This is a genomic window from Acinetobacter sp. ANC 4216, from assembly GCF_004331195.1.
Classification (GTDB): Bacteria; Pseudomonadota; Gammaproteobacteria; order Pseudomonadales; family Moraxellaceae; genus Acinetobacter; species Acinetobacter kookii.
Window position 1 is genome coordinate 113598 of the sequence record NZ_SJOC01000003.1, and the last position, 57671, is coordinate 171268.

At 40.6% G+C, this 57671-nt stretch carries 52 protein-coding genes (2 of these 52 cut by a window edge); 8 read left to right on the forward strand and 44 right to left on the reverse strand.

What is annotated here, in order from left to right:
- The 4 genes from E0H88_RS03275 to ispH all read right to left on the reverse strand — a co-directional run.
- Nucleotides 1–499: the 5' end (the start) of a PilW family protein gene (locus E0H88_RS03275; RefSeq protein WP_131273086.1), read on the reverse strand. It extends 515 nt beyond the left edge of the window; the window shows 499 of its 1014 coding nt (coding positions 1–499); its start codon is at nt 497–499; its stop codon lies off the left edge, out of view.
- A gap of 1 nt (nt 500) precedes the next feature.
- Nucleotides 501–1040, reverse strand: a complete 540-nt coding sequence (gene pilV / locus E0H88_RS03280) for a type IV pilus modification protein PilV (protein ID WP_252151979.1) — start codon at nt 1038–1040, stop codon at nt 501–503.
- A gap of 20 nt (nt 1041–1060) precedes the next feature.
- Nucleotides 1061–1525 (reverse strand): prepilin-type N-terminal cleavage/methylation domain-containing protein, encoded by a 465-nt coding sequence (locus tag E0H88_RS03285; protein ID WP_131273088.1) that lies wholly within the window; start codon nt 1523–1525, stop codon nt 1061–1063.
- Between the two features lie 164 nt (nt 1526–1689).
- Nucleotides 1690–2640, reverse strand: coding sequence for a 4-hydroxy-3-methylbut-2-enyl diphosphate reductase (ispH, locus tag E0H88_RS03290; protein ID WP_131273089.1), 951 nt, complete (start codon nt 2638–2640; stop codon nt 1690–1692).
- 135 nt (nt 2641–2775) lie between these two features.
- Between ispH and gmk the strand changes: the two genes are divergently transcribed.
- The 6 genes from gmk (at nt 2776) to bfr (ending at nt 7671) form a co-directional block, all read left to right on the forward strand.
- Nucleotides 2776–3399, forward strand: coding sequence for a guanylate kinase (gene gmk, locus E0H88_RS03295; RefSeq protein WP_131273090.1), 624 nt, complete (start codon nt 2776–2778; stop codon nt 3397–3399).
- Between the two features lie 76 nt (nt 3400–3475).
- The gene (gene rpoZ, locus E0H88_RS03300; RefSeq protein ID WP_004896248.1) at nt 3476–3757 is read left to right on the forward strand and encodes a DNA-directed RNA polymerase subunit omega; all 282 of its coding nucleotides are present in this window, start codon (nt 3476–3478) and stop codon (nt 3755–3757) included.
- Nucleotides 3758–3977: 220 nt separating this feature from the next.
- Nucleotides 3978–6083: a RelA/SpoT family protein gene (locus tag E0H88_RS03305; protein ID WP_131273091.1), complete on the forward strand. Its 2106-nt coding sequence runs from the start codon at nt 3978–3980 to the stop codon at nt 6081–6083.
- 69 nt (nt 6084–6152) lie between these two features.
- Nucleotides 6153–6536, forward strand: a complete 384-nt coding sequence (ridA, locus tag E0H88_RS03310) for a deaminase RidA (protein WP_092820181.1) — start codon at nt 6153–6155, stop codon at nt 6534–6536.
- A gap of 222 nt (nt 6537–6758) precedes the next feature.
- Nucleotides 6759–6953, forward strand: coding sequence for a bacterioferritin-associated ferredoxin (locus tag E0H88_RS03315; protein ID WP_086174534.1), 195 nt, complete (start codon nt 6759–6761; stop codon nt 6951–6953).
- Between the two features lie 253 nt (nt 6954–7206).
- Nucleotides 7207–7671, forward strand: coding sequence for a heteropolymeric bacterioferritin subunit Bfr (gene bfr / locus E0H88_RS03320; protein ID WP_092820182.1), 465 nt, complete (start codon nt 7207–7209; stop codon nt 7669–7671).
- A gap of 62 nt (nt 7672–7733) precedes the next feature.
- Here bfr and E0H88_RS03325 read toward each other — a convergent pair whose 3' ends face one another.
- Nucleotides 7734–9368, reverse strand: coding sequence for a PglL family O-oligosaccharyltransferase (locus E0H88_RS03325; RefSeq protein WP_131273092.1), 1635 nt, complete (start codon nt 9366–9368; stop codon nt 7734–7736).
- Nucleotides 9369–9511: 143 nt separating this feature from the next.
- Here E0H88_RS03325 and E0H88_RS03330 point away from each other — a divergent pair, with 143 nt between their 5' ends.
- The gene (locus tag E0H88_RS03330; protein ID WP_131273093.1) at nt 9512–10570 is read left to right on the forward strand and encodes a UDP-N-acetylglucosamine 2-epimerase; all 1059 of its coding nucleotides are present in this window, start codon (nt 9512–9514) and stop codon (nt 10568–10570) included.
- Nucleotides 10571–10572: 2 nt separating this feature from the next.
- Here the strand turns inward: E0H88_RS03330 and E0H88_RS03335 are convergent, their stop codons facing one another.
- The 31 genes from E0H88_RS03335 to E0H88_RS03485 form a co-directional block, all read right to left on the reverse strand.
- Nucleotides 10573–11646 (reverse strand): glycosyltransferase, encoded by a 1074-nt coding sequence (locus tag E0H88_RS03335; RefSeq protein WP_252151980.1) that lies wholly within the window; start codon nt 11644–11646, stop codon nt 10573–10575.
- Between the two features lie 29 nt (nt 11647–11675).
- Complete coding sequence (gene glf / locus E0H88_RS03340) at nt 11676–12785, reverse strand: UDP-galactopyranose mutase (protein WP_131273095.1); 1110 nt, start codon at nt 12783–12785, stop codon at nt 11676–11678.
- An 11-nt stretch (nt 12786–12796) separates the two neighbouring features.
- Nucleotides 12797–13873, reverse strand: coding sequence for a polysialyltransferase family glycosyltransferase (locus E0H88_RS03345; protein ID WP_131273096.1), 1077 nt, complete (start codon nt 13871–13873; stop codon nt 12797–12799).
- Between the two features lie 72 nt (nt 13874–13945).
- Nucleotides 13946–14620, reverse strand: coding sequence for a PIG-L deacetylase family protein (locus tag E0H88_RS03350; protein ID WP_131273097.1), 675 nt, complete (start codon nt 14618–14620; stop codon nt 13946–13948).
- A complete protein-coding gene (locus E0H88_RS03355) occupies nt 14617–15285 on the reverse strand; it encodes a class I SAM-dependent methyltransferase (protein ID WP_165493269.1) in 669 nt (222 codons plus the stop codon). The genes E0H88_RS03350 and E0H88_RS03355 overlap by 4 nt, the downstream gene beginning before the upstream one ends.
- Nucleotides 15286–15287: 2 nt before the next feature.
- Nucleotides 15288–15962 carry a WbqC family protein gene (locus tag E0H88_RS03360; protein ID WP_131273099.1) on the reverse strand — a complete coding sequence of 225 codons (675 nt, stop codon included), beginning with the start codon at nt 15960–15962 and terminating at the stop codon, nt 15288–15290.
- A 77-nt stretch (nt 15963–16039) separates the two neighbouring features.
- Nucleotides 16040–16477 (reverse strand): acyltransferase, encoded by a 438-nt coding sequence (locus E0H88_RS03365; RefSeq protein ID WP_131273100.1) that lies wholly within the window; start codon nt 16475–16477, stop codon nt 16040–16042.
- Nucleotides 16467–17528: an N-acetylneuraminate synthase family protein gene (locus E0H88_RS03370; protein ID WP_131273101.1), complete on the reverse strand. Its 1062-nt coding sequence runs from the start codon at nt 17526–17528 to the stop codon at nt 16467–16469. Before E0H88_RS03370 ends, E0H88_RS03365 begins: the two co-directional genes overlap by 11 nt.
- On the reverse strand, nt 17521–18609 hold the full coding sequence (pseG, locus tag E0H88_RS03375; RefSeq protein WP_131273102.1) for a UDP-2,4-diacetamido-2,4,6-trideoxy-beta-L-altropyranose hydrolase: 1089 nt from the start codon (nt 18607–18609) through the stop codon (nt 17521–17523). Before pseG ends, E0H88_RS03370 begins: the two co-directional genes overlap by 8 nt.
- 24 nt (nt 18610–18633) lie before the next feature.
- Nucleotides 18634–19437, reverse strand: a complete 804-nt coding sequence (locus E0H88_RS03380; protein WP_131273103.1) for an SDR family NAD(P)-dependent oxidoreductase — start codon at nt 19435–19437, stop codon at nt 18634–18636.
- Nucleotides 19438–21060, reverse strand: coding sequence for an aldo/keto reductase (locus E0H88_RS03385; protein WP_131273104.1), 1623 nt, complete (start codon nt 21058–21060; stop codon nt 19438–19440). It abuts the gene before it with no gap.
- On the reverse strand, nt 21053–22213 hold the full coding sequence (gene pseC / locus E0H88_RS03390) for a UDP-4-amino-4,6-dideoxy-N-acetyl-beta-L-altrosamine transaminase (protein WP_131273105.1): 1161 nt from the start codon (nt 22211–22213) through the stop codon (nt 21053–21055). The genes E0H88_RS03385 and pseC overlap by 8 nt, the downstream gene beginning before the upstream one ends.
- Nucleotides 22213–23211, reverse strand: a complete 999-nt coding sequence (gene pseB, locus E0H88_RS03395) for a UDP-N-acetylglucosamine 4,6-dehydratase (inverting) (protein WP_131273106.1) — start codon at nt 23209–23211, stop codon at nt 22213–22215. Before pseB ends, pseC begins: the two co-directional genes overlap by 1 nt.
- A 156-nt stretch (nt 23212–23367) precedes the next feature.
- Nucleotides 23368–25083, reverse strand: coding sequence for an ABC transporter ATP-binding protein (locus E0H88_RS03400; RefSeq protein ID WP_131273107.1), 1716 nt, complete (start codon nt 25081–25083; stop codon nt 23368–23370).
- Nucleotides 25084–25090: 7 nt separating this feature from the next.
- Nucleotides 25091–25939 (reverse strand): glycosyltransferase family 2 protein, encoded by an 849-nt coding sequence (locus E0H88_RS03405; RefSeq protein ID WP_131273108.1) that lies wholly within the window; start codon nt 25937–25939, stop codon nt 25091–25093.
- Nucleotides 25936–27858: a tetratricopeptide repeat protein gene (locus E0H88_RS03410; protein ID WP_131273109.1), complete on the reverse strand. Its 1923-nt coding sequence runs from the start codon at nt 27856–27858 to the stop codon at nt 25936–25938. Before E0H88_RS03410 ends, E0H88_RS03405 begins: the two co-directional genes overlap by 4 nt.
- 72 nt (nt 27859–27930) lie before the next feature.
- Complete coding sequence (locus E0H88_RS03415; protein ID WP_502699715.1) at nt 27931–28347, reverse strand: pilin; 417 nt, start codon at nt 28345–28347, stop codon at nt 27931–27933.
- Nucleotides 28348–28563: 216 nt separating this feature from the next.
- Nucleotides 28564–29124 (reverse strand): TPM domain-containing protein, encoded by a 561-nt coding sequence (locus tag E0H88_RS03420; protein ID WP_131273111.1) that lies wholly within the window; start codon nt 29122–29124, stop codon nt 28564–28566.
- Nucleotides 29118–30170 carry a TPM domain-containing protein gene (locus tag E0H88_RS03425; RefSeq protein WP_131273112.1) on the reverse strand — a complete coding sequence of 351 codons (1053 nt, stop codon included), beginning with the start codon at nt 30168–30170 and terminating at the stop codon, nt 29118–29120. Before E0H88_RS03425 ends, E0H88_RS03420 begins: the two co-directional genes overlap by 7 nt.
- A 30-nt stretch (nt 30171–30200) precedes the next feature.
- The gene (locus E0H88_RS03430) at nt 30201–30791 is read right to left on the reverse strand and encodes a LemA family protein (protein ID WP_092820197.1); all 591 of its coding nucleotides are present in this window, start codon (nt 30789–30791) and stop codon (nt 30201–30203) included.
- Between the two features lie 166 nt (nt 30792–30957).
- A complete protein-coding gene (locus E0H88_RS03435) occupies nt 30958–31842 on the reverse strand; it encodes a metal-dependent hydrolase (RefSeq protein WP_131273113.1) in 885 nt (294 codons plus the stop codon).
- A gap of 227 nt (nt 31843–32069) precedes the next feature.
- Nucleotides 32070–33491: a glutamate synthase small subunit GltD family protein gene (locus E0H88_RS03440; protein WP_131273114.1), complete on the reverse strand. Its 1422-nt coding sequence runs from the start codon at nt 33489–33491 to the stop codon at nt 32070–32072.
- A gap of 72 nt (nt 33492–33563) precedes the next feature.
- Nucleotides 33564–38039, reverse strand: a complete 4476-nt coding sequence (gene gltB / locus E0H88_RS03445; protein WP_171458661.1) for a glutamate synthase large subunit — start codon at nt 38037–38039, stop codon at nt 33564–33566.
- Between the two features lie 453 nt (nt 38040–38492).
- A complete protein-coding gene (locus E0H88_RS03450; RefSeq protein ID WP_131273115.1) occupies nt 38493–39344 on the reverse strand; it encodes a hypothetical protein in 852 nt (283 codons plus the stop codon).
- A 3-nt stretch (nt 39345–39347) separates the two neighbouring features.
- Complete coding sequence (gene aroB, locus E0H88_RS03455; RefSeq protein ID WP_131273116.1) at nt 39348–40433, reverse strand: 3-dehydroquinate synthase; 1086 nt, start codon at nt 40431–40433, stop codon at nt 39348–39350.
- Nucleotides 40434–40450: 17 nt separating this feature from the next.
- On the reverse strand, nt 40451–40999 hold the full coding sequence (aroK, locus tag E0H88_RS03460) for a shikimate kinase AroK (RefSeq protein WP_092820202.1): 549 nt from the start codon (nt 40997–40999) through the stop codon (nt 40451–40453).
- A gap of 36 nt (nt 41000–41035) precedes the next feature.
- Nucleotides 41036–43147, reverse strand: coding sequence for a type IV pilus secretin PilQ (locus E0H88_RS03465; RefSeq protein ID WP_171458662.1), 2112 nt, complete (start codon nt 43145–43147; stop codon nt 41036–41038).
- Nucleotides 43148–43209: 62 nt separating this feature from the next.
- Nucleotides 43210–43737, reverse strand: coding sequence for a pilus assembly protein PilP (locus E0H88_RS03470; protein ID WP_092820204.1), 528 nt, complete (start codon nt 43735–43737; stop codon nt 43210–43212).
- Nucleotides 43737–44474: a type IV pilus inner membrane component PilO gene (locus tag E0H88_RS03475; protein WP_131273118.1), complete on the reverse strand. Its 738-nt coding sequence runs from the start codon at nt 44472–44474 to the stop codon at nt 43737–43739. The genes E0H88_RS03470 and E0H88_RS03475 overlap by 1 nt, the downstream gene beginning before the upstream one ends.
- Nucleotides 44471–45124, reverse strand: coding sequence for a PilN domain-containing protein (locus E0H88_RS03480; RefSeq protein WP_131273119.1), 654 nt, complete (start codon nt 45122–45124; stop codon nt 44471–44473). Before E0H88_RS03480 ends, E0H88_RS03475 begins: the two co-directional genes overlap by 4 nt.
- Nucleotides 45124–46185 carry a pilus assembly protein PilM gene (locus E0H88_RS03485; protein WP_131273120.1) on the reverse strand — a complete coding sequence of 354 codons (1062 nt, stop codon included), beginning with the start codon at nt 46183–46185 and terminating at the stop codon, nt 45124–45126. The genes E0H88_RS03480 and E0H88_RS03485 overlap by 1 nt, the downstream gene beginning before the upstream one ends.
- Before the next feature lie 165 nt (nt 46186–46350).
- Here E0H88_RS03485 and ponA point away from each other — a divergent pair, with 165 nt between their 5' ends.
- Complete coding sequence (ponA, locus tag E0H88_RS03490; RefSeq protein ID WP_131273121.1) at nt 46351–48879, forward strand: penicillin-binding protein PBP1a; 2529 nt, start codon at nt 46351–46353, stop codon at nt 48877–48879.
- 45 nt (nt 48880–48924) lie between these two features.
- Here ponA and E0H88_RS03495 read toward each other — a convergent pair whose 3' ends face one another.
- The 8 genes from E0H88_RS03495 to E0H88_RS03530 all read right to left on the reverse strand — a co-directional run.
- Nucleotides 48925–49731, reverse strand: a complete 807-nt coding sequence (locus tag E0H88_RS03495; protein ID WP_131273122.1) for a putative RNA methyltransferase — start codon at nt 49729–49731, stop codon at nt 48925–48927.
- Between the two features lie 83 nt (nt 49732–49814).
- Nucleotides 49815–50933, reverse strand: a complete 1119-nt coding sequence (gene mraY / locus E0H88_RS03500) for a phospho-N-acetylmuramoyl-pentapeptide-transferase (RefSeq protein ID WP_131273123.1) — start codon at nt 50931–50933, stop codon at nt 49815–49817.
- Nucleotides 50934–52343 carry a UDP-N-acetylmuramoyl-tripeptide--D-alanyl-D-alanine ligase gene (locus tag E0H88_RS03505; RefSeq protein ID WP_131273124.1) on the reverse strand — a complete coding sequence of 470 codons (1410 nt, stop codon included), beginning with the start codon at nt 52341–52343 and terminating at the stop codon, nt 50934–50936.
- Nucleotides 52344–52352: 9 nt separating this feature from the next.
- Nucleotides 52353–53849, reverse strand: a complete 1497-nt coding sequence (locus E0H88_RS03510) for a UDP-N-acetylmuramoyl-L-alanyl-D-glutamate--2,6-diaminopimelate ligase (protein ID WP_131273125.1) — start codon at nt 53847–53849, stop codon at nt 52353–52355.
- 10 nt (nt 53850–53859) lie between these two features.
- Nucleotides 53860–55686, reverse strand: coding sequence for a penicillin-binding protein PBP3 (ftsI, locus tag E0H88_RS03515; protein ID WP_131273126.1), 1827 nt, complete (start codon nt 55684–55686; stop codon nt 53860–53862).
- A 14-nt stretch (nt 55687–55700) separates the two neighbouring features.
- Nucleotides 55701–56033 carry a cell division protein FtsL gene (gene ftsL / locus E0H88_RS03520; RefSeq protein ID WP_131273127.1) on the reverse strand — a complete coding sequence of 111 codons (333 nt, stop codon included), beginning with the start codon at nt 56031–56033 and terminating at the stop codon, nt 55701–55703.
- Nucleotides 56033–56956: a 16S rRNA (cytosine(1402)-N(4))-methyltransferase RsmH gene (rsmH, locus tag E0H88_RS03525; RefSeq protein ID WP_131273128.1), complete on the reverse strand. Its 924-nt coding sequence runs from the start codon at nt 56954–56956 to the stop codon at nt 56033–56035. The genes ftsL and rsmH overlap by 1 nt, the downstream gene beginning before the upstream one ends.
- Before the next feature lie 261 nt (nt 56957–57217).
- Nucleotides 57218–57671, reverse strand: partial view of a sulfate ABC transporter substrate-binding protein gene (locus E0H88_RS03530; protein WP_131273129.1) — the 3' portion only. 566 nt of this gene lie beyond the right edge of the window; only the last 454 of its 1020 coding nucleotides appear in the window; the start codon falls outside the window, past its right edge; its stop codon occupies nt 57218–57220.

A 57671-nucleotide genomic window follows, 5' to 3' on the forward strand; every position in this document is an offset into this window, starting at 1 on the left:
CTTCACAATTAAACATTTGAGAAGGTGCAACAAACTGAATGGTCAATTGATCACTAATTTGAGTGGCACCTGCTGTATTTTTAACATTAGATAATCCTTTCCAGTAATTATCTGTGCTTGAAACAGCATCGCCGCTGCCTCGGCTCAATAATGCAGAATCAATATAATCAGTTGAACTTACTTTAGGCACAAAATTCACATTCGACGTATTTGTTGCTGTAGACCCCGTCAAAACAATACCGCCATAGGCCGTCTGATCATTAATTTCCAGATTGGTTGAATTTCCTACATTCGCCAGGCGGATATCCCGCAGCATATAATCCACACCAAATACACCGCTGTCCTGAATTTCAGCATTGGCACGTTGTAGCTGACTCGACAGGATTCCTCCGGTAAACAGTTGAGTTGCCGCTGCAACCAGGATTAATCCTAAAACCAGCGCCACCATCAGCTCGATCAAGGTAAAACCCTTTTGTGGCTTAAAAGAAGGTCTATTCATCTTAATAAGCCTCCATCATCAAACATGAGGCACCACTTACATACGTTCCTGTACTCGACATGCAACTAGAAGCATCCACAGTCGTTGTAGAAACACCATTGGTAGTGGTCGTTGTAGAGTTTGGTTGTGTTTTACCCCAAAAAATATATAAACATTGCCGTTTTAAAGTCATCGTACTAGTAACACCCGGGCAGTTTTCCATGGTAATTTTCATTCCATACTGGTCGGCGTTTTTAGCAGTATTATAGGCATCATAGGTCGCCATCTGCACAGGAGTACATGCTGAGTTAAGGCAGGATGTCGGAGCAGCTGTAGTTGAGGAATAATTACTGTAACCTTGAATTAAGGCAGGATAATTTGAAAATGCTGCGGGATTGGAACGTATATTCTCGGCCAGCCCTCGCATGACCAACATGGCTTGTGATTTACTTAAAGCCTCGGCAGAAGCATCGATGGCGCGTAATTGCAAAGCCACATAACCCAAGACTCCGATTGCAAGCACCAGCAAAGCCACCAGTACCTCAATCATTCCAACCCCCATCTGATTTTTTAACATTTTCATCAGCACGTTCCCTCAGATTTAGTGTAGACAGTGCCCAATCTGGTCAACACCAATTGTTTTTTTATATTTAACTTGGTATTGCATAAACTGATCAAAGCATCCTGATTTAAACTACTGACCAGGCCATTTTTATCAAATACCAAGCTGGTTCCTGAATAGGTTCCCAATGTTTGATCTGCCGCTAAAGTCTGAATGGTTAAGCTCGCATTACTTCCCTTATCCCAATTTATAGTGCTATCAGTATTTGCACTGGTTGAATTCAGGTTTGCGGTAATATCACCACGCTTCAAAATAGCCTGACTTTTAGTCTGGGTTAATACTGAAAGTAACTCTCTTTCTTTTTTTTGAAATCGTTGTTTTTCTAACAAGTTACCCATAGAAGGAACAGCCATTGTTGAAATAATCGCCAACACAGCTATCGTGATCATAAGTTCAATTAAGGTGAATCCTTTATTTTTATTCATACTTTCCCCAAGGCAACAAAACTTTACCCTAGTAAAAATAATATCGGACCAACTTACAAAACTGACACAAATAAAGATAAAAGGCATAAAAAAACAGATAACTGTCATTTCACAGTTATCTGTTCATTTTTTTAAAAATTTCAGAATGTTAAATCATTCACGCTTTATGCTTGAGTTACAGGAATACGTAACTCTTTCGGCAAACTAAACGTAATATTCTCTTCACGTCCTGCCAGCTCTTCCGGTGCTTTCGCGCCCCAATCCTGTAAACGCTGAATCACCTGCTTGATTAAAATTTCGGGTGCCGATGCACCGGCAGTTACCCCAATTTTGGTATTTTCATCAAACCAGGCCTGATCAAGCTGATCTGCATTATCCACCAAATAGGCATGTTTCCCCATACGTTCCGCCAGCTCGCGCAAACGGTTTGAGTTTGAAGAATTAGGAGATCCTACAACCAAAACCACATCACATTGAGTTGCCAAGTCACGTACCGCATCTTGACGGTTTTGCGTGGCATAGCAGATATCATCCTTACGCGGTCCCTGAATTTCAGGAAATTTTGTACGTAAAGCATCAATCACTTTCGCGGTATCATCAATGGAGAGCGTCGTTTGGGTCACAAAAGCCACTTTCTCGGGATGACGGATTTTTAATGCCGCCACATCATCTTCATCTTCAACCAGATAGATTTCCCCACCATTTTTCTTGTCATATTGCCCCATGGTACCTTCCACTTCGGGGTGTCCTTCATGTCCAATCAAAATGGCTTCCGTGCCTTCACGTGCATATTTGGTCACTTCTATATGCACCTTGGTGACCAGTGGACAGGTGGCATCAAACACCTTTAACCCGCGGCGCTCGGCTTCTTGCTGTACCGCTTTTGACACACCATGCGCACTAAAGATCACGATATTGTCATCGGGAACTTCATCCAGTTCATCAACAAAGATGGCACCACGCTGACGTAAATCATCCACCACAAACTTGTTATGCACCACTTCATGACGCACATAAATAGGCGGATTAAAGCATTCCAGTGCCCGATTGACGATCGCAATTGCTCGGTCGACACCTGCACAAAAACCACGTGGATTGGCCAATACAATTTCCATAAGATCCTCAATGTTCACCCGAAGTTGAGCGGAATAATTTGAAATAAATGCCAACAAAAAGACGCTTGGCTATTTTGTTTGCTGGTCGTCTACTCTAAAATAGAGAAGATATTTTATCATATCAGGAAAAATATCATGTCGGGTCTCTTGTTTGTCGTTTCTGCTGCATCCGGAACAGGCAAAACATCCCTCGTTAAAGCCCTTCTCGACCGTGTGACCAATCTGCACGTTTCTGTCTCTCATACTACTCGTGACCAACGTCCCGGTGAGCTTGACGGTGTACATTATCATTTTTCAAAAAAAGAAGATTTTCTTGCCTTGGTTGAGCAAGGCGGTTTTATTGAATATGCAGAAGTGTTTGGCAATTATTACGGTACGGCTCAAGCGACTGTAAAACAGCAGCTTGCCAAAGGGCATGATGTTTTACTTGAAATTGACTGGCAAGGTGCAGATCAAGTCCGCAAACTTTTTCCCGAATCCAAACAAATTTTTATTTTACCGCCAAGCCAGTTCGATTTGCGCCAGCGCCTATCCAACCGTGGCACAGACTCTGTTGAAGTGATTGAGCGCCGCCTGGGCTGTGCAGTTGAAGATATGCAGCAGTATACAAACTTTGACTATGTCATTATTAATGATGACTTTAATAAGGCACTGCATGATCTGGAATGTGTGATTATTGCCAATCGTTTAGTGATTGAACAACAAGCAGCCCGTCATCAGGAATTGATTGAAAAATTAATTACTCCTGTTGAACCGTGATTAAAACTTGAGTCTGCAGGCAAAGCATTTTATACTGCCCAGTCTGTTCAAATTTAATATTCAAACGAGAATTCTTATGGCACGCGTAACCGTTGAAGATTGTTTAGACCATGTAGACAACCGCTTTGAGCTTGTACTAGTGGCAAGCAAACGCGCGCGTCAATTGGCACGTCAAGGCATTGAACCAACTGTAGAATGGGATAACGATAAACCGACCGTAGTTGCTTTACGTGAAATTGCGGTAGGTCATGTATCTAAAGATATTTTGAAACAACGTGATCAAGACTATCAAACTTCTAGCCTTGACCTTGCACTTTCTGCAAACAATTTGAATTTAGATGGCTTTTCTTTCCAATAAGAAAAAATATCTTAAAAAAGCCTAGTTTTAACTAGGCTTTTTTTATTGCACAACTTTAATATTGGATGAATAACCGTTATAACATAAAATTAAAGATACGTTATTTAGGATGTATTTTTTTGCTTTTTTTTAAATGAAAAATTTGACAAGTCATGCAATATGCTTTTCATTAAAGCTCTAGCGATTTGAATTGTAGAAACTGAAGTAATAAAGGTGTTATATGCCAGGCCCACAGGTCAGCCAAGCCAAACAACAGCTCAAAATTATTATCGACGCTTACTTAAGTGCAAGTGATGTCGAGCGCGTGCTTGTGGCCTGCGATTATGCCGATATTGCCCATGATGGCATCACCCGTAAAAGTGGTGAACCCTATATCCTGCATCCGATTGCGGTCAGCAGTATTCTTGCGCATATGCGTCTGGATGCCGAAACCCTGATGGCCGCCCTGCTGCATGACGTGATTGAAGATACCGATTTCAACAAAGAAGACATTACGGAAAAATTTGGCCGCACGGTGGCCGAGCTGGTCGATGGCGTGACCAAACTCAGTCATTCTAGCGACAAAGAATATAATAAAGCCGCCTCCTTCCGTAAAATTTTGCAAGCTACCCTGCAAGACCCGCGTGTCATTATTATTAAGCTGGCTGACCGTTATCACAACATGACCACTTTAGGTTCGTTGCGCCCAGATAAACGGGCACGTATTGCCCAGGAAACCTTTGATATTTTTGTGCCGATGGCCCGTATCGTCGGCATGAACGAGATGGCCGACAACCTGGAACATCTGTGCTATCAAAATCTTGACCTGGATATGTTTAACAATGTTCAGGATGCCCTACTACAAACCAAGCCGAAACGCTGTGAATATCAAAGCATCTGGGAAAAAAACCTGACGGAACTGCTGCAACAGCACCAGATTACTGGACGTATTAAAAAGAAAAATAACAATATTGAATTGCTGCGTCACTTCGTCAAAAACGATATTGATCTGCAAGAGCTCACCCACAGCCATGCTTTTGAAATTATCCTGCAAAGTATTGCCGACTGTGACAGTCTGGCAGAAATCCTGCGCGAAAATTTCCAGATTCTACATTATGAAGATCATATCCGCCGTCCATTGCCAGGTGGCAACCAGTCTTTAATGATGCGCTTAAAAGGTGAGAAAACCACGCTCTCTTTGACTATTCAGACCGAGCTGATGCGTAAGGCTGCCCGTTTCGGTGTGGTCCTGGGTGAAAATGCACCGCAAGCCTGCCGCTCAGCCATTCAGGCGTCTATGCAGAACCTGAATGTACTGGTGGATGGTGAATGTGCCAAAACCACCTTTAGTGATCTTTTGGATTATCTGCATCAGGAAAAAATCTGGGTGTATACCCCGCATGGCCATTTGCACGAACTTCCACAAGGGGCTACAGCCGTCGATTTTGCTTATTCAGCCAGCCTGTTTTTAGGCAACCATGCTGTCGGAGCAAAAATAAACGGCGAAACCCGCCCCCTTTCCACACCACTAATCAGTGGACAAGTGATCGAGATTATTACTGATGTCCTGGCAACTCCAAATCCGGACTGGCTCAGCTTCATCAACACCCAAAAAGCGCGTCGTGCCATCCAGAATATTTTGCGCGATCAGGATATTGAAGAACAGCAACTGGTCGGCCAGCAAGCCCTGAACCGTGCACTGAAACTGTTTAATCGCTGCATCAAAGATTTAACCGAAGCAGACTGGATCGATATATTGCAATGGCGACATATCGAATCTAAGGAACACTTATTTGAACAGATTGCGGTGGGTGACCTGTTACCGCAATTAGTGGCCAACCACCTGTTTGCACAAGGACAGAGCCTGGATAACCAGTCTTCTACCCGTCTTATTCAAGGCACTGAAGGCGTAGATGTCAAATACGCTCATTGTTGCAATCCTGTGCTTGGTGATCCAATTCAGGGACATCTCTCACGTCGTGGCTTGATTGTGCATCGTGCGCGTTGTCATAACCTGTTGCATGAACAGCATCTGCATCCAGAAAATATTATGCCTTTGCACTGGACATCTGAAGATTTCGATGACATCAGTTTCACTGCCTATTTAAGCATTGATATGCTGATGAATGATGAACAGATTTCTGACCTGATTTATCAGTGCCGGAAGGAAAAAACCGGTGTAGAAATGGTTCATGCCCATGAAGGCAAAACCTATGTGCATATTGTGGTACATAACCGCAAACAAATTGCCCAGATTATTCGTGATTTACGCATGCACTTTGGTTTTCCACGCATTACCCGTTTAGCCCAGCCCATTAACATTGCTGAAGCATCCAAAGCCAGTTAGTTCAAACATAAGTCACTCTTATTGAATAATTTAGGCTATGATGCATAGAGATGATATAAGGAGAAATCGATGTCCCGCCAAGTAATCCATACTGAAAATGCACCTGCAGCCATTGGTACATATTCTCAGGCGATTTTAGTTGAAAATACCCTGTACCTTTCAGGTCAAATTGGTTTAGATCCTTACAGTATGGAATTGGTTGAAGGCATTGAAGCACAAATTCGCCGTGTATTTGATAACTTGAAAGCCGTTTGTGAAGCAGCCGGTGGCTCATTGGCAGATATCGCCAAACTGAATATTTTCCTGACCGATCTTTCCCACTTCCAGCTGGTCAACCAGATTATGGGTGAATATTTTGCCCAGCCTTACCCTGCACGTGCAGCATTAGGTGTCGCCAGCTTGCCTAAAGGGGCTTTGGTTGAAATGGATGGTATTGTAATTATTAATCAATAATTTATAAAATTCATTAAATACCCACGTTTCAAAACTCATTTCCAAATGATCAATTCATCTTGAGCGGAAATCCGAGCAGTACTCGGATTTCCGCTCAGGTGCTATTTTTTTATTCAAAAACTCAATCACAATAAATGATATTTCAAATGAATTTCATTGACAAACGATAATAATTATCAATAATATCACTTATCCCATTTCACTTTTATGTGGCCAGTTCAAATGTACGTATGCTTATGTCGTGGTATTACCGATCAAGATATTAAAGATGCCGTTGCAAATGGTGCGGAAAGCTATCGTGAAATTCGTGACCTGCTTGATTTAGGTACCTGTTGTGGCCGTTGCGCCCCTGAAGCACGCGCCATTATTAGCGAAGAACTTTCAGAAATTGCAGCCCGCATCTCTGTGGCAGCTTAAAACCCGATTATTTCAATGAGAAACAGAATGATCAAAAGATCATTTTCTCCTCTCCCGCTTATGACTCTAGGCGGGTTTTTTATACATGCCCGTGTAGCATAGCGCCTATTATCGTTTTTGATTGCGATTTTCATTTGCTGTTCAATAAACTACTCGCCATTGTTTTGCTTGTTGTTTAAGATATTTGCAATAATCATTTTTTTGATTGCCTGACCCCTTGTGAAGGCAAAAAATTGTTGATGGAGAACTTACAATGAAAGGCAATCGTGACGTCATTAATCAGTTAAATCAGGTGCTTTATCACCAGTTGACTGCCATTAACCAGTATTTCCTGCACTCACGCATGTTTAACGATTGGGGAATTGAGAAGCTGGGTTCGGCAGAATACAAAGAATCGATTCAGCAAATGAAAGATGCGGATAAAATTATTGAACGCATCCTATTTCTTGAAGGCCTGCCTAACTTACAGAATTTAGGCAAGTTATACATCGGTCAGCATACTGTTGAAGTACTGAATTGCGATGTACGTAAAGTCAACGAAAATATTGAAGCCCTGCAAAAAGCAGTCAGCTTGGCCGAGCAGGAAATGGATTATGTCACCCGTGATCTTGTTCAGGAAATTCTAGAAGAAGAAGAGGAATATCTGGATTGGGCCACCACCCAGCTTGATCTGGTCGAGAAAGTCGGTATCGAAAACTACATTCAAAGCCAAATTTAAGTTTAAAAACAGCCAGTCAATTGACTGGCTGTTTGAGTTGGTCGATTCACTTTTTAAAATTTTTACTTTTTGGCGGCAGGCTGGGCCAATGATGCATAGTCCCAATCGACTTTACGTAATTTTTTCAACAACCAGAGCTGATGTCTGGCTTCCTGTTCATAGCCATTAAAAGCCAGTATTTTGGCATACTTGAGCAGATCATAGGAGGTCGGATAATTAAGCACCATCTCCCTAATTTCTTCAAGCTGTTGTGCAGTCACCTTGCTATAGGGATTCATACGAATCCAGTCTATACGCCGGTTAAATTCTTCCAACAAGTAAACATGATCTTGATTGGTAATTTTTTGCGGTACTTTTTCATAACGTAGCGTTTGGTTGAGTTTAGGAACCATCACCGAATAATCTCGCACGATCAGAATCAGCAGCAAGAAAAATAAACCGTAAGCAACCCGCATATAATTGGGTGAAAGGGTCAGGATTTTGGTATCTGCCTGTTGTGACTGAACCAGACCAATAATAAAACCGACCGGGAGCAGGAAATAGGCATAGTACTGTGGGAATTCCAGCATGGCGTGAATCAATACTGCACCCACCATTAAAATTCCGATCACAGATTCTACAGAATTGACGCGCTTATTTAGCTGATAACCCCAATAGCCAAAATAAGCCAGAAACGGCAAGCCTATAATTACCCCATTCCACAAAATAAAATCGAGAATAAAATTATGCGCGCTACGAATCCACACCGGTCCCTGGAAATGATCACTGACCAGGGTATATGCAACACTGGTCTGGTTCCAGCCATAACCAAACCATGGACGGTCAGCAATGGCATGCAGCATTTGCTGCCAAATGGCTAAACGCGACATATCCCCTGTAGCGCGTCTTGACACATCGACAGCTTTAATCTGTATATCCAATAATTGGGTTAAATAGCTCCCCATGACAGGCAATATCAGGACTAATCCTATAAAGACACCTAACCATGCCGCCAGGAAATACCATTTAATGTGAATATAGCCTTTAAATTGCTGATAAGCCAAATAAACCAGAATAAAGACACAAGCCACCCATGAAGTTCTGGATTGGCTTAATGCCACGCTCACTAACATAATGAATGCCGCTGGAACCAGCCATTTGGTCTGGATTTTTTTGGTTTCATATAAATATAAACAGGCCAAAAGGGACATGAGCAAAAAAGTAGCCATATTGTTTGGCTGGGCAAAATTGGCATAGGGACGAACAGCACGTTGCATATTCACCATCCCGGGGATATACGCATCGAGCGTTAACCATTGGCAGATCGCAATCACACCCGTCGCTGTTCCCGCCATGAGAAACACATAACTGAGTCCGGCAAAAATGTTTGCCCGGTCTGCTTTCTCGCTCGACAAGTTATAGCCAAGCACCATGCTCAGCCAGAAGCCAAGGACAAACAAGCTACATATCAAGGCTTTATCAAAGAAAAAGAGCTCACCCGCCCCATACTGAACCAGCGGGATAGCCGCGAGAAATAATAGCGGTAGGCTGATCACTGGCAATTTAATTTTGTCTCTTAAATAAATGGCAGCCAATGTAAATAGGGATAAAAAAGCAAACAGTTCACCCGTGTAGGTAACCCAAGGGCGGTAATGGATAGGCAGAAGCCAAGCCAGTGAGATGAAAACACTGGCTAAGAGAAGGAGGAGGAATTTCATAAGAACTTCGGGAAAAAGAAATTCCACGTATGATAATCAAAAAGTAGATATATGAGTATGCATAGATAAATCAGTATATAATTCTTAAAAATTAATTTTTTAAAAGCTTACAAATATTTTAAAGCTAATTAGGGGATAAATTTATGGAAAATATTTTTATTATAGGTACCCGTGCTCAACTAATTAAGGCTGCGCCAGTAATTCGAGCTTTTGAAAAAAACAATTTGCCCATCGAATTTATTCTTACAGGCCAGCATAATGACACTATGGAAGACCTTATAGCTGAATTTGGAATTACTTCCCCCCCTGTTTACTTAGTCAAAAACAAAGAGCATTCTTCAATTATTTCATTATTAATATGGCTTCCCTCTATATTTTTTCTTTTAATTCAAACTTTAATACAATTTAAAAAATCTCATGTATTTGTTCACGGTGATACTTTAACAACTTTAATGAGTGCTATTTCTGCTAAAATTACCAATCATCGTGTTGTTCATTTGGAAAGTGGTCTCACTTCTAATAATTTATTTACCCCATTTCCTGAAGAAATAATTCGACGAATTGTATTCAAACTAACAAATATCGCTTGTTGCCCTAACTATCAAGATATAATGAACATGCAGAAATATAAAAATATAAAAATATTAAATACTTATGGTAATTCTATTCTTGATAGTATTCAATATCTCAAAATTGGTGAAGATATACGAAAAAATCCTAAAACCATTCTAGTTTCATTACATCGTTTTCAAAATATCTATAATCAAGACCGCTTAAGTAAAATTACGGAAATGTTAATAATATTAGGACAAGACTACACTATTCATTTTGTACTCCATCCAGCAACACTTAAAAAACTTAAGTCTTTTAAGCTATTAAAAGACTTAGAAATACAAAAGAATATTAAATTACTACCTAGAATGACGTATAAGAACTTTTTAAATTTAGCATTAAGCACGGAATGTGTAATTACAGATGGCGGCTCTAATCAAGAAGAACTAGCTTTTTTTGGTCACCCAACTCTTATTTTAAGACAAACAACAGAGAGATTAGATGGATTAAATGCAAATGCCATATTGATAAATGAACCTTGGCAAATCCAAGAATTTATTAAAAAACAAAAGTATTTTACCTTACAGAAAAATAAACAGAGTTTGCAAAAATCCCCAAGTGAAATTATTGCTCAATACTTTAGAAATTAAAATTACTTTTTGAATTGAACTGTATGAAAAATCTCTTCATGAAACAAGGTAATCACTTGTTTCCAATCTAATATAGATACGTCTAATTTTTCAACATTCTCGGTATGTGAAACAATCAATTTTGCTAGTTCTTCAGAACTATCAAACAACTGCTCATTAGGAAGCAATTTTACCATATCCCCTATAGAAGAAGATAAAATGAATAAATCACATGCCAACATCTCATAAGCTTTTTGAGGAAAACAATATTGACCAAATTCATCCTTAGGAATGCATAAAATACCAATTTCCAATGCTTGAAATAGAGTCGCTATTTGTTCATGTGGTAATAAACCTAAATATATAATCCTGTCATCCTGTGGTAATGGAGAAGATGTCTCTATAGGACCAGCTAATACCAAATCAATATTTGAGTTTTGTTTTTTTATCATATCCCATGCATGAAATAAGTCATCTATTCCCTTTGATCTCGTTAAGCTTCCTGCAGTACCAATTAGTTTTTTTTCTAATGGCAAATTCAATTCTTTTCTTGCAGCAACTTGATCCCCAGTTTTAAATAATTCTTTATTAATTACACTTGGCATGGGAAAAATATTAGGAACTTTTGGGTGCTCAGTTTTAATTTTTTCAGCAAGAGAAATACTAGTCGTCGAAATCAGTTGTGCAGAATCTAATGCTTTATGAAATAAAAATTTCAAACCAGGAATTTTAGCTTGTCCATATGCTTCAAAATTATCATAGAGATCAGCAATGAATGGACAATCTAATTGTTTTGCAACCCAAGAAGCAATAATAATATGTGGAATATCTGATGCAGCAATAATCAAATCAGGTTTAAAGGTTTTGAGTTGATCAATTAAAAAAAGAGGATAGCTCCAAAGTAATGTTTTTTTTAATCCTTTATAAGACTTAGAATACCATTTGAGTTTTTTTTCACTATTGGTCTCATCCCAAAGGCCTTCATCATGATTTTGATAACTTAAACAAAAACATTCTACTTCATGACCTAATAAAGATAATTGATTGGGGATCTCATATAAGCGAGCATAACGCTCTAAGATAACATCTTTAGACATATATTTGCGCTTACATAAGAATGCTATTTTCAATTTAATTTCCCCAAAATTTTTTCTACAGCATTTAAAGCCGCACCCACAACTTGATCCATATTGTAGTAGCGGTATTCAGCTAAACGCCCTACAAAAGTCACGTTTTCTTCTGCATTCGCTAAGGCTTGGTATTTCTTAAACAATTGCTCATTTTCATCTCGAGGAATTGGATAATACGGATCACCTATATCAGTTGGGTATTCTCGAACAATCGAGGTAGATGGATGCTTTTGACCTGTTAAATGCTTGAACTCTGTTATACGAGTAAAGTCAAAGTCATTCGGATAATTTACCGTTCCCACACTTTGATATTGCTCTATATTCTCTAGATATTGGTGTTCAAAGCGTAATGATCTATATGGCAAATGTCCAAATTTAAAGTCATAAAATGCATCAATTGGACCTGTATAGACAATATGGTCAAATTGATTTTCTGTATTGAGTACATCTTTAAATTCAGTCGAGGTTTTGATTTGAATATTTGGATGATTTAATAAATTTTCGAACATGGCTGTATAACCATGTAAAGGCATTGCTTGGTATATATCTGTGAAGTAACGATCATCCGAATTGGTACGTGTTGGAATACGTGCGGCTACACCTGCTTTGAGCTGAGATGGATCAAGTCCCCACTGTTTTTTAGTATAATTTAAAAAGAATTTTTCATATAAGTCTCGTCCTACTGAGTTTAGTACGACATCTTCACTAGTTAAAATTCTTTGTTTTGGTTCACGCACTTTTTCATAAAACTCAGCAGCTTGTTCTTCTGTTAAATCCAAGCCATAAAGTTGATTTAACGTATCACGGTTGATTGGAAACGGATATTCTTTACCATTGACCACACCACGAACCCGATGTTCATACGGTCGCCATTCAGTGAACTGGGATAAATAATTAAAGATGCGTTCACTATTGGTATGGAAGATATGCGGGCCGTACTGATGAATTAAAATTCCATGCTCATCTTTAAGATCAAATGCATTACCTGCGATATGATTCCGCCGATCAACAATCAGAACCTGATACCCTGCTTCTGCAAATTCCCTTGCAACAACTGAACCGCTAAATCCAGCACCAATTATTAAAATTCTAGAAGAAATAATCATAATAATTACATCTACAAAGGATAATCTATTTTATTAATACCAGCTGAAACTAGAAATTGACTCCAAATCAATGATTCGGCGGTATCTCCAATCTCAAAAAAGAAGCATGCAATATCTGGGAAAAGAGATTTTAAGATATGTATAGAAGAAGTTCTAAAGCCAATTATTGCAGCAGGTTGATCATTTTGCATAAGAAATGATTCAAATGCAAACTCATTAGGAAGAAATACAGCTCCTGGAATCTTGGATTTTATAAGTTCTTGACCTTCATAATCACGTGGATGTAATTTAAATATTAATGATAATTTGTTTGCTAATGCATAATTTTGACATGTAGTAATGAATATATTTAAGTCATTAATACAAACAATTGAACTATGTGGTACAAGAGCTATGAGTGAGAAAGGGTTAATTAAATCAGAGTGAATGCCTAATACTGAACGAAGTTTTGATGTAACAAGGATGGGCAGAGGAGTAATATATTTTTTATTTAGATTTTTTTGGACTAAATGAGGGAAAAAACAACGTATCTCATTAATTTCTGGGTGTAGTCCAAGCTCATCAGCATGCTTCCAATCTAGTCCAAAAGCTAATTTACGTTTTATTATACTTAATAAACTGCTTGGCAAAATCCCTTTAGTTGGATACAAGGCAACTCCATCTTCAAGCATCACAAATTTTTGGTTAACAGATGTTGAACGATTATTTAGTAAAGCTTGGGATTCCGGACGCAAGTCATGAAAGATATAAATATTTGGAATATTTTTAGCAATCTGCTTTAACAACTTAACATTATGTTGCTGATAAAGCATAGCTTGAAAACGAGTAGTTGCATCTGCTCCGCCCTTAAAAGGTAAAAAATGAAAGCCCAAATGTTTTCCAAAATTTTCCGCAATGTCTATCAGATTTTTAGAATCGTTAACTACTACAAATAATGATTGCTCTATAGTGTTATCTGCACTGGCAACTAAACAACTAATAATGATATGTAGTGGTGTATGACAAAGAAAAATCTGGGTAGGTTGAGATTGTAATAAGTTAAATTCTTTTAAAGAATTTAACTGTTTAAATGAGTCCTTTCTAAACATAATTTAAGCTTTCTTGATGGAATTAAGATAAATTTAACTCATGCAAATAGATATTTAACATAAATAATTTTTTTAATCTCGCAATTCACGAATCATAATAAAAGCTTCGGCATAACTGTAACCCGTAGAAGCTCCTCGTAACTTTGCCAAACATATACTGTTCTCCACACTACGACTGTGAGGTGGTTGACGCATTTCAAGATTATAAATATCTAGTACGTGTCTTTTAATGTCAATATAATCACTAATATCAACAAACACATTAGGAACAAAAGGTAAATAACTTGGTGTTTGCCATTCAGTACTTGAAAGAACTTCAAAGCTATAAATCTTCTTGACACAAAAATTAGGTTGAGGACGACACGCTGTCATTACTGCTTTATGTGCTACCTGATGATCGATATTTAAATCCCCTAAATGATGAGTATAAATAATTTTCGGTTGCAATTCATTGATAATAGTTTCTAGTTTTTGAACTATATCAAGCAAAGGAATGCTGTCCATCCTATTATCAGGAAAACCAAGAGAATAGCTCTTTTTTATACCTAAAACTCTTTGAGATTTATTTGCTGCGATATTCCTCATTTCAAGCTCAGCTATTGTAACATTTTCTCTTGACGTAACGCCATCAGCTAAAAAAACGGTAAATACTTCGTCTTTTTGAGAAATATGCTTAGCAATTGTACCAGCACAGCCTAGAACTTCATCATCTGCATGAGCAGCCACAATTAAAACTACTTCACTCATTTTTTCTTCGCTACGATATTCCAGGCTGCAAATTGATGACCATTGTTAGGAAGGGACTGTTTAATTACTTTTTCTTCTAATAATAAAATTTCAAAATCCTTAAACACCTCTTTTAAATGCTCTTCATCAAAAAAATGCACCTTACCACAGCCAGCTAAATGACCTTGCTTAAAATTATAATAAGTATATTTATCATCAATATTATCAGCAAATTGAATATCAGCATGTTTAGTTGAGAACCAATCAACAGCAATAAAAAAACCATCTTCATTAAGAGATTTTAAAGACTTATCAAGAACCGTAATTATGGTGTCTAAATTATTATGAACTAAAGATGCTCGATCTATGATCAAATCAAAATTTTTATTAAAGAAATTACAATTCTTAAAGTCAATACACGTAATTTTGTTTTTTAATACAGGATACCTGGTATGTAACTGTTCAATAATCGTCTGGCTTCCATCAATTGCAAAATATTCCATACCCAATGCATTGAAAAAAGGTATATTAGCTCCTGCACCACAGCCTAATTCAAATACTGAGCCTTTATTTTGGATTATTGTTTTAGCGTAGCGATTAGTTAGACTAACAACATCTGACCATGGCCAGACAGATAAATGTGTATTGCTTTTATATAGTTGTTCCCACTCTGTTGAAAACGTCATAATCATCTCCTTAAAAAATGTATTGGTGCATCATTCATCCAAGCATCTACAATAGATAGGTTAGGTATAAAATCTCCCCAGTGTTGATCATAAACTCTCTCCTGATAATCTTGATACTTAATTAGTATGTTTTCTTTGGTGAAATCACTTTCTATAAGATAATTTTTTCCAAGTTGTCCTGATAGATACTCTGTACAGTCAAATTTTTTGCATAACTCTAAAATCAGATCTGATTTTTTTCCTTGTATATTTATATCGCTTAGTCTTATCACTTTTGTTTTTAATCCGAGTTCATCTATCCAAAATTTGAGTTGTAAAAAACAATACTCAGCAAGGGTAGATTCCTCTATATTTATAAGTTTCTTTATTTTTTCTTCCTTTTTTTTAAAGTCTTTTACCTTTGAGTAATTTTGACAAATACTTCTTATATGTTTTTCTCTCCAGTTAATATTATTAACCATATTAATTTCTAAAATGGTTTTACTTAAATGCCCATTACTATGAACAGGTATTGTTAAAAGCTGTTTTCCAAAGGGTGTTTTTATATAATTTCTATTTATAAAACTATTTTTCTCATATTGAACATTATCCATATATATAAACACATCTGATAAAGCAATCTTTTCAAAGTAACCCAACCAAGGCAAATAAGCTGGCTGATGGGCTGAGAGAATCATAAAGTTATATCCTTATTAGTGTTGCTAGCCTATTTTATATGGAAAAGTTATTAATAAAATATATAAAAGGATACTATTTATTTGTAATATTCATATTTAACCTTCATAGGATTCCCAAAAACTAAAGAATAAGGAGGAATATAACCTTTATCAACAATTGTTCCGGCCGCAATAACACTATGATGCCCTATATGTGCTCCTCCTTTAATCACACAATGTGACCCTACAAAGACATTGTGTTCTAAAATAATATCACCTCTTTCTATTTCCTCTTTATACTCTATACATTTTTTATGAGAATCGGCACAATTTATTGAAACAAAAGAAGCAATATCACAATTATCTCCAATTTTAACCAGTGCATCTTTCGCATTAATTTCAGAAAAAGCTCCTACAAAAACATTTTCTCCAATTACTGGCTCACCATTAATCCATACCATCGGATGAAATTGATTTTTTTTAAAAGATGTAAGTTTAGTAAACCATTCTTGCAATTGCTCTAAACTAGGTATCATATTTAATATCCTTTAAAGAAATAAGACTTCCTTTTTTAATACTTTTAGAAGCTATTGTACCTAATATTTCTTCATACATAACTGGTGGTAAACCATTACCAGGTCGTCTCAATCCGACATTGGACACATTTAATGTTTCACCATTCATAATGTCTTTTAAAGCTACAATACTCCTTCTGGCTAACGTTCTCATTTGATACTCTTTCTCTGTCGGAATGAGTAAAGGACTACCTCTCATTTTAAATGACTTATGTATACAATTAATCCAATTTGCTAATTGTTCTGGAGTATCTGAGAACCAATGATCCGGTCCAGGTAAATTATGATCAAGTGTAAAATGCTTTTCAAAGATAGTTGAACCTAAAGCAACAGCCAAGCTAGCTGCTAAAGCATCTTGTGTATGATCCGAAAAACCAATAATTAATCCAGGAAAGGAATTTTTGAGTGTATTTATTTTTAGAATATTGACATCTTCAGGAGGAGTTGGATATTGTGACGTACATAACATTAAAGCTATTTCTTTACCCTTAAACCATCCAGCTGCTTCAAGAGCCAGATGAACTTCTGCCAAGTTACTCATTCCACAAGATAATATAAGAGGAAGAGATACATTTGCATAACTACTAATTAAAGGTAAATTTGTAAAATCATCAGAGCCTATCTTAATTGCAGGCACTCCGAGCTCTAAAAGTAAATCTAAATCTGATCTATTTTGAGGTGTAGAAAAAAAAGTAATATCTTGTTTTTGACAATATCTTTTTATTTCAAGCCATTCATCTTTGGTGAATTCATAGCGCTTGAACATATCAAGCATTGACTCTGTAATTTCTATACCTTGAGAAAAATAAGTAAATAATTGATTTTCATCACCACAAAATTCTTCTGCTTTAAATGTCTGAAATTTTACTGCATCAGCTCCGGCTTTTTTGGCTTCTTCAATCATTTTTTTAGCACAAGCTAAGTCGCCATTATGATTTATTCCGACTTCAGCAATGCAGTATGGTTTATTTTGACCACCAACTTTTTTATTTCCTATGTAAAATTCAGACATTTAAATCTCTTTTTAAGCTATCAACAAGATCCTTCACACCCATCCCTTTTGTAAGGGTTGATGCATTATGAGATAATAATTTTAAAAGTTGTATGTTCGTAATCTTAGTTAACTCTTTAATCAAACTATTAGGACTATTAACTATTAAGGATATAGATTGCTGATATAATGCTTTTGCCCCAGCACTTTGATTTTCAGCCAAAACCATGACTAATGTTGGCAATCCTAAACAACATCTTTCCCATGAGGTCGAACCTGCTGCACCTATGGCCAAATCACTATTTGCCATAACTTCAGCCATATTACCAACACCTACTAATACTTGAGTTGGTCTAGGCATTTTACTTGCTAAATCTTTTACTTGTTCAAGATAGGGAGCCATATTGCCCATTATTACAGTAATCTCCAAATCTTTTGGCAAATCAGCTTCTTGTAAAACAGTAAGGACTTGACTAGTAACATTATCTTTATCTACTCCTCCAAGATTAATTAAGAGCCTTTTTAAATCACCTTTTATACGACGCTTTAAACTATACTCACGCCACTCAGTAAATTCAGGACGTAGTAACGCGTACTCTGGACCAATAAAGATATGACAATATTTAGGCACTAAGTAATGATAATCCTCCTTCACTCGACCTAAATTCTGATCTAATAACAAATCGCACTCATGTCTTCTATTAGCGAGATCGTCAAGAACCATAATTTTTTTACAATACGGTCGTAAAAGCTTTTCCCAAGTCTCATCAAGAGCATAGTGATCAACAATCAACCAATCAATTTTCTGTTCTTTTATTATATTAATAGTTTCTATAGCATCTTGTTCTTGAGAGGTGCCCAGCCAAGCAGCATATGATGATTCTGTATTTTGAGTACTATAGAGTAAATTATTGAATACAGGAAGGCGGTATACTTGAAATCCTTTAGCCTCAGTATACTCAATCATATTACCGTCATGCTCTCGACAAATAAACTCACACTGTACCTCCTGCTCCGTTAAAGCAGTCGCTAGAGTTAAACAGCGCATCATATGACCAGTGCCTATTTCTATTGAGCTATCACAACGAATAAGAATGTTCACAAATTAAACCTATACTTAAAGAATTCACCAGCATATCCATCCTCCATCAACTTGTATATTTGCTCCATTAACATAAGACGATGCGGAGGATGCTAGAAATAGAATAGCCCCTTGTAATTCATCTGGCTGACCTATTCGCCCCAATGGCACTTTAGAACTTAGTTTATTTATGAAACTAGGATTTTTCTCCTGTTCCTCATCGTTAGGAAAAGGTCCAGGTGAAATCGCATTGACTCTGATACCTTCTGCTCCAAACTCACAGGCTGCATAACGCGACCAATGTAAAAGCGCTGCCTTAGATGCTCCATAGAAAGGAGGATTTGAACAATCTGCACTTTCATAAACTCGTAAATCAGGTATTACAACACCATACATAGAACCAATATTAATAATAGAGGCATCATTACGTATTTTTTTTGCTTTTCTTAAATTTGGTAATAATGAATGGGTTAAACGATGGGCAGCTACTACTGTTACGTTGTAACTTGAATGGTAATTTTCAATATCAGAGAACTCAATAGTTCCAGCTCCACCGTTATAAGCGTTATTAACTAAAATATCAACTGCTTCACCTTCTAATGTCTCAACAAACTGATTAATCTCTTGTGCGTTGGTAACATCAAAAAATGCTGGATATACATCTAAATTCAAAGAATTAAGTTCATTAACAAGTTGCTGACAACGCTCTTTAGAACGAGAATTAATAAATACACGAGCACCAGCTTCAGCCAATATAGTGACCATTGATTTACCTAGGTATCCAGTAGCACCCGTTACTAAAGCAGTTTTACCTGTTAGAGAAAATATCTCTAGTCCTTTTTTTTTCATCTAAACACACCAATTGCTAGGGTTTAGAGTTTCAGCTGATATTTTTGGTCGTTTTTGGACAATTTCATTAATGACCTTTTCAGGAAAAAAATCTGTAGTAAAAGTTTTAATATTCATAAGCATCTGTTCTTGGTTTTCCATTCCAATTACAACACCATCAACCCATTCTAGTGAACGAGTATAATTAAGACATAAATCTGCAACTGTTTGCTGATTATAATATTCCACCGTTTCTCTTAACCAACTGATAAAAATATGTGGTTCTTTAACTAATGCCTTTTCCCAGAGCGACTCATCAGTACTAGTCAATAAACCTTGAAGTAATGTACTTCGAACATGGATTATTAGTTTTCTTTGTAATTTTCGCTCAACAATTTTGGGTAATAGTTTATCCCAACGCCAATCTAAAATATTAAAAGGCATCTGAATCAATTCAATTTGCTCATTTTCTAAAGCACTCTCTAATTCACTAGGACTTTGTACAGAAACTCCTAACGAACCAATCAATCCAGATGCTTTGTGCTGTAAAAGTCTTTTCCAGATAACACCATGAAATAAGGAAAGGTGCGAAGCTCTATGTAGCAAGAGCACATCAAGTTCACGTACCATTAATGATGCACATGACTCATAAATACTTTTATCTACTTGATTTTCAATAAACTTAAAAGATGCATTTGGCTCAATATCATTTAAAGGTGAAAGTTTAGTTATTATCCTTGCTCTACCATTCCATCCTTCACTTAAAACATCACCTATCAACTGCTCACTATTACCATAGGCTCTTGCAGTGTCAATAAACAATGTACCGTTTGTTATTGCATCTTTAATTAATCTACGTGCATTATGCGAACTTGGTTTCCCTTTTTTATTTACAATGCCATAATCAAGCCCCAACTGTGCAGTGCCAAGAACAAGCTTTTGGGTTAATTGTGGTTGATAAGGCTGACCTTTTTCACCTTCTAATTCTTGTATAAGTTTAAAAGCAGAGACCTTAATAGGATCTTCAACTTTCGCAAAGACTCGACAGATATTTAAGTAATCATCTAAACAATCAACAGTGCATCGAAGGTGTCCTTTACTTAAATTTTTATATTTTACAAAATAGTTCTCTCCATATTTCCTTCTAATATAAGGTGTGACATGTTCCTGATCAAAAGTACTACTTGCACTACTAAGCGCCTCTCTCAAATGCTTAAGTCGCATTAATTCAACACTTAAACCATAAGGCAAACCTGATTGCTCTCCATTGCAACAAAGATATTCAAGTTCTTTCTCCAAAAAATAAGCTTCAATCTCATCAAGCAATAATCCATCAGGAAAAGTGTTATCACCTGTCAACCTAAAGACTAAAGTATTTTCATTATATTCACTCAGAGCTTCTACTATTCTCTGTAAAGTATTATTTAAGCTACCTCTAAAAATATTTATTCCATAAGTGCTCAAGACTCTTGCTAACTCATCATCTGTTGACTCCTTAGAAGTAACAACAATTACAGTTCGCCCCGTATTTGCAGCTCTTTTTGCTGCTAAAATTACGAGAGGTAAATCTGCAATAGATAAAAGAACTTTTCCTGGTAGTCTTGTAGAATTAGTTCGAGCTTGTAAAACAACAACACTATCCAACACAATTATCCTCTAATGTTTTATATACAATATGCTGTTGCTCTATGGTTAGGCTTGGATACATCGGCAAGCTAATCGCTTCTTGATAATACTGCTCAGCTTGAGGGAGATCTCCTTGGCTAAAACCCATTTGCTGATAATAAGGCTGCGTATGCACCGGGATATAATGCAGATTAACACCTATACCTGCGGTTCGCATTCTTTCAAAGATTTGTTTATGAGTTACAGTGATTTTGTTGAGTTGCAGCCGAATCACATAAAGATGAAAACTAGAATAACTATCAGGGTGTTGCCAAGGAATAGTTATAGGTAAATTTGTAAGTATTTCGTTATAATGTTCAGCAATAACATGTCTTTTTTCTACAAAGCTATCTAAACGTTCTATTTGGCTCAGACCTAAAGCTGCCTGCAGCTCTGTCATACGATAATTAAACCCTAAAGCTATTTGCTGATAGTACCAGAGTCCTTCCGAGGGTTTTGTCATTAAATCTGCATTACGAGTTATACCATGGCTACGCAACAAATCCATTGTTTGAGCTAACTCATCATCATTTGTTAATGCCATACCACCTTCAGCTGTGGTGATAATTTTCACAGGATGAAAGCTGAAAATACTAATATTACTATAGCGGCAATTTCCAATATATTCATTTTGATATTTACCGCCGATTGCATGAGAAGCATCTTCAATAATTTTAAACCCATACTGTTGGCTTAATTTATAAATCGATTGCATATCGCATGACTGACCACAAAGATGGACAGGTACAACAATTTTAGGCAACCTGCCTTGCTTTTTTGCCTGAATTAATTTTTTTTCCAAGGCATTAGGACAAAGATTATAAGTTCGTGGATCTATATCAACAAAATCAACTTTTGCACCACAGTAAAGTGCACAGTTGGCAGAAGCAACGAAAGTAATAGGGCTAGTCCAAAGCCAATCTCCTTTTCTTAAACCAAGAGCTAAGCAAGCAATATGCAAAGCAGAGGTTGCACTATTAACAGCTATACCATGCTTGGCGCCTACTTTATCCGCAACAGCCTTTTCAAACAAAGGTACTTGTGGACCTTGAGTAAGAAAGTCAGATTGAAGAACGCTTACCACGGCATCAATATCTTCTTGCCGAATATCCTGGCGACCATAAGGAATCATTAAATACTACCAACGTTATCAAAATTACTCTTAAGCCAAGCTTTTAATTCTGATTCTTTCATCCATTCATTATTATTATCACTAGTGTAAGAAAAATATTCCGAGACTTTTCTACCATCTTTAATGCGTTCAGCATCATTCCCCCAACCATTAATAGCAGGTAAAATCTTGAAATGCTCATTATATTCATAAGTATAGTATGAATCCTCTATACCAATCATTTGCTCATGTAATTTCTCTCCGGGACGAATACCAATAATTTGATGCTTAGCATCAGGAGCAATAACTTTGGCTATATCAGTAACTTTCATTGATGGAATTTTTTTTACATAAATTTCACCTCCAATCATGTCGCTAAATGCATGCCAAACAAGTTCCACTCCTTGCTCTAATGTAATCATAAAGCGAGTCATACGTTCATCAGTAATAGGCAAAGTACCAGTACCTTTTATAGAATGAAAAAATGGTATAACTGAACCGCGTGATCCCATCACATTACCGTAGCGTACGACAGAAAATCGTGTTCCATGTTCCCCAGCATAAGCATTGCCAGCAACAAAAAGTTTATCTGAACAAAGTTTTGTTGCACCATATAAATTTGCTGGAGCACTTGCTTTATCTGTAGAAAGGGCAACACAAGCTTTTATACCATGGTCAATACAGGCATCAACCAAATTCATTGCACCATTTATATTAGTTTTTATACACTCAAAAGGGTTGTATTCAGCAGTAGTTACAATTTTGGTAGCGGCTGCATGTACAACATAATCTACCCCATCTAAAGCTCGATACAATCTATCTTTTTCACGTATATCTCCTATAAAAAAACGAATACGATTTTCATTAGGATATAGTTTAGCCATTTCCCATTGTTTCATTTCATCACGTGAGAAAATGATAAGTTTTTTGGGATTATATTTTGCCAGAGTCATAGCAACGAATTTATGACCAAAAGAACCTGTGCCACCAGTGATTAAAATTACTTTATCATTAAACATCTGAACCTTGTTTATAGTTGCTTATGAATATCAAATAATAGTTACTTAAGAGAAAATATAATGCTCTATTTAAACTTAACTACCAACATTAATTTAATATCAATAGAATTTTGTAGATTCTTGCGTAAATACTTACAATGACAAAATCCATTAATTTTAAAGTTTTAATATGCTATTACATTGTGCTACCGCACTCTCTCTATGAGCAATTATCACCATTGTCATTTTTCCACTTAAATTTTGAATAGCTTCATTCACTGCTTTCTCAGTTTCAGTATCTAAAGCACTCGTAGCTTCATCCATAAATAATACTTGTGGATTTTTATATAAAGCACGTGCAATACCTATCCTCTGACGCTGGCCTCCCGACAGCATAACACCACGCTCACCAATGATTGTATGATACCCTAAAGTCAATTGATTTTTAATAAAATTATGAATTTGAGCTTGCTTTGCTACAAACTCAACTTGCTTTAAATTAATTAAATCTTTAGGTACGCCAAAAGCAATATTTTCAGCAATACTTTTATCCGCCATGTAAATAGTTTGTGGTACATAACCTACAAAGTTGCGCCATTCTATTACATTGTTTTCGTTAAGTTCGATATCATCAATGAAAACTTTACCCTTTTGAGCTTGTAATAAACCAAGCATAATATCCATTAGGGTACTTTTACCGCTACCACTTTTACCTACAATTCCTAAACTAGTATTTTTTCTAATTTCTATATTTAACTTGTTAAGGATTGGTTGCTCAATTCTATTGGGATAAGCAAAAAAAATATTTTCTAAACGTATAGAATGTTTAAACTTTAAGTTGTGATTGATGGATTCTACAATATTTAAGTCTTCATTTTTTTCTAAAGCAAATTCTGGTTTAAGTATGGATAAAATCTGTTCGGAAAATTTAATTTGAGAAATCGAACGGTAAATATTTTGTGCCGCAGGTAGCATGCGATAAGCAGTAAAGCCATATAATCCAAGTACTGGTAAAATATGCGAAACATCTTTACCTGAAACCACTAAAATCATCGCCAAACCAATTAGGCAACCATAACCTACAGTCTCAATAACATTGAGTGGTACTTGTCCTAGTGTCTCGCGTGTTGCGATATGTCTAGCGAACACTCGTGATGATTGTTCAAATTGATCAATATAACCTTGTTTCGCATTGTTAATCATCACGTCTTTAATACCCGCAAGGGCTTCTTGACAAGTTTGATAACGCTCTTCATTAGCTTGTGTAAACTCTTGCCCAATCTTATTGAGTATTTTTCGAACTAGCATATATATAGTGGCATAAAATAGACCCAATACCAATGCTGTTGCTATAGCCATAAGTGGATCGTAAAGTAGAAGAATCCCGACCATAGATAATAATACAATACCATAAGACATAAGGGTTAAAGCAGGTAATACCATGGTCCAAATGAGTTGATCTGCTTCGGATAAAATATTTTTGACCAGGGTTGAACTATTTCGCTGAATAAAAAATTCATAGTTTTGTTGCAAATAAATCTTAAGTAGGCGAGTCGAAAAGTAGTGCCGTTGTAAACTTGAAAAACGATTGACTACATATAGCGTCACAATTTTAAATACTGTTGAGCATATAACAATAAATAAAGAGAGAAAGCCTAAATACAATATAAAGCTTTGCTTATTTGGGGTCTCTGTAAAACCATATAGTAGTTTTAAATAGTGATTAGACTCTACGACTCCAGGATTTGATAACACAGCCAAAAAAGGCATAATTGAAATAACACCCGCTGACTCAATAAACGCCATGCCCATTACTAAAATGAAGACATAAATGATTTTTCGCTTATCTAAAGGTGATAGAATCTGCCAAAGTTGCTTCAGACTATTAAACACGGCTGATTTATTTCTCTTTATACATCAAAGCTGTAATTTGTTCTGAAATTAAGCCCATCAAAAATATCATAATACTTCCAGTATAAAGTAAAGCACTCATATTTGTAAAACGACCGAACTCATATAATGTATAGCCATACCAAGTGGTAGCTAATATAAATAACATTACAGCAAAAGGTAAAAACATTTTTAAAGGCGAATATAATGTAGCGATCTTAAAAATAATTAAAAAGAAACGAACACTATCTTTAACTGGATGTATATGACTCTTACCAATTCTTTTAGCAGTATGAATTGGAACATATTCAACTGAATAACCAGCTCTAAAAAAAGCCATAGTACTAGTCGTAGGGTATGAAAACCCATTTGGAAGTAAATAAATAAACTCTTTAAATTTATCGGCCCGAACTGCTCTAAATCCTGAAGTTAAATCTTCCACAATATGATCTGACATATAAGAGGCTAAATTATTATAGAGTTTATTTGCAATTCCACGCCCCATACTAGCTTGCGAACCCTTTTGACGAGCACCCACTACCAGGTCATAACCATTATGAATTTCTGCTAAAAGTTTTGGTATATCTCTTGGATCATGCTGTCCATCAGCATCCATAAAGACAATGATGTCACCAGTTGCAGTACGAGCACCTGTTTTAATGGCAGCACCATTGCCTTTACTATAAGGATGAGAAACCACTTTTGCCCCAGCTTGTTCTGCGATGTCTTTAGTATTATCGGTTGAGCCATCATTCACTACGATAATTTCATGCGCCAGCTGTAGTTGTTGGATCTGCGAAATGGTTTGACCAATGGCAGCTGATTCGTTTTTGGCGGGAAGAACCACACTTATTTTCAATGTTTAGTATCCTTTTGTAATTGAGCTAATAAAATTTCTCTCACTCTTTTACTTTCGAAATCATATTCCGCTTTACTACGTTTCAAAGTTTTAGGATCTTGTTGATGGTATTGTTTTTCCACCTGATCCAATAAAATTAATGCTTCTTTAGTCGCATGGTGTGAACCCAATTCAGCAACCATCATGAGTCCTGCCTCTACATCATTATATATTTTTATCGCCTTTAAATATTCATTTAAAGCTTCTTTTGGCTGATTATTAGCAAGTTCAATTTTAGCAGCCAAATATGGTGCTAATTTTTTGACATTCTCATCATTTTTATAATTGGGATTATCTTGTAAGGCACGTATTAAAAGCAAACTATCATATGTAAAAATACGACTCTTTACATCTTGAGTCGTATACTCGACCAACGTTCTAAAAGTTAATAAAGCTTGAGCATCATGAGGTTGTGATCTTAATTTATTAGCTGTATGCACAAAATCCTCATGGCTTGCTGTATTTAAATATAACTTATGTAGTAAAGAGCGTAGTGTCAATAAAGTACTATCTGGCATACTTTTAATTGCGCTATTTAAATGTTTATTTGCTTCTACAAACTGTCCATCTGCAAATAAAATTGCAGCCAAAGAATTCTGAGCACGTACAGAATTAGGTGAATTTTTCGCCCAATATATCTGTAATCGATCTGTATTCGACCAAAGTTTCACTCTTTCATAAGTGAAGAAACAGAGAATCACTAAAATAATTAAAACAATTAAATTAAGTAATTTTAAATTCACATACTTTCGTAAACTATATAATCCACTGGCAATTGGTAAGAATAAAAATAATGCTGCTAAATAATTACGATGTTCAAAATACAACTCTAACCCCAGTACTGTAGATTCCATTAAATGAGCAGCAAAAAAGAATAAAATTGCTAAAGCTAATAATGGATATTTTTTTCTTACTACAAATGCCATGAAGAATAATAAGAATAAAAATATAATAGAATATAAAGTGGTTATAGGATGAGTAATCGATCTAGAAACATCATATCCATCTTGATACAAACCTTTTAATTCAATTTGTGGTACAAAAAGATTAAATAAATACTCAACAACAATACGTGCTTCACTATATAATCGCTCAATCATATTAAAATTACGATTTGGCCATGGATTCTCAGCAAAACTTGTATATTTAATCAAGACTGCAATAATAGCTAAGGACGGTAACCATAAAAAAATGGCTCGCCATTGCCAGATTGGTTTATTGATTTGACTTAGATTACAAAATTCAATCACTAAAATAAGCAGAGGTAATAATGCACCATTTTCCTTACTAAACGTTGCTAAAAGTGTACTTACACCAAGAATAAACGTCATAAAAAAATAAGCGAAAATAGGCTTTTCTGTCACATAGCAACGAGCTTTTAAATAACCAATGATCCCAACTAAACTAAATAATGTCGTAAGTTGTGCCATACGTTGCACAACATATAAAGTGGTTGACACAAAATATGGGTGAAATAGCCATAAACTAAAAGACACCAAAGCAATCCATGTTGCTTTTTTTTCTTCATATTGATAGTGTTTTAATAAAAGTAAAGTTGCCCAAAATAATAAAGTACCATTGAGTAAATGGATCATTAAATTTGTATATTTAAAAATTGGCGCTTGAGATGGCCATGTATTATCATCAATAAGAAAGCTTGCCAAAGATATTGGGCGACCTGTAGGGCCTGAAAAACCATTAGTTACAAATGCTCTAAACTTATCCCAACTATCTATAGTTCCATAAGTACCCAATTCTTGTAAATTAACAAAATCATCAAAAATAAATCCCCCTTTTAGCCCCTGCCAATAAATACTCAGACATACCAACAAAAGAACAAAAAATAAAGAAACTACCAACAATGATTGTTTTTTAAGCATAAAAATTCAACTTTATGTTTTATAATGAAAAAACGCCCACCATTTTGATGAGCGCTTTCTATTTACAAAAAATTAGCGACAGTTAGATGGTAAATACTTAGTATCCACTGGGTTACTACTACCTGGTTTACATTTCCAAAGAATTCCTGAAGTAGTTGCTGTAGGGCTTAATGCTAAAGTTTTTCCATTATCTACTTTTTCATTGAACGTAATAGTAATAAGACCATTATTCGCTGTTAATGCTACACTTGTAACAGCATTTCCAGTAATTGTAGCAGAAATACCTGCAGAAGCAGCGTTAGGTGGCATTTTTCCATTTGATGAATAGAACTCTGCAACACCAGCCTTAGCCCCGCCAGCCAAGCTTAAACCTTCAGAAACGTGTGAACGCTTCGTGTAGTTTTGGTACGCAGGAATCGCAATTGCAGCCAAAATACCGATAATCGCTACAACGATCATTAATTCAATAAGAGTAAAACCCTTTTGCATAGATTTCATAACATTCTCCACAAATGTTTTTGTTTATTTATAAGCTTTGTAAAGCTAATTTAGCTTAATTTATAGTTAGCACTAACTGTGCCAAAGCTGATTATAATAAAATTGACAGAAAAAACAGCACTTTAAAAAAATAAAATTGTTACAACGTAGTTTTAATGTTTTTTTTGGTAAAAAAGTGACACTTTACGTCACTAATCCACCTGTTTTCTAGCCCAAAATAATGGGATTATTCCCCAATTCATTATTTTGCTCTTGAATGGATTGAGCATAAAATTGACTAAGTACTTCACCGATGTTCATCACCCCTGTTATGACAGCCAACTTAAACTGTTCCTGAGCCAACTGAGCAATCATATTTTTACAGATTTCATCCCAGATTATTTGCTGAGTGGCGGTTTTTAACCCCCGATCAATGACAATTTCAACTTTTCTTTCACATAAATTGATGTAAAGAAGTACACCACTATTATATTCAGTATCCCACACTCCAAGTTCTGCAAACAACTGACGCGCACGCATGCGTGTATTTTGAAAATAGGCCTGATTTACAGGAAGATGACCTTCTATCACGATCTGGATTTCGCCCACATGATCATGCTCGGCCTCAGCGACCGCCTGGGCAATCGCTACCTGGTCCTGTTTGGAAAAATAGCGTTTGGTTGCAGGCATATATAAAAAATGCTTTAACCAGCGTTTAAAACTGGGTTGATTTACTTCTTCTGTTTTAGGTTGGGTGACAATCTCTGTCGTATCTGTTGTTGTTACCATGATCCTGATGCTCCTCCTCCACCAAAGCCGCCACCGCCGCCACTAAATCCACCGCCACCGAAACCACCTCCTCCTCTGCCCCCTCCACGACCGGCAGATGAAAGTACAAGCTGAAAAATGGTTTGTGCAATTGCAGTGATGAGTAAAAAGAAGATGCCTACTCCAATCAATAAACTGGTAATTAAGCCAGCGCCATTGACCAGTCCAGCCACCGTACCCGCAACTGCTGCTGTAGAAGCACTGAGAGGCTTACCCACAATAAATGAACCAATAATCCCTGCAATTAGAATAAACAAGGCGGTACTCAAGGTTTTCTGTTTTGCTTGCTGTTCATGCAAGGCTTTTTCTTGCCGTTCTTTCAACTCCTGGGCTGCATTTGCGGCAACCTCAGGATCCATATTTAAAATACGTTCAATCTCTGCAAGTCCAGCATCAATGCCTTGGGCATATTGGGCCTGTTTAAAATGAGGAGTGATTTGATTTCGAATGATTCGGCTTACCACAATATCAGGCAGCACGCCTTCCAGACCATAGCCAGTTAAAATATGGATACGCCGATCATTCACCGCAATCGCCATGAGTAGACCATTATCCTGTTTTGCAGAGCCAAGTTGCCATTTTTCAGCCACCCGCATGGCAAAATCAAAAATATCTTCCTGACCGGTGGTCGGGACAATCACCACACCAATTTGCGCCTTGCCCTGTTCATGCAGCTTGAGAATCCGTTGGCTGATCTCCTGCTTTTCACCCGCATTAAGTAAATTGGCCTGATCCACAACCGGCTCATTTAAAGTCGGCAGTCCACGGATAGACTCGCCTTCTGCCATATCATTGGCAATTTGCGGCTGTTTTACTTCTGGCTGTGCTGACGGCTGTTGCTGGGTTTGTTGTTGCTCCTGAATGATCTTCCCTGCAATGACGGCATCTTCATTATCCGTGGCTGCTGCCTCTGCACTTAAAGCGAATGAACTGGACAATATTGCACACCACAAAACCAGCAGTTGCAAAACAATCGCAAGAGAGCTTTTCTTTTCTGGAGCAGACATAAGCGCATCCTTTTCTATATAGCCACCCGATTAATCAAATGTTACCTTCGGCGCTGTTTGTGCACCCTGTTCAGCACTGAAATTCGGTTTTGGATTCATGCCAATCACTTTAGCCGTCATGACTTGCGGGAACTGGCGCGAATAGGCATTAAAGTCTTGAACTGAGGCAATATAACGGTTACGTGCCACGGCAATGCGGTTTTCAGTCCCTTCCAACTGTACTTGTAAATCACGGAACTGCTCATTCGCCTTTAAGTCCGGATAATTTTCAGATACCGCAATTAAACGCGACAATGCACTGGTCATCTGTGCCTGTGCTTCCTGATATTTCTGGAATAAAGCCGGATCTTCCAGCACTTGTTTATCCACTTTTAGTCCTGCAACATTGGCACGTGCCTGAGTGACTTCTGTTAAAACCTGTTCTTCATGCTTGGCATAACCTTTTACCACATTCACCAGATTGGGTACCAAATCTGCACGGCGTTGATACTGATTCTGCACTTCAGCCCAGGAAGCCGTTACAGCTTCATCCTTCACCTGTAAAGTATTATAGCCACAGCCGGTTAAGCTTAGCGTGCTTGCCAGCACCACTGTCGCTGCGGTTTTTTTGATAAAATTCATTGTGCTATTCCTCTATTATTTATTTGTATTTGTTTAAATATTTTTATTGTAAACATATTTGGCTGTAGTTTTGTTTAATTTATTTATTCAAGATAAATTTCAATTTTTCTTGAATAAAATAAAAAAAGCCCGATCATGCGTCGGGCTGAATCAAGCATCATTTCAATCAGCTATAAGCACCTGTTGATCGCTCCTTTTGAAATTCCGGATGGAGATATTCGGTCGCCAATCGCTGCTTCCACATATTGACGATCTCGCTATAGTCAATTTCAGAAGGATGAAAATCAGCTTTAAAATAGGATAGATATTCAGGCAATAACTGGACAAACATTTTCCCAATTAAATAAATTCCCAAAAGATTACCCGTGACTTTAGGCAAACTTTTTTGCTTATCCTGCCAAAATAACCGTGTGGCCGAATAGAAAGTCAAGCTGGCAAAGCCTGTGGTCACACTGCGCATAATCATACGTCGCACTTTATCATCCCCATACACATGCTGATACACATCAAAGGCGACAGCACGATGTTCAATTTCTTCAATAGCATGCCAGACCCAGAGTTTGACTGTATCTTCCTCTGAACTTGCCAGAATTTCAGGATGTCGCAAAATATATCCGCCCAGCAAAGCGGTAAAATGCTCAAAGGCACAGGTAATTGCCAGCTGGATTTTAGGATGCAACCCTTTGATATAACTGTCTTTACGTGCAAGCCAAGCCTGAAAACGATCCAGATTATAATCATCCCGACGCCAGGCATCATTAAACGCTGCATGCGCTTTGGAATGCATAGCCTCCTGTCCAATAAAGGCAGCAATTTGGGCCTGAAGTTTTTCATCTTTTACTCGATCGCGGACATTCCGTACGCTATGTACAAAAAACTGCTCCCCGATGGGAAATGTAGAAGATAAGGCTGTCAGCAAATGTGACATGATAGGAGAATTGGCAAAATAATGCCTGCGAATGGCTTGCGGAGTAAATTGCGGTTTACGCACTGTAATTCCGACAGCCTTTGGACGATTTTGATATGATTTTTCTGCCGTCACTTGAGTCATCTGAATATCTCTTCGCTGAAATACAGACACTCAGTATGTGCAGGAATTGCTGCTTCATATATGGCATAAATGCTTGTCTCATTTGCAAAATCAGCCATTTTTCCAGCTCATTTACTCCTAAAATCCTTTATTTATCAGCAGGTACACAAAACTTATCATTTCAGGAAATACGTCATGACAATAAAAAACCCGCCTAAGCGGGTTTTTTATCAATGTTTAATGAGAGATTAAACATCCAGATAATCAAGGATACCTTCAGCCGCCTGACGACCTTCCCAGATTGCAGTCACCACCAGGTCAGAACCGCGCACCATATCGCCACCGGCAAAGATTTTCGGATTTGAAGTCTGGAATTTAAACTCTTGCTGTTCCGGCGCAACCACACGGCCTGAACCATCCAGGTTAATTTTCACATCATTAAACCAGTCAGCAGGGCTGGTACGGAAACCGAATGCTAGAAGAACTGCGTCAGCTGGCAAGATTTCTTCAGAACCCGGTACAGGTTCAGGGCTACGACGACCACGGCTATCAGGCTCACCCAATTGTGTAGTCACAAATTTAACGCCTGTCACTTTACCGTTTTCACCGACAATTTCGATTGGCTGACGGTTAAACTGGAATTCCACACCTTCTTCACGTGCATTTTTCACTTCACGGCGAGAACCAGGCATGTTTTCTTCATCACGGCGGTAGGCACAAATCACGGATTCAGCACCTTGACGGATAGAAGTACGGTTACAGTCCATCGCTGTATCACCACCACCCAGTACAATCACTTTTTGGCCTTCTACACTGATGTATTCAGCAGGATCTTTTTCCCAGCCTTGGCAACGGTTGACATTGGCAATCAGGAAATCCAGTGCATCATAAACACCGTCCAGATCTTCACCAGCGAAACCGCCTTTCATGTACGTGTATGTCCCCATACCCATAAACACGGCATCGTAGTCTGCAAGTAGCTGATCAATCGTAACATCAGTACCAATTTCAGTATTTAAACGGAATTCAACCCCCATGCCGGTGAAAATTTCACGGCGACGTTTCATCACGTCTTTTTCCATCTTGAATTCAGGAATACCAAAAGTCAGCAAGCCGCCAATTTCAGGACGCTTGTCAAAGACAACCGGTTTAACACCGTTACGTACCAGAATGTCCGCACAGCCCAGACCCGCAGGACCTGCACCAATGATGGCAACTTTTTTGTCTGTCCACTTCACGTGTGACATGTCTGGACGCCAGCCCAAGGCAAAAGCGGTATCATTAATGTATTTTTCAGCATTACCGATGGTCACTGCACCAAAACCGTCGTTCAGGGTACATGCCCCTTCACACAAACGGTCTTGCGGACAAACACGACCACACACTTCCGGCAGGGTATTGGTTTGATGGCAAAGTTCTGCTGCCTGAAAAATGCGACCTTCAGCAATTAACTTTAACCAGTTGGGAATGTAGTTATGTACCGGACATTTCCATTCACAATATGGGTTACCACAACCTAAACAGCGATGCGTCTGGTTTGCCGCAATTTCCGCTGTAAAAGGCTTATAAATTTCCACAAACTCTGCTTTGCGGACAGTTAGATCTTTTTTCTCTGGATCTTGGCGTGGGACATCCAGGAATTGAAAGTCATTGTTTAGGCGCTCTGCCATGTCTCTCTCCGTGGGGAGGCGTGGTCGGTTTATTTATCCGCCACACCTGCCTATCAATCTGCAGTAGTGGAATTATTGTGGATCAGCTTTGGTTGTTTTCAAAAGCGTTTGCAAATTAGCAGCTTTTGGTTTTACAAGCCAGAATTTACGGCTGTAAAAATCAAACTCATTGCGGATCTTGTACGCCCAAGCACTACCTGTCTCAGCAATATGCTCATCCAAGATGCGAAGCAAGAATTCTTGATGCTCTTCCATCGCCTCTGTAGAAATACGGTTTAATTCAATCAACTCATGGTTGTAATGGTCAACGAAGTCGTTATCCAGATCAAGTACATAAGCAAAACCACCGGTCATACCTGCACCGAAGTTATGGCCCACTTTACCCAGTACAGTCACAATACCGCCAGTCATATATTCACAGCAGTGATCGCCAGCACCTTCAATCACGGCAAATGCACCTGAGTTACGTACCGCGAAACGTTCACCGGCTGTACCTGCAGCAAACAGTTTACCGCCAGTCGCGCCATATAAGCAGGTATTACCAATGATTGCGGTTTCCTGAGTCTGGAACGGCGAACCTTTAGGCGGGAAGATAGACACGCGGCCGCCCGCCATACCTTTACCTACGTAATCGTTGGCATCACCTTCAAGTTTAATATGTAAACCGCCAGCGTTCCATACACCTAAAGACTGACCCGCAGTACCGGTTAAATTGACTTTAACAGGATGCGCTTCCATGCTGAGGTTGCCATAGCGACGTGCAATTTCACCAGAGATACGTGCACCGATCGAACGGTCACAGTTACCAATCGTGAAGCTATATTCACCGCTGATTCCCGCTTCAATCGCTGGCAACATTTCTGCCACCATTTTCTCAGCCAGAATACCTTTGTCAAACGGCGCATTCCCTTCAACCTGGCAATATTGCGCCTTGCCTTCAGCTGCAGGATGTGACTCAAGCAATGCGCTCAAGTCCAGGTGCGCATGTTTTTCAGTTTCACCTGGCAACATTTCCAGCAGATCGGTACGGCCGATCAAGTCTTTCAGGCTTGCAACACCAAGCGCTGCCAACCATTCACGGGTTTCTTCCGCAATGAAGTGGAAGAAGTTGATCAGCATTTCAGGTTCACCAATGTAGTGTTCCTGACGTAAATGATCCTGTTGAGTTGCCACACCGGTCGCACAGTTGTTCAAGTGACAGATACGCAGGTATTTACAACCCAATGCAATCATTGGCGTTGAACCAAAGCCAAAGCTTTCTGCACCTAAAATTGCCGCTTTCACGACATCCAGACCTGTTTTCAAACCACCATCGGTTTGTACACGAACTTTACCACGCAGGTCATTCACGCGAAGGGCTTGATGCGCCTCACTTAGACCCAATTCCCATGGCGAACCGGCATGGTGAATTGAAGATAATGGAGAAGCCGCTGTACCGCCGTCATAACCGGAAATGGTAATGAAGTCGGCATAAGCTTTCGCAACACCTGCAGCAATAGTTCCCACACCCGGTTCAGAGACCAGTTTCACAGACACCATCGCTTGAGGATTGACCTGTTTCAAGTCAAAGATCAATTGTGACAAATCTTCAATTGAGTAGATGTCATGGTGCGGTGGAGGTGAAATCAGGGTCACACCTGGAACCGAGTAACGTAAACGTGCAATCAAGCCATTTACCTTACCACCCGGTAACTGACCACCCTCACCCGGTTTTGCACCTTGCGCCACTTTAATCTGAAGAACTTCTGCTGAAGTCAGATAAGCAGGGGTTACACCAAAACGGCCTGAGGCAATCTGTTTGATTTTCGAGTTACGGATAGTGCCATAACGCGCTGGATCTTCACCACCCTCACCCGAGTTGGAACGACCGCCAATGGTATTCATGGCAATGGCAATCGCTTCGTGCGCTTCAGGAGACAATGCACCCAAAGACATCCCGGCAGAGTCGAAACGCGGCAGAATGTCTTCTACAGATTCCACCTGATCCAGTGGAATTGAATTATCTGTTTTCAGTTTCAACAAGTCACGAATGGTTGCAACCGGACGTTTGTTCACCAATTCAGCATATTCTTTAAAGTCAGCGTATTCACCTGAACGAACCGATTTATGCAGGGCATTAATCACATCCGGGTTAAAGGCATGATATTCCTTGTCGAATACGAATTTCAGCATGCCACCCTGATCGATTGGCTTACGTGATTTCCACGCAATATCAGCCAGTTTTTTCAGGTCATTTTCAAGGTCGGCAAAAGTAGCACCCTTAATACGGCTTGGTACACCTGTGAAGCATTTATTAACCACTTCATCAGATAGACCAACAGCTTCGAACAACTGGCCACCGCGGTAAGAGGCAACTGTTGAAATACCCATTTTAGACAGAACTTTCAACAAGCCTTTCTCAATACCTTTACGGAAGTTCGCCTGTGCATGAATCGGGTCACCCAGCAATTCACCTTTGGCAATCAGGTCATTGATGACGTCATAAGCCAGATAAGGATAGATTGCAGTAGCACCAAAGCCCAAGATCACTGCAAATTGATGCGGATCACGCGCCAGACCGGTTTCAACGATAATGTTGGCATCGGTACGCAGACCGACATTGATCAGGTGGTGATGCACCGCACCTGTTGCCATAAGCGCATTGGCTGGCAAGAAACCTTGACGGATTTTCTTGTCGGAAAGTACCAGTAAGGTTTTGCCGTCACGAATCGCTTGAGCAGACTCTTCACAAATACGTGCAATTGCCGCTTCCAGACCTTCATTTTCTGCATAGTTCAGGTCGATGTCAGCAATTTCATAACCTTTACGACCCAGGGTACGAATCTGATGCATTTTCGAATTTGAAAGCACTGGGCTGGAGATGATCAGACGGTCTGCATGTTCAGGACTCTGTTCAAATACGTTTTGCTCGCGACCCAAGCAAGTCTCTAAAGACATAACAATCGATTCACGCAATGGATCGATTGGTGGATTGGTGACCTGAGCAAACTGTTGACGGAAGTAATCTGATACATGGCGTACTTGGCGAGACAATACCGCCATTGGCGTATCATCACCCATTGAACCTACAGCTTCCTGACCGCTTTCTGCGATTGGACGAAGCAACTGGTCACGCTCTTCAAAAGTCACCATGAACATTTTTTGTGAGGCTTTTAGCTCATCGCCTTTCAAACCTTGATCACATAAATATTCTTCAAGCTCTGGGCTACCTTGAACACGCACAGAGTTTTCACGTAACCATTCACGGTAAGGACGCATTTTTTTCAAATGGTTGCTGACATCTTTGGTGTCCAACATTTTGCCGGTTAAGGTATCAATCACCAAAATCTGACCCGGGCCTACACGTCCCTTAGAAATGACATCTTCAGGCTCATAACCCCAAACACCAATTTCTGATGCCAGCGTGATATAACCATTTTTAGTGATGACCCAACGTGCAGGACGCAAGCCATTACGATCCAGCATACAGATGGCATGACGACCATCTTGAATCACCAGACCTGCCGGACCATCCCAAGCTTCCATATGCTTAGAGTTAAACTCATAGAATGCACGCAGGTCAGCATCTAAAGTTTCAACGTTTTGCCAAGCCGGTGGAACCAGCATACGCAGTGCACGGAACAAGTCCATACCGCCACCGACAAGAATCTCAAGCATGTTATCCAGGCTTGAAGAGTCTGAACCGGTACGGTTCACAATCGGGTTAAGATCGGTTAAACCTGGCAATAACGGGTTTTCGAATTTTGGTGTACGCGCCATCGCCCAGTTACGGTTTGCAGTAATGGTGTTGATTTCACCATTATGCGCCAGGTAACGGAACGGCTGTGCCAATGGCCAACGTGGTAAAGTGTTGGTAGAGAAACGTTGATGGAACACCACAATATGAGATTCCAGGCGTTCATCCGCCAAATCGGTATAGAAATCAGCAATCGCTGCAGGCATCATCAGGCCTTTATAGCTGATCACTGTAGAACACAAAGTCGTTACATAAAACGATGGATCATTGCTTAACTGCTGCTCTGCACGACGACGTGCCAGGAACAATTTACGGTTAAACTCAACCTCAGTCACACCCATTGGGCAATTGACAATAATCTGTTCAAATGCAGGCAAAGACTGCATTGCAATTTCACCAAGCGCATCATTATTGGTTGGAACAACACGCCAAGCGAGAACTTTAAGACCTTCAGATTCAATTTCTTTGGTCAGTACTTGTTTAGAATGTGCAGCAATTGCCGGGTCTACATTTAAAAATACGGTACCGACAGCAAAAATTTCACTTAAAGTGATATCACTGAGTTTTTTGGCTTCTTCACGGAAGAATTTTTTCGGCATTGCCAAAAGCAGACCACAACCATCCCCTGTCTTACCATCTGCGGCAATACCACCACGGTGTGTCATGCAGCTAAGGCTGTGCATAGCGGTCTTGACGAGATCATGGCTTGCATCACCCTGCATATGGGCGATTAAACCGAAACCACAGTTATCTTTAAACTCATCCGGTTGGTATAAACCTTGAGCGGGAGCTACAGTATTAGGCGATGGCATGTGCATAGCGTACCCTTCTTTCAACATGGCCCATAAAGCGGGCATCTAACAATCAAATATCTTCTTTGCGATTTAGTCCAATTCACTCACATCAAGATCAATGTTGAGCAAAACTTCTTCATCCTGTCTAAGATAGTCTGATTTTAATCTTTGTACATGGATGAATTGCAAAAAATGTTTTGCTTCGTTTACGCACTCTTTTAAAGCAGGTAAATTTGACAATTTCGCACACTCATTGAATCTTTTCGCGCCAAAACAGGGACATTAACTCAATTCATGCACCAATAAAGCAAAAAATATGCCAATTTAAAAATTAGAGTGCTAAATGTTTTAAATATAGAAATATTAAAATTTCATTAACTTTAGAGTAATTTTCAAGAAACATATTTCGCACTATATCTGTGCATATAAATAATTTTATAACTCAAATTGCTCTATTTTAGAACTATATTTTCAATTAAATGGGTCATTAATTTCTTGTTCGGGAATTCTGTTTCCGCTTTGTTTCGGTGCAGCCCCAACACCTGAATGGGATTGCTGGACATCTACAACATTGCCTTGCTCATCACGTCGGGTTACTGTGGTTGTCGTGGTTGCATTTGCAGGATCCGTCTCCGCTACACTTGGCTTAGGCTTAGGCTTAGGCAAAGCCAACATGCTTTCATCCACTTTTGGCAAGGGAACGGATCTGAGATTCACCGCATACAGCTTATTGTTGGTGCCCATTTCATCCGCACCCATGTCATTCACTAAAGAAACGTAATTTTCAATATCCTGCACTTTAGGCTGAACAGTCTTGGGCAATGGGAACGCTAATTGTTCTAGCACACGTTGAGCTTGATCTTGACTTCGATATACGCCATAAAGAAGCACATATTGTTCTATCTGATTCTCACCACTCAGGCGTATATAAAAAAAGTTCTTGCGGTCAGATTGTTTTTTTAAAAAACTGCGGATCACGTCATCTTTAGTTGTCCGGAATAATTCGATGGTGCTTGCATTTTTATTATCATTAATAAATTTGCTGCCACGAAATTCCGGCTCATAACTTCCCGTAGTCACCACCCGTGTGGTCATTTCCAAAGGACGCACTTCTTCCTGAAGTGCACCCAGCAGGCTGGTTGCAGCCACCTTTTCCGGTTGAATTTGTAACTCAGATGCAGTTTCAGCAGACTTTTCCACCTCAACCAAAGCATCACTGTCAGTTATCGCCCAAAAAACAAGTGCTGCAAACAGACACACCAATCCACACACCAGCCAAATATAGTTTTGAATACGTTGCCATTGTGTACGGAGGGTTGTCATGATTTATGCCTTTTCTTGATTCGCTAAAATCGCCTGTTTCATCAATTCCACATCAAATTCTTTGCTAATCACAGCCTGTCCGAGCGATTTCATCAGCACCAGACGCAACTGTCCATTCAGCACTTTTTTATCGTGCGCCATATAGGCAAGGAACTCTTGCAGTGGAATAGCTGGGCATTTTACTGGCAAATGAGCCCGTTGAATGATTTTTTTTGTACGTTCCAGATCTTCGACTGAAATCCAGCCCATCCGTTGTGACAAATCAGCCGCCATCACCATACCGGTGGCCACTGCTTCTCCATGCAGCCAAACCCCATAACCCAGGTAGGATTCAATTGCATGACCAAAAGTATGACCCAAATTCAGCAAGGCACGCTCGCCCTGTTCTTTTTCATCATTGGCAACAATGCGTGCTTTATGGGCACAGGAACGGTACACGGCTTCGGCGAGTAGATCTGAATCTCGCGTAACAAGACCTTCCATGTTTTGCTCAAGCCAGACCAGAAAATCCTGATCGCCCAACAGGGCATATTTGATCACTTCTGCCAGACCTGCAGATAACTCGCGGTCAGGTAAAGTCGAAAGCTGGGACATATCCGCCAGCACCACTTGCGGTTGCTGAAAAGCTCCAATCATGTTTTTACCGAGTGGATGATTGATCCCGGTTTTTCCACCCACGCTTGAATCAACTTGCGACAGAAGCGTCGTCGGCACCTGAATAAAATAAACGCCGCGCTGGAAACAGGCAGATGCAAAACCGGCCATATCTCCAATCACCCCACCGCCCAATGCAAGTACCGTGGCATCACGGTTAAATCCGGCTTGCAGTAAAGCATCAAAAATCAGGTTCAAGTGTTCAATATTTTTATATTGTTCACCATCAGGCAAAATACATGTTGCGACGGTTTTTCCCAAATGCTCGATTGCCGTCACGTAATGTTCCAGATACAAAGGTGCAACCGTAGTATTGGTGACCACCATGACCTGTTTTCCGCGGATATACGGCTCAAGCAATGATTGAGGATCTAAATCACTGCCAATAAAAATAGGATAGCGGCGATCACCGAGTTCAACATGTAAAGTTTGCATGAAATTAAAACCGTTAATTAGACTAGCTTTGTTTCTTGAGAAACAATCATATGTAAGATTTTTTGCGCTAAATCCCGAGCAGCACCCTGATTTGTTTCAATAATATAATCTGCAATTTCACGATATAAAGGATCACGAACTGCCAATAGATCACGTAACTTTTGCTCAGGATTTTCAACTTGCAGTAAAGGACGGTTTTTATCCCGATAAGTGCGCTGTAATTGAATTTCGACAGGAGTATAGAGGTAAACAACGATTCCGCGCTGTTTTAAGAATTCGCGATTAGGCAACTGGGTTACTGCCCCACCACCGGTTGCAACAACCAGCTGTGAACGGGCAGTGAGCTCATCAATCACCATTGTTTCTCGGTTACGAAATCCCTTTTCACCTTCTTTTTCAAAAATCCAAGGAATTGTCGCACCTGTTTTACGCTCAATTTCCTGATCGCTATCAAGAAACTCTCGTCCCAACAGTTCCGCTAAATGACGACCAACAGTTGTTTTCCCAGCCCCCATTGGCCCTACCAAATAGACATTTGGCAGGGTTTCAAACTCATTGCTTGGCAAGGAGTCACCTATTTATTTTGTTAAATTCAAAATATATTAATGATTTCTTGAAACACTGTCATTAACAATTCGCGGTGTAACAAAAATCAATAGCTCTCGCTTATTGTCCGACTTCAAATCTTTACGGAACAAACGGCCTACGTAAGGAATATCACCCAAGAATGGTACTTTGGTTTGAGCATTACGTGTTTCTTGCTCAAAAATACCACCAAGTACCACAGTTTCTCCATTATTAACCAAAACATTGGTATTAATTTGATTTTTATTAATCGTCAATTGACCGGTAGGTGTTGGGTTTCCTGGAGTATCGCTAGTAATATTGAGTAGCATTTGAACTTTACCGTCAGGCGTAATACTTGGTGTTACATCTAAGCTCAGTACAGCATCAATAAATTCAGTGGTTGAAACTGCATTTGTACCACCACCTTCCGATGATTGATATGGAATCTGTGTACCAGATGAAACTTTAGCCACCTGCTTGTCTGCGGTTAAGACTTTAGGAGTGGAAATAACTTCCCCATAACCATCTGCTTGTAACGCTGAGAGTTCCAAATCCAGCATAAAATCAGATAAACTGATTAAACCAAAAGCAATACGACTCGCACCTTGACTGGTTACACCTAAATCCACATTTAAGTTCTGTGGACGTTGAATCGTATATTTACCGTCATCATCAGGTGTTTTTAAATCCCATAAAGTTGTATCACTACCGCCGACCAGTAAATCACTATTCTGATTAATGCCCTGTGACAAGATACCCCACTTCACGCCCATTTCTTTACTAAACTCAGTTGAAGCACGCACAATACGTGCCTCCACCATCACTTGCTTGACTGGGATATCGAGCAGGTCAACCATTTTTCGAACTTTATCAATATTCTGTGCGGTATCGTTAATAATCAGTGTATTGGTACGTATATCTGCAGATATCGTTCCACGTGAGCTTAATAAACTTTCACTAGAGTTGTTATTACCATTACTAGAATTAGAATTATTTGAAGATTTAGTTTGTGTAATCAGTTTTTCAATATCAGCAACCTTTGCATAGCTAAGTTGCATATACTCGGTCTGTATTGGCGCCAATTTCACACTTTGCGCCAGTGCCTTGGCTTCTTCCTCTTCCGCCTTAATCAGTTCTGATACCGGCGCAATCCAGATTACATTTCCATTACGGCGTTTATCCAGATTTTTGGTTTTTAAAATGATATCAAGAGCCTGATCCCATGGAACATCTTTTAAACGCAGGGTAATATTGCCTTGAACACTATCTGCAGTCACCATATTGATGCCGGTGAAATCTGCCAGTAATTGCAGTACACGACGTACTTCAATATCCTGAAAATCTAGTGAAATCTTTTTACCTGTATAAGCATTTGCCGCCTTAGGTTTTAATGGATTTTTATCTTCAGGCCGTTTTAAGCTGATGGTCAGCTTGTTATCCGTCTGATAAGCCATATATTCATAGCTACCAGAAGTCTGAATCGTAATCACACCATTGCCACCGTCATTGGTAGCATCGACCGTGGATACGGGGGTTGCGAAATCATTCACATTTAAACGACGTGCCAAGTGTGCTGGAACTTTATTACCTAAAGTTCGCACCACCACTTTACTGCCTTGTTGTTGCACATCTACCGGAGTATTGCTTCCTAATAAGTCTACAACAATTTGGCCTTCACCCTGACTACCGCGCTGGAAACCAATATTGGAAATACCTTGTGCAGTTTTCTGGGCAACCACTTGCTGAGAGGCAAATGCATTCGCAGCCGCGGAATTAATTTTTAAAATAAAAGTATTGCCTTCAACACGCGTGGTAAAAGCACCTGCATCAGCCAAATTCACAGTTAAACGTGAACGTTGGGCATCAGAACTCACATCGACGGAAGTGGCTTCTTTCGTTGCAACCGGAATACTATTTTGTTTTAAATTTTGTTGTGCTTTATCAAAATCAAGAATTAAGCGTGATGGCTGCTCTAGCTGGTAAGCCTGCGGTTGTGGTGGCAAACCATTGAACATGACACGGATTTCTGTACCTTGGCCTGCAATCTGCATTGGCACAATATTGGTCATACTCACTTGTGCATTTGCAACCTGCATGATCGCAATCGCAACAGCACCCATAGAAAATTGACGAAACAAATGGTTCATTGTATTGCCATCCCCAAATATAAAATCTTTAAAACTATTATTCATTTTTATTCCTTTTAAACTTAAGGCGCTGGTCCAAGTAATACTAGACTTCTTGGACGTTCTACGTATCCTTCTCGCCCATCTGGAACAATTTCCACGAGATCAATCTGTGTAGGCGTAATATTGATCACACGACCATGATTCATACCCATATAACTACCGCGCTGGATTCGCTCAATTTCACCATCCGGGGTCTGAATCAACGCCAGGATCTGCCCAGACTGGTTACGCATACTTCCCTTCATATTTAACGATTCAATTGCATAACTTTCTAAAGGTTGCAATTGACGAGATAAATTAGGATAGACACGTTTTCCTGACATAATTTTCAATTCGGCAGCCAGTGAACTCGGTAAAAAAGGACTTTTAAGCTGGTGTGCCGCATAATCGAATGTTGGTACAGGTGGAAAAACCGGTGCAGGTTCAATCGGCAATGGAGGTTGATTGCGAATATTGGCCATTTGTTCATTCACGGCATCAATACGCGAATCACAACCGACCAGTAACACACCCAGCATCAAACTTAGAGAGATTTTTTGCATTTTCATTACTGTGTCCCTCCAGCCGCAGCAGTTGAATTAGTCCCTGCAGCCTGCGTTTCTGTCGCTTGAGCATCAGCAGCACCAATATAACGATATGTTTTTGCTTTAACGTTATAATTCACTTGAGGAATATCAGATTTTTTCTCTTTATTTTCTGACGCCGTAATTTCAAAATCATGCAAAGTCACAATACGTGGCAGTGCAGCAATTCCGCTCACAAAAGAACCAAAAGCATGATAGTCACCGGTTGCTTCAATCGCAATTGGCTGTTCAATAAAGAACTCTTGTTTTATTTCATTTTCTAAACGGATATTTTTGAATTTCAAGCCAGAATTTACACCAGTAACGTTGATATCCTCAACCAGTCCTGGAATTTCAGTTTCTTTAGGCAGTTGCTCCAATTGCTGGTTAAAATTCGCTTCCATTTCCTGTAACTGCGCTTGCAACAACTGCAAATTACGAAGCTTGGAATCTTTTTCACGAAATTCATTGAGCAGGTTTTGCTCTTGAGCAGCAGCATTGGAAATATCTTCCAATTTACTTTTAATTGTTAAAAAATAACCCAGAATCCCAATCGCCAGCATAATCGCAATCCAGCAGGTGATTTTGACGGATAATGGCCAACTACCATAATTATTTGGATCTAAAGTATTGAACTGCTGAAGGAACTTATCCAGCGTCATTTTCTTTTTAGGAACCACAGCTTCATTTGGATTTAATTCATCAAGTTCATCGAGACTCATTGGGCTGCCTCCACGGTTGAATTCGCTGTATTGGATTGTGCTTGTTGTTGTGCTTCTGGTGCCGCAGGCTGCGCGATTTCATCCAAGTCAGCAGTCACCACAAATGAACCATAACCTTCTTCAATACGCGGAATCACGGAACTTGGTGCTTTATCTTTTTGTTCTTCAACCGCTAAAAAAGAATTCATAAAAGCGTTGCGATACCAGGCAGATGCCTCCAAATTACGCAAAAACTCTGCAACGGTATTTGGACTTTCAGCTCTGCCTTCAATGGTGAATTTGTCGCCAGTACGCACAAATTTGGTAATATATAAATTACCTGGCGTAACCCGTACCAGTTCGTCAATCAGACGTACCGCAATCGGACGTTGCCCTTGCAGACCCTGAATCAGCTTCATGCGCTCAACAATGGCATTGCGCTGCGCTTCCAAACCTTCTAAAGATTTTAATTGCACATCAAGATTCTGGTTGGTACTGGTAATCAGCTGATTGGCCTGTTCTTGGTCTTCAAGTTTATGATCATAATAAAACCATGATGATGTAACCGCCAAAGCACCAATGAATGCCGCCCCAATACAAATGGCGATAAATTCTTTTTTTCGTTTTTCTCTTAGCTCATCACGCCAAGGAAGTAAGTTAATTCTTGCCATTAATCAAAACTCCTCAATGCCAAACCACATGCCACCATGAGCGAGGAAGCATCGTTCTCTATTTTTTTAATATCGATTTGTGGAGAAAACCCCATTTGTAAAAATGGGTTGGCAATCGTGACGCGATAACCCAGTTTTTGTTGTAGTAATTTCGCGAGCCCTGGAATATTGGCATTTCCCCCAGCCAATAAAATATGGTCAATCTCATTAAACTGTGAAGATGAGAAGAAGAACTGCAACGATCTTGCCGCTTGTTGAACCACAGCTTCCAAGAAAGGCTCTAAGACTTCAACATCATAGTCATCCGGTAATGAACGGGTTTTCTTGGCACGGCCCGCTTCTTCAAAAGACAGACCATAACGATTTTGAATTTCCTGAGTCAGCTGTTTACCCCCAAACACCTGCTCTCGTGTATAAATCACTTTATTATTTTGCATGACAGATAAGGTCGTCATGGTATGACCAATATCTAGAATACCGACCGTATTCACACCCATAGGCAAAGTATCGGAAAATACTTTATAGGCATTTTCTATCGCAAAACTTTCAACATCGGCAATTTTTGGGGTCAGGTTAGCCAGCTCCAGTACTTCAGCACGGGCTTCTACATTTTCAAGACGCGTTGCAACGAGCAGTACATTCACGCGATTCGGATTGGCTAAACGCTCCGGCAATACTTCAAAATCCAGGCTGGCTTCATCCAGAGGAAACGGAATATATTGCTCTGCATCCATACGGATCTGGACTTCACGTTCGTCATCCGTCATATCCGCATCCATTTCAATGGTTTTAGTAATCACCAGTGAAGTTGGAATTGCAAGGGATGCAGCTGTGGATTGGGTATTGGCAAGATTGAGTGCGCGCTCTAGTGCATCACCCACTGCCTCCGGATTTAAAATATTTTTTTCAACAACACTACCTTCAGGTAAAGGCACCAGCGCATAGCTTTCAACCCAATACCTGTTACCGCCCTTAACAGAAAGTTCCAACAATTTAACAGAAGTAGAACTAATATCTACTCCTACTAACCCCTTATTCGGCTTACGATATAACCTGAGCACAATATAATTCCTATTATTTTTTTATCCCCAATAAAAGTAACCTACTAATCAGTGATGGTCCATAATTTTATACAGATACAATAACTCATCTAACAATCTGTATGTGTAAAGGCTATACTGACCGCCAATTAGTTTGCCATTAGCTCTTATTAAAACTTACTTGTTATGAAAAAGCTATCACGTTCGGGCCATGTTCATCCATTTTTTTTGATCATAATTATAGTTTTGGTCTCAATTCCTATGGGATTTTATGGCATGTATCTCTATATTGCCCCATCCCTACCTAAAATGACTACCTTAAAAAAGGCACCGTTATTAAAACCTTTACAAGTATATAGTGCTGATAATGAGCTGATTGCCGAGTATGGCGGGAAATTATCCGTTCCAGTGGAATACAAACAGATTCCCAAACCTTTTATCTCTGCCTTTCTTGCGGCAGAAGATTCATCCTTCTTTGAACATAGCGGCATTAGTTTTAAAGGTTTAGGCCGCGCGGTGAGTGAAACCATCACCGGTTCAAACGTGCAAACCGGTGGGTCCACCATTACCATGCAGGTGGCAAAAAACTATTATTTAACGCCTGAACGTACGCTAAAACGCAAACTGACTGAAATTTTCCTGGCACGTAAAATTGAACAGAACCTGACCAAGGAAGAAATTCTCACCTTATATGTGAATAAAATCTTCTTGGGTAAGAATGCTTACGGGATTGCTGCAGCTGCAAAAATTTACTACAACAAAAATCTGGATCAGCTCAGTATTGCTCAAATGGCCATGATTGCCGGCCTGCCCAAGGCACCTTCAAAATACAATCCTGTGGTCAACCCTACCCGTGCCTTAGAACGCCGCAACTGGATTCTGGGTCGCATGCTGCAGTTGGGTTACATCAATCAGGCGCAGTATAAGCAGGCCATTGCTGAACCAGTTAACCTCGATATGCCAGACCGTGGCATCAATAATAAATACCCCTATGTCGGCGAAATGGTCCGTTCAGAATTGGTGGAAAAGTTTGGTGAACAAGCAATTGATTCTGGCTATAAAGTCTATACCACGATCAATAGCCAACGTCAGGCCTTCGCAGAACAGTCCGTACAGGAAGGCCTGGAAGCCTATGACCGCCGACATGGCTGGAGAGGTGCTGAAGCACATGACAAACCACTGAGCGATTTCACCCCTTATGCAAATACCTATCCTGCCAAGGTGATTAAAGTTGAGAAAAACATTTTTGAAGCCTTGATGCAGGATGGCTCTACCGTGACTGTACCCTGGTCAGGCATGTCCTGGGCATCTCCTTACAGAAATGCCAACAGCGTTGGCCCTGCTCCACGCACTGCTTCACAAATCGTGAAAGTAAACGATATTATCCGATTACGCCCGAACGACAATAAAACCTCTTGGGCACTGGTACAGATTCCTAAAGTTCAAGGCCAGCTGATTGCATTAAACCCCAACAATGGCGCAATTGAAGCGATTGTCGGCGGATATAATTTTTATCAGTCCAAATTTAACCGTGCCTTACAAGGCTGGCGTCAACCGGGTTCTACCATCAAACCCTTTGTCTATGCCTTGGCACTTGAGCGCGGCATGACCCCCTACAGCATGGTCAATGACAGCCCGATCACGATTGGCAAATGGTCACCGAAAAATTCCGATGGCCGTTATCTGGGCATGATTCCTTTACGTCGTGCCTTGTATTTATCACGAAATACGGTATCGGTTCGCCTGCTGCAAACGGTAGGCATTGAACGTACCCGGCAATTACTGATGGATTTCGGTTTGCATGAAAATCAGATCCCGCGAAATTACACCATTGCCTTAGGTACACCTCAAGTTCTTCCGATCCAGATGGCGACAGGCTATGCTACTTTCGCCAATGGCGGTTACCGCATTCAGCCGCATTTTATTGACCGTATTGAAGATGCTTATGGCAAAGTGATTTACCAAAGTAATCCGGACTATGCCTGCATTTCCTGCATCAACCAAAATGATGAAGAAACGGTATCTGCAGAACCACTTACCCCGGATGATGAAGTGATTCACGTCACCAATCAGATGCTGCCAGAGGAAAAAGAACTGGCTCAGCTTGAACTGGATGAAGCAAAAAGCCAGTACCGCCAGGCACAACGTGTCTTAAAATCAAGCTCTGCTTATGACATGGCCAATATTTTACGTGATGTGATTCAACATGGTACCGGACGTGCCGCACTCAGAATTGGCCGTGATGATATTGGCGGTAAAACCGGGACCACCAATGATGCTAAGGATGCCTGGTTTGCAGGCTTTAATGGCAAACTGGTGACGGTTGCCTGGGTCGGTTTTGACCAACCGACCACGCTGGGTCGGCGTGAATATGGTGGTGTTGCCGCACTGCCAATCTGGACCAACTTTATGGGCAACGCCTTAAAAGGTACGCCGGCAGCCTGGGTACGTCTCGACAAAAATGCCAAAGCCCCGGCCAATCGTAACCAGACGATTACTGTAGGCGAACCAGTCCAGACAGATCGCTCCTCTCCGCCTTTGGCTCGTCCATTGTATCGTCCGGCACCCGTGGCTCCAGTGCGGGCACCGGAACGCGACTTTGACGATCTTCCGGGAGAAGAAATTCTGGTTCCGGACAATGCCAACCCGCCAGATATGCAAAAACAAAACAACAAGCCGGATGCCCTGGATAATCTGATTGATGTATTTGAATAACACAATAAAAAGCCCTCAATTGAGGGCTTTTTGTTGCACTTAATTTTAAGCTTTCTTTTTAAATAGATAAATCTGGAATTGGGCTTTTAACTCAAACTGGTCTTTCTGTTCCAGAGCCTGACGACGTTCTGGCTTGGCTTTATAGGCATAAGGCGTCATGGCAATCAGATGCTTTAAATCAACCTGTTGCAAGGTAAATGGCGCATCCACCACTCTCTCTTCTACCAGTTCAAAAGCGTCTTCCAGCTGGGCGACAAATTTATACGGTTCATGCGGATTCACCTCTTCAAAAAGTGCCTCACGCATGGCATATAAATGCTCTGTTGCAGGCGTGACCACCATCAAATAGGCATGCGGTTTCAGTACCCGTAATATTTCCTGTTTGGGAATCGGACTAAACAGACTGGTACATAAATCAATTGACGCATCCAGTACCGGCAAGGTGGCTCCGGTTCCTACCACCCAAGTCATATTTTTATTCAGCTTAGCTGCGACCTGTACGGCATTTTTTGCAATATCCACGCCGACACATTGCAGCACTTCCGCCTGCATGGCATTGGTGTAATAGCCTTCGCCACAGCCAATATCCAGCAGATTTTCAACGCGCAATTCACGAATTTTTTCAACCACTGCCTGTTGTAAAGGCGCATAAAAACCGCCACTTAAAAATGCACGGCGCGCCTGTACCGATTCAGGCGTATCGCCCGGATTCTTGCTGTGCTTGTGTTGTACTACATGCAGGTTCACATAGCCCTGTTTGGCCACGTCATAACTGTGGTTGTTGACACAGTGCCATGTTTTTCCGGTCAGTTGCAATGCTTCATGACAGACAGGACACATCAGCAGATTCATATTTTTCTCCAGTGCCTGAAATCAGGCGATAAAAAAAGCCGGCAGATGTGGGAGCAAATGCCGGCTTTTTTTCGAATATTTGCTTAACGCAATTTTAAGGTCATTAAGCCTAAAACTACCAGCATAATCGTAATAATCCAGAAACGAATCACCACCTGGGTTTCACGCCAGCCTTTTTTCTCGTAATGATGATGTAGCGGCGCCATAAGGAAGACACGCTTGTTACGCATACGCAGGGAACCAATTTGCAGGAACACTGAAATGGCTTCTACCACAAATACCCCGCCCATAATCGCAAATACGATTTCCTGACGAACCATCACTGCAATGGTACCCAGCATTGCGCCTAAGGATAAAGCCCCGACATCGCCCATGAATACTTGTGCGGGATGCGCGTTATACCAAAGAAAGGCCAAACCGGCACCAATCATCGCGGCACAGATCACCACCAGTTCAGAGGAATATTTGACATAAGGAATATGCAGATAATTGGCAAAACGGACATCTCCGGCCAGATAGGCAAATACGCCCAAACCTGCAGCAACCAGCACAATCGGCATGATCGCCAGACCATCCAGACCATCGGTCAGGTTCACCGCATTGGATGCCCCGTTAATCACCAGATAGGTAAAGATAATAAAACCAATCCCTAAAGGAATAGCGGATAACGGAATGGTCAGGTTTTTAAAGAAGGGAATCAACAGGTCCAGCATATTGCTGGTGTGCACAGGATTGACCTGCTGGGTCGCAATCACATACAGCGCAATACCGGCACCCAAAGAAGCAACTGAAGTCCAGAAGAATTTTTTCCGTGCAGGCAGACCGGCATTGTCTTTATAGCGTACCTTGATCCAGTCATCAGCCCAGCCCACAGCACCAAAAATCACCATCACACCCAGTACAATCCAGACATAAGGGTTGGATAAATCTGCCCATAACAGGGTGGAAATACCAATCGACAGCAGGACCAGAATCCCGCCCATGGTCGGGGTTCCCATTTTTTTGGCATGATTTTCAGGAGCAAAAGAACTGACTGCCTGCCCATATTTTAAAGCCTGGAGCTTACGGATCATCAAAGGACCCAAAACCAGTCCAATGGTCAATGCGGTTAAGACACTAAGCAAAGCACGTAAAGTTAAATAACGGACCACCTGAAACGTGCTGTCAAAGCCCGCCAAATGTTCAAATAGCCATAACAGCATTTAGAGTTTCTCCATCAAATCAGCCATCAATGTTTCCATGTGGGTATAACGAGAACCTTTAAACAGGAAACTCATGGATTGAGGTTGATGCGTTTCAATTAAATCAAGTAAGAAAGGAAGGGCTTGTGCCTGGGTCAGGAAGGCCTGCATTTTTTTGCCATATTGGGTGCTGCGCGCCCCTTCCTGGGTGGCCGGGGCAAATTCACCCACAGCAACCACAAAATGAACTCCCGGTACCGAAACCAGATCACGGCCCAGCATATAGTGTTGCTGTGCAGCACTTGCACCTAATTCACCAATATCGCCAATCACCATCACTTTGACGCCTTCCTGCTGCGCCAGCACTTCGGCTGCAGCACGCATGGACGTCGGATTGGCATTGTAAGTATCGTCAATAAACAGATGTTTCGCAGTATGAATGAAGTTCAAACGGCCTTTGGCACCTTTCGCCTGCTCCAGACCTGTCACAATATCATCCAGCGCAACCCCAATCGCGAGCGCAAAAGCAGCTGCCGCCGTGGCATTCTGCACATTGTGTTCACCGGCAAATGGCAGGTTGATCTGACGCACACCTTGAGGGGTATTTAAAGTAAAGCGGGAAGATTGGGCATGCAACTCGATGTCTGTGGCAAAAACATCTCCCGCCTGTCCGAAACTCAAGACTTTTTCAGTCTGTACAGCCTGACGGATGGATTCAGCAAAATCATCGGCAGCGGGAACGATTGAAGTGCCTGTTTTGGCAATATGACCATAAATTTCCGATTTGGCACGGCAAATACCATCGCGTCCGCCAAACTCACCCAAATGTGCAGTACCAATATTGATAATCCCGGCCACATGCGGTTGAACCAGATTGGAGGTGTAATCAATCTCACCCTGATGGCTTGCGCCAAGCTCCATCACCGCATATTGATGTTCAGCACGCAGCTCGAGCAACATCATCGGTACACCTAAATCGTTATTCAGGTTACCACGGGTAATTAAGGTCGGTGCCAAACGAGATAGAATACTGCCCAGCATTTCCTTGGTAGTGGTTTTACCACTACTGCCGGTTAGCGCAATCACTTTCAATTGTGAATTTTGTGCACGGCGATAAGCCCCAAGATGTCCCAATGCCAGACGGGTATCAGCAACCACAAGCTGGCAGATATCAGCATCTACCGGATGGCTGACAATTGTGATTTCACAGCCCTTACCTGCCACTTGGGCAACAAAGTCATGCGCATCAAAACGTTCACCTTGCAGGGCAAGAAATGCATCGCCTTTTTCCGCAAAGCGTGAATCGGTCAAAATCCGTTTGATTGCGCCTTGAGGCACTTTCTCATTCAACCAGTAACCCTGGGTGGCTTCAGCCAGTTGTGCTGCTGTCCACGGTTCCAAAGGCACTGTACTGGTAGTTGATGTATGCATGATGGTTTCCTATTGTGCAGGATAAGCTGAATCTGGGGTGTGGTGTTGTGCATCAATGGCTGCCTGTACTTCAACCACATCATCAAACCAATGACGTACGCCATCAATTTCCTGATAGTTTTCATGCCCCTTTCCGGCAATAACCACAATGTCACCTGCCTGAGCCTGCTTCACTGCAAATTTAATCGCTTCACGGCGGTCATGAATTTCATGCACGCGATGCGCTGAAAAATCAATGCCGGCTTTCATGTCGGCAAAAATCTGTTCCGGGTCTTCGGTACGCGGATTGTCAGAAGTGATCAGCGCAACATCGGCATGATCCAGAGCAGCTTGGGTCATTAGCGGACGCTTGCCCCGGTCACGGTCGCCACCACAACCAAAGACTGCCCATAAATTTTTCGCTACATGGCGTTTTAAGGTGGTCAGTACCTGAATCAGGGCATCTGGCGTATGGGCATAATCGACCACAAACAGACGCTCGCCATCACGGATTACTTGCATACGACCCGGCGCACCTTGCAGCTTCGGTGCCACAGCAATCAAATCGGTCAGCTTGAAACCTGCCTGCTGTGCAGCAATCAGGCTCGCCACAAGATTTTCCACGTTAAAATGCCCCAGTAACGGGCTATTTACGTCAAATTCACCATCCGCGGTGACCAGTTTAAAGCATGCACCGCTTAAACTATATTGAATATTTTCAACCCGATAGTCAGCTGCTTGAGTGATTGAATAAGTGAAAATTTTCGGTCGGGCCGGATTTGATTGCGCAGCCTCAATCATGACCTGCGCATGCTCATCATCAATATTGATAATGGCCACTTTCAAGCTGGAAAACTTGAATAATCGCGACTTGGCTTCAGCATAGGCTTCAAGCGTGCCGTGATAATCCAGATGATCGCGACTCAAGTTACTATACGCCGCAATTTCAATATCGCAGCCATTCAAACGGCCCTGTTCCAGACCATGCGAGCTGGCTTCAATCGCTGCAAATTCAGCACCGGCCTGCGCATAGCCATGCAAGGCATTTTGCAGCTGCAAGGCATCCAGCGTGGTATGCGTAGAGGCTTCAAGATTCGGCAAAATACCGTTCCCGGTGGTTCCCATCACGGCACATTGCTTACCTTGCAACATCAACAGTTCAGCAATTAAACGCGAGATGGTGGTTTTACCGTTGGTTCCTGTCACGGCAATAATGCGCGCAGCATTTACAGCTTGGGTTGACTGTAAATATTGCTTTTGCCACTGTCCCATTAAATGACGGACATTCGGTACTACTATACTATTTTCCAGACCCAAATCCGTTTCGCTGACCACAGCCAAGGCACCACGTGCCAAAGCTGACTGTGCAAACTGCAAGGTTTTTTCAGGCTGGGAAAAACTAGTCAGGGCAATAAAAATTTGCCCTGGGTCAACTTTACGACTATCTAAACTAAAGCCAGCGAATGGCTTGCTCATCCATCCAGTGGTTTTCTCAGTGCTGTAGAGATCTTGAAATGTAATCGACATTCATCACCTGTTACTGGATTTTGGGAGTATCTAAAGGTTTATCTAAAGGCACGTTCATCAAACGTAAGGATTCCTGCATCACACGTGCAAATACCGGCGCTGCCACCAGACCGCCGTAATATTGTCCTTTCGGATTTTCTACCACAACGACCATCGCCAGGCGCGGATCACTGACCGGTGCCATGCCGGCAAACAGCGCACGGTATTCACTGTCTGAATACCCCTTGCGGTCTGCACGTAACTTATGCGCGGTACCGGTCTTACCTGCGACACGATAACCCGGAATATTGGCCTGCTGTGCCGTACCACCCGGCAAGGTCACTGCTTCCATCATCAACAAAACCTGTTCGGCAATTTTTGCATCGACAATTTGCTCACCCTTCGGTGGCTGATCCAGCTTGTACAAGCTTAAAGGCATCTTCACGCCTTTATTGGCAATCATGGCATAGGCATCGGCAATTTGTAGTACGGTCGCATTCAGGCCATAACCATAGGCCATGGTGCCCACTTCCGAGACATTCCATTTGCTTGGCGGCAAAATCAGGCCCGCACTTTCACCCGGGAATTTCACCGCAGAACGCTGCCCCATGCCCACACGTTTATAGAAAGTCGGCAGGGTGGCATAAGGCAGTGACAAGGCAATTTTTGCCACCCCAACGTTGGATGATTTCTGGATGATGCCGCCCAGAGTCAGTGCGCCATAGTTATGCGTATCCCGAATGGTATGATTACCAATGCGCATACTACCCGGTGAAGTATTCACCACTGAATTTGCAGTGTATTTACCACTTTCCAGCGCCATAGCAACCGTCAAGGGTTTCATGGTTGAACCCGGCTCAAATGAATCCACTGCACCGCGGTTACGCATGGCATCTTTATTGCCTAAACTTTTTTTATCATTCGGGTTGTAAGACGGCCAGCTGGTCATGGCCAGAATTTCACCGGTTTTGACATCCACAGCAATGGCTGTAGCAGAACGCGCATTATTCGCCACACCAGCAGCGGTCAATTCACGGTACAGAATATATTGCAGCCGTGAATCAATACTTAAGGTAATATTTTCCCCGGCTTCAACTTCCTTGATAATTTCAGGATCTTTAAAACGGTTGCCCTTTTTATCCCGCACAATCTGCTGTTCGCCATCATGACCAGACAAAGCCTTATTCAGCTGCATCTCCAGACCTTCAATCCCTACGCCTTCACTGTTGGTCAAACCAATAATCTGGGCATTCGGCTGCGGCTGCGGATAATAACGCTTATAGTTCTTTTCGGTATAAACGCCCTGGAATTCACGTTTGGCAATCAGCTCCGCTTGCTGGGGTGGAATTTCTTTTTGCAGGACCAGATAACGTGAACGCGGACGCTCATTCATTTTCTTTTTCAGCTCGGCACGGTCGATACCCACTGCATCGGCAAGTTCATCCAGATTCAGGTTTTTATCCGGTAACTGACGTTTCAGTTTGCGGTTATGAGGATCTTTAGCCAGTTCGGCAGTAATCTCGTCAAACAGTTTTTTGGTTTCAAAATAGTCGCGCGGATCAATCACCACCTTCATGACCGGCGTACTAATGGCCAAAGGCACCCCATGGCGGTCATAAATGACGCCACGCATCGCCTTGATTTTTTCAGTTCGCAAAATATTGGCATTGGCCTTGTTTTGCAAAAAGTCCTTATTGATCACCTGTACATAAAATGCACGGCCCACCAAGGCCAAAAAGCACAGTAGAACCACACCCCACATCAGGTAAAAACGCCACATGTCTACGCTGAGGGCATTTTTCTCGGTAATCGGCTGCTGCTTTTTGCGTGTTGCCTGACTTGTTCTCTTGTCCACCATAATTACAGCTAGCCTTATTTTTTATCGTCTGAAGTCATTGGTAAAGAAATTACAACCGTCTGTGCCGCAGGAGGTGAATACATGCGCAATTGCGTGACCGCACGTGTGCCAATTTGCGCCGTCGCACCAAAGGTTTGTTGCTCAATCAGCAAACGCCCCCACTCTGCATTCAGATCATCCCTTTCCCGCATAAAAGAACTTAACTCGCGATAATCATGACGATATTCAAATACCTGGAATACCACCATAATTGCGCTAAGAAAGACCAGCAGCAGCAAAACGATATAGCTGATGAGTTTTTTCATCGGCTTTTTGTCGGTTTTCTTTTCAACAACTTCAGTTTTCATTATTCGCCTTTTGAAGCTAAGCGCTCTGCAACTCTAAGCCATGCACTGCGAGAACGAGGGTTGGCTTTGACCTCTTCTTCACTGGCACGGACTCGGGAAATCTTCTTTAAACGACGGGTATCTTCCCGTTTTTGTGGCAATCCCCAACCGGTATCTTCCGCTAAAGTCGATTCTTTTTGAATAAATTGTTTAATCAGACGGTCTTCCAGTGAATGGAAACTGATGACCGCCAAACGTCCCTCGGGTTTTAAAACTTCCACAGCCTGTGGCAAGAAAGCTTCAATATCTTCTAATTCTTTATTAATGGCAATACGAATCGCCTGAAAAGTTCGGGTTGCAGCATGTTTATTTTTTTCCCATTTAGGATGGGCAACTTTGACAATTGCAGCCAGTTGAGCCGTGGTTTCAATATAACCGGCTGCCTTAATGGCTTTGGCAATACGGCGACTATAACGCTCTTCGCCATACTGGAAAATAATATTCGCCAGGGCTTCTTCTTCAATATCTACCAGCCACTCAGCTGCCGTTGGACCTTGCGAGTTATCCATGCGCATATCCAGTGGCCCATCTTTCATAAAACTAAAGCCACGTTCCGCCTGGTCCAGTTGTGGAGATGACACGCCTAAATCTGCCATCACCCCATCCACCTGGTCGATGCCCAGCGCTTCCAGTTCCTGTTTTAAATCGGCAAAGCTGGCATGAATAATCTTAAAGCGTGAATCTTCCTGTTCCAATACCGCTGCCGTCTGCAAGGCTTGTGGATCTTTATCAAAGGCATAAACACGGGCATTTTCATCTAACTTAGACAGTAATAAACGGGTATGACCGCCGCGACCAAAGGTCCCATCGACATAAATTCCTGTATTGCGGTCTGCCAACAAGGCATCAACAGTTTCATGAAGTAATACAGAAATATGCGACATAAGGGTTCAATCAATACTAGGAAAAATGTAACTGCACATTATTACCTTGTTTTAACAAAGCTCCAAACGACTTTTTGTAGGGAAATATTACTTTTCATAGAGAAAACCGTTTCAAACTGGGTTCACCGCAAATCTATTCTATCTTGCATGTGATTTTTATCGTTTAGTGAGTTTGCTGATTTAAAAATGATGCTTCACTCTTCATCTTGGCAGCCATAAAAAAGCCAATCTCTCAGGATTGGCTTTTTAGATCAGGCAGAATTAACGTTTCGTATTATAAATCTGGTCAAAAATCGCACCGTTCACAAAGTGAGTCTGTTGTGCTTTGGACCAGCCACCAAATACTTCATCAATAGTGAAGGTTTTTAGTTTCGGGAATTGAGCAGAATATTTAGCCAGCACTTCCGGATTACGCGGACGATAGTAGTACTTGGCTGCCATTTCCTGACCCAATGGTGAGTACAAGTAGTTGATATAACCTTTGGCCAACCACTTGTTGCCATCTTTCTCTACGTTTTTATCTACGATTGCAACCGATGGTTCAGTCAAGATAGACATGGATGGATAAACAATTTCAAATTTGTTTTTGCCCAGGCTTTTTTGAGTTACCAAGGCTTCATTTTCCCAGGTCAATAACACATCACCGATACCGCGCTCAGCAAATGTAGTCATTGAAGCACGTGCAGCCGAGTCCATCACCTTGACGTTACGGTAC

What these genes read in the sequence shown, in the direction of transcription:
- bfr (WP_092820182.1), top strand. Translation starts at nt 7,207, where the DNA reads ATGAAAGGCAATCGTGACGTCATTAATCAGTTAAATCAGGTGCTTTAT.
- E0H88_RS03330 (WP_131273093.1), top strand. Translation starts at nt 9,512, where the DNA reads ATGGAAAATATTTTTATTATAGGTACCCGTGCTCAACTAATTAAGGCT.
- E0H88_RS03370 (WP_131273101.1), bottom strand. Translation starts at nt 17,528, where the DNA reads ATGTCTGAATTTTACATAGGAAATAAAAAAGTTGGTGGTCAAAATAAA.
- gltB (WP_171458661.1), bottom strand. Translation starts at nt 38,039, where the DNA reads ATGCCATCGCCTAATACTGTAGCTCCCGCTCAAGGTTTATACCAACCG.
- E0H88_RS03315 (WP_086174534.1), top strand. Translation starts at nt 6,759, where the DNA reads ATGTACGTATGCTTATGTCGTGGTATTACCGATCAAGATATTAAAGAT.
- pseC (WP_131273105.1), bottom strand. Translation starts at nt 22,213, where the DNA reads ATGATTCCTTATGGTCGCCAGGATATTCGGCAAGAAGATATTGATGCC.
- E0H88_RS03450 (WP_131273115.1), bottom strand. Translation starts at nt 39,344, where the DNA reads ATGACAACCCTCCGTACACAATGGCAACGTATTCAAAACTATATTTGG.
- E0H88_RS03470 (WP_092820204.1), bottom strand. Translation starts at nt 43,737, where the DNA reads ATGAAAATGCAAAAAATCTCTCTAAGTTTGATGCTGGGTGTGTTACTG.
- ridA (WP_092820181.1), top strand. Translation starts at nt 6,153, where the DNA reads ATGTCCCGCCAAGTAATCCATACTGAAAATGCACCTGCAGCCATTGGT.
- ponA (WP_131273121.1), top strand. Translation starts at nt 46,351, where the DNA reads ATGAAAAAGCTATCACGTTCGGGCCATGTTCATCCATTTTTTTTGATC.
- E0H88_RS03360 (WP_131273099.1), bottom strand. Translation starts at nt 15,962, where the DNA reads ATGATTCTCTCAGCCCATCAGCCAGCTTATTTGCCTTGGTTGGGTTAC.
- E0H88_RS03355 (WP_165493269.1), bottom strand. Translation starts at nt 15,285, where the DNA reads ATGACGTTTTCAACAGAGTGGGAACAACTATATAAAAGCAATACACAT.
- E0H88_RS03510 (WP_131273125.1), bottom strand. Translation starts at nt 53,849, where the DNA reads ATGTCGATTACATTTCAAGATCTCTACAGCACTGAGAAAACCACTGGA.
- E0H88_RS03495 (WP_131273122.1), bottom strand. Translation starts at nt 49,731, where the DNA reads ATGAATCTGCTGATGTGTCCTGTCTGTCATGAAGCATTGCAACTGACC.
- E0H88_RS03350 (WP_131273097.1), bottom strand. Translation starts at nt 14,620, where the DNA reads ATGAGTGAAGTAGTTTTAATTGTGGCTGCTCATGCAGATGATGAAGTT.
- E0H88_RS03480 (WP_131273119.1), bottom strand. Translation starts at nt 45,124, where the DNA reads ATGGCAAGAATTAACTTACTTCCTTGGCGTGATGAGCTAAGAGAAAAA.
- E0H88_RS03440 (WP_131273114.1), bottom strand. Translation starts at nt 33,491, where the DNA reads ATGGCAGAGCGCCTAAACAATGACTTTCAATTCCTGGATGTCCCACGC.
- E0H88_RS03365 (WP_131273100.1), bottom strand. Translation starts at nt 16,477, where the DNA reads ATGATACCTAGTTTAGAGCAATTGCAAGAATGGTTTACTAAACTTACA.
- E0H88_RS03415 (WP_502699715.1), bottom strand. Translation starts at nt 28,347, where the DNA reads ATGCAAAAGGGTTTTACTCTTATTGAATTAATGATCGTTGTAGCGATT.
- E0H88_RS03325 (WP_131273092.1), bottom strand. Translation starts at nt 9,368, where the DNA reads ATGAAATTCCTCCTCCTTCTCTTAGCCAGTGTTTTCATCTCACTGGCT.
- glf (WP_131273095.1), bottom strand. Translation starts at nt 12,785, where the DNA reads ATGATTATTTCTTCTAGAATTTTAATAATTGGTGCTGGATTTAGCGGT.
- E0H88_RS03410 (WP_131273109.1), bottom strand. Translation starts at nt 27,858, where the DNA reads ATGCTTAAAAAACAATCATTGTTGGTAGTTTCTTTATTTTTTGTTCTT.
- E0H88_RS03345 (WP_131273096.1), bottom strand. Translation starts at nt 13,873, where the DNA reads ATGTTTAGAAAGGACTCATTTAAACAGTTAAATTCTTTAAAAGAATTT.
- E0H88_RS03505 (WP_131273124.1), bottom strand. Translation starts at nt 52,343, where the DNA reads ATGCATACATCAACTACCAGTACAGTGCCTTTGGAACCGTGGACAGCA.
- E0H88_RS03380 (WP_131273103.1), bottom strand. Translation starts at nt 19,437, where the DNA reads ATGAAAAAAAAAGGACTAGAGATATTTTCTCTAACAGGTAAAACTGCT.
- ftsL (WP_131273127.1), bottom strand. Translation starts at nt 56,033, where the DNA reads ATGAAAACTGAAGTTGTTGAAAAGAAAACCGACAAAAAGCCGATGAAA.
- aroB (WP_131273116.1), bottom strand. Translation starts at nt 40,433, where the DNA reads ATGCAAACTTTACATGTTGAACTCGGTGATCGCCGCTATCCTATTTTT.
- E0H88_RS03285 (WP_131273088.1), bottom strand. Translation starts at nt 1,525, where the DNA reads ATGAATAAAAATAAAGGATTCACCTTAATTGAACTTATGATCACGATA.
- E0H88_RS03425 (WP_131273112.1), bottom strand. Translation starts at nt 30,170, where the DNA reads ATGTCTGCTCCAGAAAAGAAAAGCTCTCTTGCGATTGTTTTGCAACTG.
- rpoZ (WP_004896248.1), top strand. Translation starts at nt 3,476, where the DNA reads ATGGCACGCGTAACCGTTGAAGATTGTTTAGACCATGTAGACAACCGC.
- ftsI (WP_131273126.1), bottom strand. Translation starts at nt 55,686, where the DNA reads ATGGTGGACAAGAGAACAAGTCAGGCAACACGCAAAAAGCAGCAGCCG.
- rsmH (WP_131273128.1), bottom strand. Translation starts at nt 56,956, where the DNA reads ATGTCGCATATTTCTGTATTACTTCATGAAACTGTTGATGCCTTGTTG.
- ispH (WP_131273089.1), bottom strand. Translation starts at nt 2,640, where the DNA reads ATGGAAATTGTATTGGCCAATCCACGTGGTTTTTGTGCAGGTGTCGAC.
- E0H88_RS03430 (WP_092820197.1), bottom strand. Translation starts at nt 30,791, where the DNA reads ATGAATTTTATCAAAAAAACCGCAGCGACAGTGGTGCTGGCAAGCACG.
- E0H88_RS03465 (WP_171458662.1), bottom strand. Translation starts at nt 43,147, where the DNA reads ATGAACCATTTGTTTCGTCAATTTTCTATGGGTGCTGTTGCGATTGCG.
- gmk (WP_131273090.1), top strand. Translation starts at nt 2,776, where the DNA reads ATGTCGGGTCTCTTGTTTGTCGTTTCTGCTGCATCCGGAACAGGCAAA.
- E0H88_RS03305 (WP_131273091.1), top strand. Translation starts at nt 3,978, where the DNA reads ATGCCAGGCCCACAGGTCAGCCAAGCCAAACAACAGCTCAAAATTATT.
- E0H88_RS03420 (WP_131273111.1), bottom strand. Translation starts at nt 29,124, where the DNA reads ATGGTAACAACAACAGATACGACAGAGATTGTCACCCAACCTAAAACA.
- mraY (WP_131273123.1), bottom strand. Translation starts at nt 50,933, where the DNA reads ATGCTGTTATGGCTATTTGAACATTTGGCGGGCTTTGACAGCACGTTT.
- E0H88_RS03335 (WP_252151980.1), bottom strand. Translation starts at nt 11,646, where the DNA reads ATGTCTAAAGATGTTATCTTAGAGCGTTATGCTCGCTTATATGAGATC.
- E0H88_RS03475 (WP_131273118.1), bottom strand. Translation starts at nt 44,474, where the DNA reads ATGAGTCTCGATGAACTTGATGAATTAAATCCAAATGAAGCTGTGGTT.
- E0H88_RS03435 (WP_131273113.1), bottom strand. Translation starts at nt 31,842, where the DNA reads ATGACTCAAGTGACGGCAGAAAAATCATATCAAAATCGTCCAAAGGCT.
- pilV (WP_252151979.1), bottom strand. Translation starts at nt 1,040, where the DNA reads ATGGGGGTTGGAATGATTGAGGTACTGGTGGCTTTGCTGGTGCTTGCA.
- pseB (WP_131273106.1), bottom strand. Translation starts at nt 23,211, where the DNA reads ATGTTTAATGATAAAGTAATTTTAATCACTGGTGGCACAGGTTCTTTT.